General features: G+C 70.0%; 46 protein-coding genes, 1 tRNA gene and 2 pseudogenes (1 of these 49 only partly in view). 20 read left to right on the top strand and 29 right to left on the bottom strand.

All coding sequences use genetic code 11. The features are described 5' to 3' along the window. Together H295_RS0133375 and H295_RS0133370 are read left to right on the top strand one after the other, a co-directional pair. A protein-coding gene (locus tag H295_RS0133375; RefSeq protein WP_020139704.1) for an acetoacetate--CoA ligase crosses the window boundary here: on the top strand, positions 1–500 show its 3' portion. It extends 1,468 nt beyond the left edge of the window; the window shows 500 of its 1,968 coding nt (coding positions 1,469–1,968); the start codon falls outside the window, past its left edge; the stop codon is at positions 498–500. Continuing rightward, positions 497–841, top strand: a complete 345-nt coding sequence (locus tag H295_RS0133370; protein ID WP_020139703.1) for a DoxX family protein — start codon at positions 497–499, stop codon at positions 839–841. The genes H295_RS0133375 and H295_RS0133370 overlap by 4 nt, the downstream gene beginning before the upstream one ends. Positions 842–1,160: 319 nt before the next feature. Here H295_RS0133370 and H295_RS0133365 read toward each other — a convergent pair whose 3' ends face one another. The 3 genes from H295_RS0133365 to H295_RS0133355 all read right to left on the bottom strand — a co-directional run bounded on the left by H295_RS0133365 (position 1,161) and on the right by H295_RS0133355 (position 3,311). Continuing rightward, positions 1,161–1,883, bottom strand: coding sequence for a hypothetical protein (locus tag H295_RS0133365; RefSeq protein WP_158691091.1), 723 nt, complete (start codon positions 1,881–1,883; stop codon positions 1,161–1,163). Between the two features lie 411 nt (positions 1,884–2,294). Further along, entirely contained in the window at positions 2,295–2,741 is a 447-nt protein-coding gene (locus H295_RS43925) for a hypothetical protein (protein WP_028809982.1), read from the bottom strand. A gap of 63 nt (positions 2,742–2,804) precedes the next feature. Beyond that, the gene (locus tag H295_RS0133355; RefSeq protein ID WP_234021734.1) at positions 2,805–3,311 is read right to left on the bottom strand and encodes a hypothetical protein; all 507 of its coding nucleotides are present in this window, start codon (positions 3,309–3,311) and stop codon (positions 2,805–2,807) included. A 564-nt stretch (positions 3,312–3,875) separates the two neighbouring features. Here H295_RS0133355 and H295_RS0133350 point away from each other — a divergent pair. The 3 genes and pseudogenes from H295_RS0133350 (at position 3,876) to H295_RS0133340 (ending at position 9,103) form a co-directional block, all read left to right on the top strand. Then, entirely contained in the window at positions 3,876–5,054 is a 1,179-nt protein-coding gene (locus tag H295_RS0133350; RefSeq protein WP_020139699.1) for a Cmx/CmrA family chloramphenicol efflux MFS transporter, read from the top strand. Beyond that, positions 5,051–5,892 (top strand): annotated as a pseudogene (locus tag H295_RS43920) (IS481 family transposase); the annotation flags it as partial. The gene H295_RS0133350 and the pseudogene H295_RS43920, both read left to right, overlap by 4 nt. Before the next feature lie 292 nt (positions 5,893–6,184). Continuing rightward, positions 6,185–9,103, top strand: a complete 2,919-nt coding sequence (locus H295_RS0133340) for a helix-turn-helix transcriptional regulator (protein WP_020139698.1) — start codon at positions 6,185–6,187, stop codon at positions 9,101–9,103. 73 nt (positions 9,104–9,176) lie between these two features. Here the strand turns inward: H295_RS0133340 and H295_RS0133335 are convergent, their stop codons facing one another. From H295_RS0133335 to H295_RS0133310, 6 genes are all read right to left on the bottom strand, one after another. Next, positions 9,177–10,034: a hypothetical protein gene (locus H295_RS0133335; RefSeq protein WP_020139697.1), complete on the bottom strand. Its 858-nt coding sequence runs from the start codon at positions 10,032–10,034 to the stop codon at positions 9,177–9,179. 126 nt (positions 10,035–10,160) lie between these two features. Next, positions 10,161–11,006 carry a hypothetical protein gene (locus H295_RS0133330; RefSeq protein ID WP_234021733.1) on the bottom strand — a complete coding sequence of 282 codons (846 nt, stop codon included), beginning with the start codon at positions 11,004–11,006 and terminating at the stop codon, positions 10,161–10,163. Positions 11,007–11,047: 41 nt separating this feature from the next. Next, on the bottom strand, positions 11,048–11,452 hold the full coding sequence (locus H295_RS0133325) for a hypothetical protein (protein WP_234021732.1): 405 nt from the start codon (positions 11,450–11,452) through the stop codon (positions 11,048–11,050). A gap of 573 nt (positions 11,453–12,025) precedes the next feature. Then, positions 12,026–13,339, bottom strand: coding sequence for a replication-associated recombination protein A (locus H295_RS0133320; protein WP_020139694.1), 1,314 nt, complete (start codon positions 13,337–13,339; stop codon positions 12,026–12,028). Positions 13,340–13,459: 120 nt separating this feature from the next. Beyond that, complete coding sequence (locus H295_RS0133315) at positions 13,460–13,828, bottom strand: MmcQ/YjbR family DNA-binding protein (protein WP_020139693.1); 369 nt, start codon at positions 13,826–13,828, stop codon at positions 13,460–13,462. Then, positions 13,825–14,220 carry an MmcQ/YjbR family DNA-binding protein gene (locus tag H295_RS0133310; protein WP_020139692.1) on the bottom strand — a complete coding sequence of 132 codons (396 nt, stop codon included), beginning with the start codon at positions 14,218–14,220 and terminating at the stop codon, positions 13,825–13,827. The genes H295_RS0133315 and H295_RS0133310 overlap by 4 nt, the downstream gene beginning before the upstream one ends. 236 nt (positions 14,221–14,456) lie before the next feature. Here H295_RS0133310 and H295_RS0133305 point away from each other — a divergent pair, with 236 nt between their 5' ends. Continuing rightward, entirely contained in the window at positions 14,457–15,287 is an 831-nt protein-coding gene (locus H295_RS0133305; RefSeq protein WP_020139691.1) for a helix-turn-helix domain-containing protein, read from the top strand. 76 nt (positions 15,288–15,363) lie between these two features. Here H295_RS0133305 and H295_RS43915 read toward each other — a convergent pair whose 3' ends face one another. The 9 genes and pseudogenes from H295_RS43915 to H295_RS47305 form a co-directional block, all read right to left on the bottom strand. After that, a complete protein-coding gene (locus tag H295_RS43915; protein WP_020139690.1) occupies positions 15,364–16,116 on the bottom strand; it encodes an alpha/beta hydrolase fold domain-containing protein in 753 nt (250 codons plus the stop codon). Continuing rightward, on the bottom strand, positions 16,110–16,262 hold the full coding sequence (locus H295_RS48150; protein WP_020139689.1) for a hypothetical protein: 153 nt from the start codon (positions 16,260–16,262) through the stop codon (positions 16,110–16,112). The genes H295_RS43915 and H295_RS48150 overlap by 7 nt, the downstream gene beginning before the upstream one ends. A 107-nt stretch (positions 16,263–16,369) precedes the next feature. After that, entirely contained in the window at positions 16,370–17,392 is a 1,023-nt protein-coding gene (locus H295_RS0133295) for an alcohol dehydrogenase catalytic domain-containing protein (protein WP_020139688.1), read from the bottom strand. 55 nt (positions 17,393–17,447) lie between these two features. Continuing rightward, a complete protein-coding gene (locus H295_RS0133290) occupies positions 17,448–18,884 on the bottom strand; it encodes a carboxylesterase family protein (RefSeq protein WP_028809979.1) in 1,437 nt (478 codons plus the stop codon). 664 nt (positions 18,885–19,548) lie between these two features. Continuing rightward, a complete protein-coding gene (locus tag H295_RS47635; protein ID WP_199788649.1) occupies positions 19,549–19,965 on the bottom strand; it encodes a hypothetical protein in 417 nt (138 codons plus the stop codon). Positions 19,966–20,094: 129 nt separating this feature from the next. Then, the gene (locus H295_RS0133280; protein ID WP_234021731.1) at positions 20,095–20,640 is read right to left on the bottom strand and encodes a hypothetical protein; all 546 of its coding nucleotides are present in this window, start codon (positions 20,638–20,640) and stop codon (positions 20,095–20,097) included. 9 nt (positions 20,641–20,649) lie between these two features. Further along, positions 20,650–21,084 carry a hypothetical protein gene (locus H295_RS46005; RefSeq protein WP_158691090.1) on the bottom strand — a complete coding sequence of 145 codons (435 nt, stop codon included), beginning with the start codon at positions 21,082–21,084 and terminating at the stop codon, positions 20,650–20,652. Between the two features lie 312 nt (positions 21,085–21,396). Further along, positions 21,397–21,735, bottom strand: a pseudogene (locus H295_RS48785) (RHS repeat-associated core domain-containing protein); the annotation flags it as partial. A gap of 971 nt (positions 21,736–22,706) precedes the next feature. Continuing rightward, positions 22,707–22,790: transfer RNA gene (locus tag H295_RS47305), tRNA-Ile, on the bottom strand. Positions 22,791–22,957: 167 nt separating this feature from the next. Between H295_RS47305 and H295_RS48780 the strand changes: the two genes are divergently transcribed. Next, positions 22,958–23,755 carry a DUF427 domain-containing protein gene (locus tag H295_RS48780; RefSeq protein ID WP_078616820.1) on the top strand — a complete coding sequence of 266 codons (798 nt, stop codon included), beginning with the start codon at positions 22,958–22,960 and terminating at the stop codon, positions 23,753–23,755. Positions 23,756–23,846: 91 nt separating this feature from the next. Here the strand turns inward: H295_RS48780 and H295_RS0133265 are convergent, their stop codons facing one another. Continuing rightward, positions 23,847–25,085 carry a hypothetical protein gene (locus H295_RS0133265; RefSeq protein WP_234021730.1) on the bottom strand — a complete coding sequence of 413 codons (1,239 nt, stop codon included), beginning with the start codon at positions 25,083–25,085 and terminating at the stop codon, positions 23,847–23,849. 138 nt (positions 25,086–25,223) lie between these two features. Here H295_RS0133265 and H295_RS43910 point away from each other — a divergent pair, with 138 nt between their 5' ends. The 4 genes from H295_RS43910 (at position 25,224) to H295_RS0133240 (ending at position 30,446) form a co-directional block, all read left to right on the top strand. Continuing rightward, positions 25,224–25,586, top strand: coding sequence for a three-helix bundle dimerization domain-containing protein (locus tag H295_RS43910; protein ID WP_020139681.1), 363 nt, complete (start codon positions 25,224–25,226; stop codon positions 25,584–25,586). Between the two features lie 6 nt (positions 25,587–25,592). Continuing rightward, a complete protein-coding gene (locus tag H295_RS0133250) occupies positions 25,593–26,564 on the top strand; it encodes a polyphosphate kinase 2 family protein (protein WP_020139680.1) in 972 nt (323 codons plus the stop codon). Between the two features lie 88 nt (positions 26,565–26,652). Then, a complete protein-coding gene (locus tag H295_RS0133245; RefSeq protein ID WP_020139679.1) occupies positions 26,653–29,409 on the top strand; it encodes a cation-translocating P-type ATPase in 2,757 nt (918 codons plus the stop codon). 14 nt (positions 29,410–29,423) lie between these two features. Then, on the top strand, positions 29,424–30,446 hold the full coding sequence (locus H295_RS0133240) for an LLM class flavin-dependent oxidoreductase (protein ID WP_020139678.1): 1,023 nt from the start codon (positions 29,424–29,426) through the stop codon (positions 30,444–30,446). A gap of 130 nt (positions 30,447–30,576) precedes the next feature. Here the strand turns inward: H295_RS0133240 and H295_RS0133235 are convergent, their stop codons facing one another. Beyond that, on the bottom strand, positions 30,577–30,894 hold the full coding sequence (locus H295_RS0133235) for an immunity 53 family protein (protein ID WP_020139677.1): 318 nt from the start codon (positions 30,892–30,894) through the stop codon (positions 30,577–30,579). Between the two features lie 209 nt (positions 30,895–31,103). On the opposite strand from H295_RS0133235, the gene H295_RS0133230 reads away from it, so the two are divergent. The 4 genes from H295_RS0133230 to H295_RS0133205 all read left to right on the top strand — a co-directional run bounded on the left by H295_RS0133230 (position 31,104) and on the right by H295_RS0133205 (position 34,055). Then, positions 31,104–31,394 (top strand): SCO0607 family lipoprotein, encoded by a 291-nt coding sequence (locus tag H295_RS0133230; protein ID WP_051135655.1) that lies wholly within the window; start codon positions 31,104–31,106, stop codon positions 31,392–31,394. A 228-nt stretch (positions 31,395–31,622) separates the two neighbouring features. Continuing rightward, entirely contained in the window at positions 31,623–31,775 is a 153-nt protein-coding gene (locus H295_RS0133225) for a twin-arginine translocase TatA/TatE family subunit (RefSeq protein ID WP_020139675.1), read from the top strand. A 640-nt stretch (positions 31,776–32,415) separates the two neighbouring features. Continuing rightward, positions 32,416–33,441 (top strand): sporulation protein, encoded by a 1,026-nt coding sequence (locus H295_RS0133210; protein ID WP_028809975.1) that lies wholly within the window; start codon positions 32,416–32,418, stop codon positions 33,439–33,441. A gap of 158 nt (positions 33,442–33,599) precedes the next feature. Next, the gene (locus H295_RS0133205) at positions 33,600–34,055 is read left to right on the top strand and encodes a tellurite resistance TerB family protein (RefSeq protein WP_020139671.1); all 456 of its coding nucleotides are present in this window, start codon (positions 33,600–33,602) and stop codon (positions 34,053–34,055) included. A gap of 79 nt (positions 34,056–34,134) precedes the next feature. Here H295_RS0133205 and H295_RS0133200 read toward each other — a convergent pair whose 3' ends face one another. Both H295_RS0133200 and H295_RS0133195 read right to left on the bottom strand, forming a co-directional pair. Continuing rightward, positions 34,135–35,067, bottom strand: a complete 933-nt coding sequence (locus H295_RS0133200; protein WP_020139670.1) for a M56 family metallopeptidase — start codon at positions 35,065–35,067, stop codon at positions 34,135–34,137. 6 nt (positions 35,068–35,073) lie between these two features. Then, positions 35,074–35,463: a BlaI/MecI/CopY family transcriptional regulator gene (locus H295_RS0133195; protein ID WP_020139669.1), complete on the bottom strand. Its 390-nt coding sequence runs from the start codon at positions 35,461–35,463 to the stop codon at positions 35,074–35,076. Between the two features lie 208 nt (positions 35,464–35,671). Between H295_RS0133195 and H295_RS0133190 the strand changes: the two genes are divergently transcribed. Both H295_RS0133190 and H295_RS0133185 read left to right on the top strand, forming a co-directional pair. Continuing rightward, the gene (locus tag H295_RS0133190; protein ID WP_020139668.1) at positions 35,672–36,247 is read left to right on the top strand and encodes a TerD family protein; all 576 of its coding nucleotides are present in this window, start codon (positions 35,672–35,674) and stop codon (positions 36,245–36,247) included. A 752-nt stretch (positions 36,248–36,999) separates the two neighbouring features. Next, entirely contained in the window at positions 37,000–37,584 is a 585-nt protein-coding gene (locus tag H295_RS0133185) for a TerD family protein (protein WP_028809974.1), read from the top strand. A 35-nt stretch (positions 37,585–37,619) separates the two neighbouring features. Here the strand turns inward: H295_RS0133185 and H295_RS0133180 are convergent, their stop codons facing one another. From H295_RS0133180 to H295_RS43905, 7 genes are all read right to left on the bottom strand, one after another. After that, positions 37,620–38,399 carry a thioesterase II family protein gene (locus tag H295_RS0133180; RefSeq protein ID WP_020139666.1) on the bottom strand — a complete coding sequence of 260 codons (780 nt, stop codon included), beginning with the start codon at positions 38,397–38,399 and terminating at the stop codon, positions 37,620–37,622. 16 nt (positions 38,400–38,415) lie between these two features. Then, entirely contained in the window at positions 38,416–39,288 is an 873-nt protein-coding gene (locus H295_RS0133175; protein ID WP_020139665.1) for a 3-hydroxybutyryl-CoA dehydrogenase, read from the bottom strand. Continuing rightward, on the bottom strand, positions 39,285–40,343 hold the full coding sequence (locus tag H295_RS0133170) for a 3-oxoacyl-ACP synthase III family protein (protein ID WP_020139664.1): 1,059 nt from the start codon (positions 40,341–40,343) through the stop codon (positions 39,285–39,287). The genes H295_RS0133175 and H295_RS0133170 overlap by 4 nt, the downstream gene beginning before the upstream one ends. A 43-nt stretch (positions 40,344–40,386) precedes the next feature. Then, positions 40,387–41,742 carry a crotonyl-CoA carboxylase/reductase gene (ccrA, locus tag H295_RS0133165; RefSeq protein WP_020139663.1) on the bottom strand — a complete coding sequence of 452 codons (1,356 nt, stop codon included), beginning with the start codon at positions 41,740–41,742 and terminating at the stop codon, positions 40,387–40,389. A 10-nt stretch (positions 41,743–41,752) separates the two neighbouring features. Continuing rightward, positions 41,753–43,441, bottom strand: coding sequence for a BBE domain-containing protein (locus tag H295_RS0133160; protein WP_020139662.1), 1,689 nt, complete (start codon positions 43,439–43,441; stop codon positions 41,753–41,755). Positions 43,442–43,481: 40 nt separating this feature from the next. Beyond that, a complete protein-coding gene (locus H295_RS0133155; protein ID WP_020139661.1) occupies positions 43,482–44,744 on the bottom strand; it encodes a cytochrome P450 in 1,263 nt (420 codons plus the stop codon). 681 nt (positions 44,745–45,425) lie between these two features. After that, positions 45,426–47,762 (bottom strand): BTAD domain-containing putative transcriptional regulator, encoded by a 2,337-nt coding sequence (locus H295_RS43905; RefSeq protein ID WP_051135654.1) that lies wholly within the window; start codon positions 47,760–47,762, stop codon positions 45,426–45,428. A 417-nt stretch (positions 47,763–48,179) separates the two neighbouring features. On the opposite strand from H295_RS43905, the gene H295_RS0133145 reads away from it, so the two are divergent. The 3 genes from H295_RS0133145 to H295_RS43900 all read left to right on the top strand — a co-directional run. Next, complete coding sequence (locus tag H295_RS0133145; RefSeq protein WP_234021729.1) at positions 48,180–51,074, top strand: AfsR/SARP family transcriptional regulator; 2,895 nt, start codon at positions 48,180–48,182, stop codon at positions 51,072–51,074. Between the two features lie 155 nt (positions 51,075–51,229). After that, a complete protein-coding gene (locus tag H295_RS0133140; protein WP_020139659.1) occupies positions 51,230–52,450 on the top strand; it encodes a cytochrome P450 family protein in 1,221 nt (406 codons plus the stop codon). Positions 52,451–52,557: 107 nt separating this feature from the next. Next, on the top strand, positions 52,558–57,671 hold a 5,114-nt coding region (locus H295_RS43900), incomplete at its 3' end, for a type I polyketide synthase (RefSeq protein ID WP_020139658.1).

Here is a 57,671-nt window from a genome sequence, read left to right as displayed (position 1 = left end):
CCTACCCCGGGGTGTGGCGCCACGGCGACTGGATCACGCTCACGGGCCATGGCTCGGTGATCGTTCACGGCCGTTCCGACTCGACGCTCAACCGCAACGGCGTACGGCTGGGCAGCGCCGACATCCATGACGTGGTCGAACGCCTCCCCGAGATCACCGAGGCCCTGGTCATCGGCGCGGAGGAACCAGGCGGCGGCTACTGGATGCCCCTGTTCGTGGTCCCAGCGGCGGGCGTCACCTTGGACGACGCCCTGCGCGAGAAGATCCGCGACGCGGTGCGTACGGGTGCCTCGCCCCGCCACGTCCCCGACGAGATCCTCGAGGTGCCGGGCGTCCCGCACACCCGCACCGGCAAGAAGCTCGAAGTCCCGATCAAACGCCTGCTCCAGGGCGCCGCAGTCGAGCAGGTCGTCAACCCCGCCACCGTGGACAGCCCCGAACTCATCGACTACTACGCCCGCCTGGGCGCCGAGCGTCGCGAGAACAGGACCACCGCATGACCATCGTCGTCGCCATCGCCCTGTCCTTGGTCTTCCTCCCACTGGGCCTGGCCAAGATCACTGCTGTGCCGGTCATGCGGCAGGCGGCGGCCCATCTCGGTATGCCGACCGGCCTCTACCGCGTTGTCGGCGCGCTGGAGGTGGCCGGCGGCGCCGGTCTGCTGATGGGTCTGACCTGGACGTGGCTGGGTGTGGCGGCGGCGACGGGTCTGGCTCTGCTGATGGCCGCGGCGGCAGTGGTCCACCTGCGGCACGGCGACCCCCTGGTGCGGGCGCTGCCTGCCGTCGCACTGGCCGTGGCGGCGCTGGCATACACAGGGGCCGCGCTCTCGGCAGGCTGACACCGTCCGAAGGCCTGCCGACGACTCGGGGCCCGTCCCGTCGACAGGGCGAGCGCGCTACGGCCGACGGCCTCATGGCCGACGCCGCGCGTCAGCTCGCCCCGAGAGCACACGAGTTGATCGCGGGGGTGGCGCGATGCCTGCGGCACGAGGTTCCAGGGCTCCGGACCGCGGGGCCAACAGCCTCGGCGTCGCGCAGTCCTGCCGTCGCCGGAATCCTGGTTCTCCCCGTGGGGGCAGCCACGCCCCGCTGAGCAGCAGAAGCGTCAGACACGTGAAAGAAACGCTCCCCACGGAAGCGTCATCACAGATGCGGACTTCATCCGTGGTACAGCACGCGAACGGCGTACGCGTCGGCCGGAAGTGCGTCGAGGTAGTCGTTGAAGTAGCTACGTCGGTCGGCGTTCGCGATGTCCAGCCAGCGCCCGTCCAGAGTCAGCAGGCCGTTCGAGGGCAAGGCGGAGTCCATCGCGTGGCGCACCAGGCCGTCGAGGTCGTCACTCAGGCGGGCGATTGGGTCGCCGCCCACGATCTCTCTCAATTCCGGGTTGTCCAGGTACGCCGCGATGACCGGCTGCGTGCGGTAGTCCTCCACGGCTTGTGCCTGCGAATAGTTCTCGGGATCGGCGAGGTGCCGGGCCCGGAAGGTACCGAAGGCACTGCCGGGCGGGTGGGCAGAGGCGAACTCCTGCCACGCCTCGAACGCTCTGCGTGCCCTGGCGGCCGCCCGCGCACGCGGCGTTTCGAGGTCCAGCAGCGCGCGCGGCCCGCCATCACACAGCTCCGGTGGAACATTGCGCGGCTCCCCGGACAGGGCCTTGGCACCCCGGATGAGACGCGGGTCGTCCTCGTGCCCCGGGACGACCAGGAACTCGCAGCCCCGGCCGTCGATCTGCCAGTAGTCCCACCAGGTCTCGACGTCCGGACCGCCGACCCCGACGTCACGGTTGTAGTCGAACGGCGCCATCGCCGCGGTGATGGCCTGGACGACGTCCCTCGGGTCGCACAGGGGAACACACACCGTCACTCGTTCTTTTGCCATGGCTCTTTCCTCGGTCCGTTTCCACTCATGCCGTTGGTGGCGGATCGCAGGAGACGAGCCAGCCGTCACAGCCCCGCTGCCATGAGCGTGTCCGCTTCGTTGTCGTCCCCGGTGTCGACGACGCACCGGGTGCCGCTGCCCGTCCTGGAACCGTCGCAGTGCTTGCCACCATTACGCAGATCATGATTCCTATGCTCGAAGGCGCCCCGCTCCGAGAGGGCCTGCAGGCCGTCCGGGTCCCTCTTGGTGACGGAGGCTGTTGTCGGCGTAGGCATAGCCGTTGGTCTGCAGCGGGTCGGACGGGTCGATGACCGGATCGGCGGACAGGAGGCGGACGGTCAGCCGATCACTCATCGACGACCCTCGTCTCCGGGCGCGCAGCAGCTCTCGACGCTCCCCATCGAACACGGATCACCTTTTCTCCCGCGTCGGAAACAGTCCGATCACCCAGGAATCCGCATCCGGGCTCCGCCGGTAGAAGACGTCCGGTTGAACCGGATCGCACAACGCAACCAGGATTTGGCCTTCCTGGAGATCCACCACCTGAGTAAAAGACGTACTTCTCCTGGCCTTCAGGCGTATTACCTTGAACTTGAGCCGATGAGACCCCGGATGCAGCTCGACAAATCGGGGCGTCTTCGCGGCACGGCTACGGCAGCAGAGTTCCACACCGTCCTCCCAGACAGACACGATGCCCGCCTCGTGTGTCAGGCTCCGAACTGGCTCCCTGATCTCGGCGAACACCAGAACACCCGTGCGTCCCTTCCTCTGCTCTCTCTGCAGGCACCATCCGACGAGCAGAGGCAGTCGCTTCGACCCGTCGAGCGCCTTCACGGATGGGCGACCAAGATCCGTCATGAGCTATTCGTCCTCCGGTGGCTGGAGTCACCCAGGCTGCGCCTTGCCCCAGTGGCCCGACCACTAACCGATCGCCCCCATCACTCCCCCTACGAGCGCGGCCACGACACCGATCGCCAGAATGACATCCGCCGATCGGCAAGGTCTCACGAGGGTCCGTTCCACCGGTTTCGCGTCCACGACGGATTTCGGCTTCGGTGGCAGCCGTTCCCTGATTGCCGTGGCGGCCAGTTCCGACGTCGCGAACCGGTAATCCACCAAGGACCCGCCGAACGCTACGGGAACAAGAGACTCGTCACGGACCGTCACGATCTTGAGAGCAACTCCCGGCCCGGCTACCATTTTGCGAATCCCGTCGTATCTGACTTCCTTGGATCCGATGGGATTGATCACGAGGAGGGATTCCGAGCGCAGCACAACCGCGCAGGTTCCCATCCGGATAAAAACGGCGGTCACCGCACAGAAAACCGCCGTAACAAGCCACAGGTCACGATAATCCCCTTGTCCCATGTTCATTCGCACGCCCCAGGGATAGATTCCCCAGATGCCTACGACGAAGATCCCGTTCAAGATCGGCCATGATCGCCGTCGCAGAACCCTGTCCTTCATCAACTCGCCCTAACACCCGTGGCCGACGAGAAGCCCGACCCTTGCGGCCACCGCCGACTCCGCTTCCTGCACCCAACTGCGTCCGGTACAGGGAACTCGGCCTCGGCGCGTTCAAATGCGTTGCCCACGAAGGCCTCTCTCCATGTGTCGGCGCCCGACCCCCCTCGCCAGCCCGCCGCCAGACCACCCTGATTCATGTCAGCCCTGTGCAGTGCTCATCAGCCTGTTCCTGTCCTGTCGCCCCTTCAATAGCCCCTAGGTGTTGCGGGACATGACGTTGGTGACACAGGCCGATGTCCGTGAAACCAAGATGCTGCGACGGGCATCGGTCGGGTACCGTGCGGACCATGTCGAGTCCTGAGTCAGACAAGGTGGGGGCTTTCGGTCACGCCGTCAGCCCCCTGAACCACTGAGCTCATAGCCCTGTCGTCGCGCCGCATTCTGCGGCCGGGCGACTGTGCCCTTGGGGCTGGCCGCGGTGACGAGATGACCTTCTCGTGCTTCTCCTCACCTCGGAGCCACTCGATGCCTCTCCCGCTGTACCTGCTTGCCATGGCGGTTTTCGCCATGGGCACCTCGGAATTCATGCTTGCCGGCCTCCTGCCGGACATCGCCTCAAACCTCGATGTCACAGTCGGGACAGCCGGAACGCTCACTTCGGCCTTCGCGGTCGGCATGATCGTCGGTGCCGCACTTGTGGCCGCGCTTGCCCGCAACTGGCCCAGGCGCTCCAGCCTTCTCGGGTTCATCCTCGCTTTCGCGGCAGCGCATGCCGTAGGCGCCATCACCACCAGCTTTCCGGTCCTGTTCGCCACCCGGGTTGTCGCCGCGCTCGCGAACGCAGGGTTCCTAGCCGTCGCTCTGACAGCTGCCGCCACGCTGGTCTCCTCCGACAGGAAGGGACGTGCGCTGGCCGTGCTGCTGTCCGGCACGACGGTGGCCACGATCGCCGGTGTCCCTGGCGGCTCGGTGCTCGGCGCGTTGCTCGGCTGGCGGGCCACATTCTGGGCTGTCGCCGCTCTCTGCCTGCCTGCAGCTCTCGGCATCCTGAAGGGAATTCCAGCAGGACGTGATGAGGATGAGGCGACTGGCAGGCCGGCGTTGCGAGCAGAGCTCGCCCAGCTCACACGGCCGCGGTTGATCCTGGTGATGCTGCTCGGCGCGCTGGTGAACGCGGCAACCTTCGGAAGCCTCACCTTCCTCGCCCCCGTGGTGACCGACAGCGCCGGGCTGGGCGAGTTGTGGATCTCGGTCGCCCTGGTGCTCTTCGGCGCCGGTTCCTTCGTGGGCGTCACCGTCGCCGGCCGGCTGTCCGACCGGCATCCCGGTCCAGTCATCGCAGTCGGCGGCCCGCTGCTGCTCATCGGCTGGCCGGCTCTGGCGATGCTGGCCAACGAGCCGGTCGCCCTGTTCATGCTCGTGTTCGTGCAGGGCGCACTGTCGTTCGCGCTGGGCAGCACGCTGATCACGCGGGTCCTCTACGAGGCCGCGGAAGCCCCTACCATGGCCGGCTCGTATGCGACCGCGGCGCTCAACGTGGGCGCCGCCGTTGGCCCCGTCATCGCTGCGGCCACCCTCAGCACCGAAGCCGGGGACCTCGGGCCGCTCTGGGCAAGCGGACTCCTCGTCGCGGTCGCGCTGCTCATCGCGTTCCCCCTCCTCACCACCATCACGGCCGGCCGGAGCACCGAGGTGCTCCAGTGACACACGCGAACGCCCCTTTGAACATCGAAGGACGCCGAAGGCTCGTGGCGCGCTGCCGCACCCGTCCGATCGCGCACGTCGCCGCCGAGGCCGGTGTCTCCCGCGCCTGCCTGTCCAAGTGGAAGAACCGGTACGACACGCACGGCGAACCAGGGCTGCAGGACCGCCCAAGCGTCCCGCGATCCTCACCGACCCAGACCCCACCCGATGTCGTCGAACGGATCGAGCAGCTGCGGCGGGACAACAAGTGGTCCGCCCGCCGGATCACCCTCGAACTCGCAAGCCAGGGAGTGCAGATCAGCGGGCGCACCGTAGGCCGGTGGCTGGCGCGCCTGGGCATCAACCACCGCCGGTTCCTCGACCCCGACGGCTCGACCGACAGGCGCCCGGCGAAACGGATCGCGGCCCGCTACCCGGGCCACATGGTCCACCTGGACGTCAAGAAGGTCGGACGGATCCCCGACGGCGGCGAGTGGCGGGCCCACGGACGCGGCTCCGAGCAGGCCAGGGCCGCACAGCGCGCGAAGACCGGTGGCGCCAAGAGCGGGTACGTCTACCTGCACTCTGCCGTCGACGGATTCTCCCGCTTGGCCACACCGAGCCCCTTCCCGACGAGAAGGCCGCCACCACCGTGGCGTTCCTCAGCCGCGCCCGCGCGTTCTTCGCTGCCCACGGCATTCACCGGGTCGTGCGCGTAGTCACCGACAACGGCGCAAACCACCGCGCCACGGTCTTCGTACGCTCGCTGATCTCGTGGGCCTCCCGCCACCAACGGATCAAGCCCTACACGCCCCGGCACAACGGCAAGGTCGAGCGCTACGAGCGCATCCTGCCGTCCTCCAGCCGCACGCCTCCACACGAGCGTCACCAACGTCATGGCCAGCAACACCTAGGAGCAGCCGAGTTGGACGCTTGCCACAGCAACAACCGCGTCTGCCCAATTCAGCCGAGGGGAACCCCCCGTCTCCCTCCGGACCGACATCTCGCCCTGTGAGATCCGTCCGAACCGGTTCACCGACGCGGCGGTTACGACGATCACCGGGAGAGAATGCTATGTGAGGGGAATGTAAAGGCAGGGGGCAACTGTGGGAGCGGACAAGGTAGTTGAGGGCAGCGAGAGCGGGGCTCCGTTGCTGGGACGCTCCGTCGAGCTGGCCCGGTTCGACGCGTTGCTCGACCGTGCGGCACGCGACGCGCGCGGAACGGCGAGGGGCAAGGAGTCCGGGGACAGCGGCCCCTCCCGGCTCGTCGACATCACCGGCGAGGCGGGCATCGGCAAGAGTCGGCTCCTCGGCGAGGTCTGCGCACGGGCACGCCGACGCGGTATGACGGTACTGCGCGGCAGAGCCACGGAGTACGAGCGGCAGGTGCCGTTCCAGGTCTTCACCGATGCACTCGCCCACCTCGACCCGCACGCCCTGGACGGCTTCCAGGAGACCGACGCGGTGGCGCCCCTTCTTCAGCGGAACGGCACGGTCGACCGTTTCGGACTGCACCGTTCCACGGCCGTCCTGCTCGCCCGGCTCGCCGCCCCCTCCGGACTGCTGCTTGCCCTCGACGACCTGCACTGGGCGGACCCGGCGTCACTGGAACTGCTGGACCATCTCGTACGCCATCCCCTGCACGCCCCCGTCGTCCTGGCCGTGACGCGCCGTGACCGCCAGACTCCCGAGTCCCTCGCCGCCAGGCTCACCCGAGAACTCGACACCGGCACGGTCATCAGACTCGGCCTGAGACCGCTGAGCTCACGCGACTGCGCCGAACTGGCCGGCCCCGCCCTGCCGCCCGCCGAAACCGCCGCGCTGTACGGCGCGAGCGAGGGCAACCCGTTCTACTTCCTGACCCTCCTCCAGGCCCACCGCGGGCGTACGACGCCCGAACCCTCGGCACCACCTGGGCTCGGCAGCCTACTGCTGGACGAACTGACCGCGCTCGCCCCCTCCCGGCGCGACATCGTCGATGCCGTGGCGGTACTGGGCGAGCACGCCACCCCGGCGATGGTGAGCCGGGTGACCGGCCGTTCCGGCACCGCGTTCACCGCCGACGTCCACGACCTCACCCGACGCGACCTGCTGCGCTCCACCCCGCAGGGCCTGCTGACCCTGCGGCATCCGGTCGTACGAACCCTGGTCCACGAAAACACGCCCTTCCTGAGGCGCGTCGAGATCCACCGGATCGCCGCGCAGGAACTGGCCCACGCGGGCGCCTCCGCTGCCGAACGCGCCCACCATGTGGAACAGTCACTGACCGCCTGGGACCCGGCAGCGGTGACCGTACTCGAAGAGGCCGCCGCACTGACCGCCCGGACGGCACCGGCGAGCTGCGCCCACTGGCTCGATGTGACCCTCCGCCACCTTCCGCACACCCCCGAACACGCCGCCCGGCGGGGTGAGTTGATGCTGAGACGGGCCCGCGCCCTGGCCGCGTGCGGTGGCCTGCGCGAGAGCCGCGACCTGCTCCAGGAACTGATCGCCACCCCGCGGCGGTCACCCGGTCACTCGGCCTTCGGCGAGAACCAGGACCGCCTCAGAGTGCGCGCGGTCGTCCTGTGCGCGCTGGTGGAACGTCATCTGGGGCGCTGCACCGAGGCAGTCGCGCTGTTACGCCGCGAACTGGCCCGCGACCCCGCCCCGGCCGACGTCGTCCGGCTCGGCCTGGAACTGGGCTCGGCCGCTCCCCAGGACAGCGACACCTCGTACGCCCAGGTGCGCACGGAGGTCGAGGGGGCGCTCGCGGCGGCCCGGTCCATGGAGGACGAGGTCGGGGAGGCGGGCGTCCTCGCCGTGGCAGCCTTGGGAGAAGCGTACGAGGGCAACATGACCGCGGCGCACGGACTCGCCCGGCAGGCCGCAGCCCTGGTCGACTCCCTGCCCGACAACGACCTCACCGCCCTGTGCGAACCACTGGCCCGACTCGGCTGGGCGGAGGCCTTCCTGGAGCACTACCCGGACGCCGAGCGGCACGCGGAGCGCGGCCTCGACATCGCCCGCCGCAGCGGTCAGCTCTACGTAGTGCCCCATCTCCTGCTGTGCCTGTCCCATGTCCGGGTCCAGACCTGCCGGATCTCCTCGGCGCTGGAACTCGCCGACCAGGCCGAGGACATCGCCCGTGCGATCGGCAGCGACCAGTTGCTGGCGTTCGTCCTGGCGAGCAAGGCCGCGGCACTCGTCGCCGCCTGCCCGCCGGGCGATCCACGCCCTCTCGCCGTCGCCGAGGAGGCAGTGGCCGCGGCCGGTACCGGGGTCGACTGGTGGGCCTCCACAGCCTGGTGCATCTTCGGCTGGGCCGCGCTGATGGCCGGCGACCCGGTCCGCGCCCGGGACGCGATGCTCCGGGCGGGCGGCCCGGAACTGCAGCGTATCCAGCCCTCGATGCGCCCGCTCTACCTGGAGATCCTGGTCACGGCCGCACTGGTGACGGGCAGGGCCGAGGAGGCCCGCGGCTGGGCCGAGCGCGCGCGCAAGGAGGCGGAACAACTGGGGCTGCCGATGCTGCGGGCGTCCGCGCTGCGCAGCACCGCCCATCTGCCGCTGGCGCAGGGGGACACGGCAGCGGCAGCGGATCTGTTCGCGGCGGCAGCCGCGGAGAGCGCTCGCTGTGGCGCGGTCTTCTGGGAGGCCTACTCACTGCTGCTCGGCGCCCCGCTGGAAACGGCGGCGGGCCATGGCCGGGACGGCACGCGCGCCTGGCTCAGGGGTCGCCGGCTCGCCGAGGCGGGCGGCAGTGGAATCCTGGTCGGCCTCGCCGACGCCACGCGTCCGCCCGGGGGCGGCTCCGAGACTCCGTACAGTTCCCCGGACCGGGCCGAACTCACCGAGCGGCTGGCCACCCTGACCACCCGGGAGCTGGAGATAGCCGAGCTGGTGGCGCAGGGGCTCACCAGCCAGGCCATAGCGGACCGGCTCTACGTCAGCCGCCGTACCGTCGAGACCCATGTCTCCCGCGCCTTCCGCAAGACGGGGGTCTCCTCGCGCACTGCCCTGGCCTCGCTGATGGCCCGTCGGCGCACCGGGAGCCGTTTCGGGGACGCTCGCAGGGAGCAGGACTGAGCGTGCTCCAGGTGCCCTCGGCGGTGATCGGTGCGCCTCTGACCTGCCACAGGCGTCTCGGCCGGGAAGCCGACTACCTGACGTCGACGAAGTCGCCGGGCGCCGTCGCGGCGCCGGTCGTGGTGGTGCCGGCGAAGACGAAGCGGTAGTAGCCGTCGGAGCCGGCCTTGGTGGTGGTGCTCAGGGTTCCGGTGCTGCTGGTCTTGACCGTCTTGAGGGTGGTGTAGGTGCTGCTGCCCTTCTTGCGGAACTGCAACTTCACCGGCTGGGTCGCGTATCCCGCGTACTTGCCCGTGGTCCAGTTGGCGCGACTCAGCTTGCCGGTGACCGTGATGGTCCTGCCCTTCTTCACCGGCTCCGGGGAGGCGTTGGCGGTCAGCGTGGCGGCACGCTTGATGGCGGCCCTGGCGACGTCGTCGTCGATGCTGATGTTCACGTAGAGGTCGTAGGCGCCCAGGAAGAGTTTCCAGACCCCCGCGGTGCCGTTGCCGTCCTTGAAGTCGACCGCGGGGTCGATGGTGAAGACCGTCTTGCAGCTGTAGCTGTAGCCGCCCTCGACCGTCGTCTCCGTGCAGACCGGGTCGTCGTCCGTCCCTAGGGCGCCGGTGATGGTGTCCGTGTTCGAACTGTCGGTGCCCTGCCACAGGAACGCCTGGGTGAGGGCCAGCCCCTCCTCGTCGAAGGCGGTGAAGGTGACGGGAACGGCCTTCTTGCCCGTCACGCCGAGAACGATGTCCTTGCCCTTGTTGACGACGCCGTCCTTGAAGGTGGTGTCGCCGATGGCGTCCTCCGGCCGGGCGTTGTGGGAGGCGAGGGATCTGAGATCCGTCGCCGCATCGTAGTGCTCGGCTCCCTGGGCGGCGCCCGGAAGAACGAGCGCCGAGAGGACGAGCGCGCCGGAAAGGACGGTGGCGGCGGTGTGCGTACGCATGTGTTTTCCCCAGGGTGCAGTGAAGAGGTCAGGAAGTCGGAACGCGCCCGGCCCCACAGACGGGGCTCAGGCAGTGGTTCAGGGAGTAGCTCAGGAGGTGACTCATGGACTGGCTGAGGCGATGGCTCAGGGTGCGGCAGTGCCGAAGACGTCGCCGAGGTCGAAGCTGCTTTCGGGCGCCGGGTAGAGGTCGGTCGGGTACAGCTCCGTCGGGTACAGGTCCGTCGGCTGGGAGCCCGGTGCCGGTACATCGGCCGGGTCGGCGGTGGGCCTGCCGTCCGGGCTGCACACCTGCGGTGCCGAGGGCTCGGACAGTTCGTAGTCGGCGACCCGCTGCGACCGGAAGTCCACCTTGGTACGCCCCGAGAAATCCTGCTCGCCGCCGATCTCGACCTCCTTGGGCAGTTCCTTGCTCGTCAGCGGCTTGCCCACGGTGACCGAGAGAAGGGCGCCCTCACAGGGGCTGCGGTCCGCCGCGTAGAGGGACGCGGGCAGGGCGATCGTCCGGTCGGCACCCGCGTCTGTGTGGAGTTCCACGCGTTTCACCCGGCGGATGTCGAAGTAGTAGCTGGGCCGCAACCCGTTCGAGAGGCGTTCGCCGTCGACGCCGTCCGCAACTCCGTAGACCAGCTTCCAGAACTCGACCTGCACGGTGATCTTCCGGCAGAGCGGTCCGTTGTACCCCGGCAGGCTGACGACCGCCAGTTCCTTGTCCCCGTAGTCCTCCCGGGGCGTGTAGACGACTTGCTCAACCCAGTCCTTGGACTCCTCGGTCGTCCATCCCCTGTTGTCGTGGCAACCTGACGCCCCGGTGGGATACGGCGGAGGGGGAGACGGGGTCGGCGAAGGGCTCGGCGACTCGGACACCTCCGTCGCGCTCTCGGACGGTTCCCCGGAAAGAGATGTCCCCTGGGCACTCGAACAGCCCCCGGTGAACAGGACGGCGACGGCGAGGACCGAGGCGACAGGCACGACGGAGTGTTTCGGCCCGGATAGGCGCTTCGATACGTACCTCACTGGTCGAACCAGTTCCTGGCCTCCGCGGAACTGAAGCCCCGCAGCACGACGAGGGCGAAGGCGATGCCCGGGACGACCCCGACGCCGCCCCCCTGGAACAGGCCCAGCGCACCGCTCAGCAGGCTCAGCGCCTCGATGACGATGACGGTGACACGTATCCCGTTGGACCGCCGGCCCGCGAAAACACCGCACAGCAGGAGCGCCCCCGCGACCAGCAGCGACAGCACCGCCACGAACCGGAGCAGTCCGGCCCCCTCGTCCTGACCGTGGTCCACCGCATCGTTCACCACGGCCAGCAGCAGGAATCCCGCCGCCAGGTTCAGCACGGCCTGGACCCATACCCCCACCAACGCCAGCCTGACACTTCTCGGCATCTGCGCTTTCACGCTCGGTGTCGTCATGAAGGCAAGAAAACGGCACGGGTGTCAGGGACACGTCGGTAGGAGTACGTATTGCATGTACGTACGCGCTGTCGCCGCCCTGCCGGAGCACGCCCGAGGGGGTACGGGCCCGGGACGGCTTCGGCGCAGCAGCGGGGCGATCAGGGTGGCAACGCTGCGGAACGGCTGGATGCGACCGCACCCCTCGGACCACGTCGGCCACCTGGAGGCCGAGACCCTACTGACCGCTCTGGCCCGCCACACCGAACTCCCATCACTTCTGCAGGATGGCGAAACGTCCAGCGTCCGCGGGGCCGTGCCCACAGCGCACGCCCGGCCCCGACATGCAGCGCGGCGCCGATTCACGCTCGGGCAGACTGGCCACTCCTCTGAGCACCGCCCGACTTCAAACCCACGAGCAGCGGATTCAGCCCGCCCAGGCACAGTTGACGATCCGACTGTCCCTGTCCTTGCCGCGTCCACCCGTGCTCGACGACACGCCACGACGGCAGGAGTCGTCCCCGACATTTGGCCGGGCAGTGCCGCAGTCCGACGCGAGGGCCCTCGCGGAGACGTCGCGGGCGCGGCGGCCGGTCAGCCGCGTTGCCGGCGGGCGCGCAGCGCGGCCCAGTGGCGCAGGCGCTCGGTGATCTGGGCTTCGTAGCCGTTGCGGGTGGGCTGGTAGTACGTCTCGCGGTCCATGTCGTCAGGGAAGTAGTCGTCACCGGAGAAGCCGTCGGCTGTGTCCGGGTCGTACCGGTAGTCCCTGCCGTAGCCAAGGTCTTTCATCAGCCGGGTCGGGGCATTGAGGATGTGGGCGGGTGGCATGAGTGAGCCGGTGTGCCGGGCTGATCGGTGTGCGGCGTTGAAGCCGCGGTGGACGGCGATGGACTTGGGGGCGGTGGCGAGGTAGACGACGGCCTGGGCGATCGCCAACTCGCCCTCGGGGGAGCCGAGTCGCTCGTACACGTCCCAGGCGGCGAGGGCCTGCTGGACGGCGTGCGGGTCGGCCATGCCGATGTCCTCGTTCGCGAAGCGGACCAGGCGGCGGGCGACGAACAGCGGGTCCTCGCCGCCGTCGAGCATCCGGGCGAGCCAGTACAGGGCCGCGTCCGGGTCGGAGCCACGCATCGACTTGTGCAGCGCGGAGATCAGGTTGTAGTGGCCCTCCTGCGCCTTGTCGTACAGCGGGGCCCGCTGCTGGATGTGATGGGCGAGCCCGGCGGTGTCCAGGGGGGTTGCGGTGTCCGGGAGGGCTTGGAGCTGTTCGGCCATGTTGAGGAGGTAGCGGCCGTCTCCGTCGGCCATGGCGATCAGCGCGCGGCGGGCGTCGTCGTCCAGGGGCAGATGGTGGCCGGTGAGCTGTTCGGCGCGGTCGAGGAGCGTGGACAGTGCGGCTTCGTCGAGGCGCTTGAGGACGAGGACTTGGGTGCGGGAGAGGAGGGCGCCGTTGAGTTCGAAGCTCGGGTTCTCCGTGGTGGCGCCGATCAGAGTGACGGTGCCGTCCTCGACGTAGGGCAGGAAGCTGTCCTGCTGGGCGCGGTTGAAGCGGTGGATCTCGTCGACGAACAGCAGGGTCCCCTGGCCGATGCCGCGTCGGCTTCGCGCGGTGGAGAACACCTTGCGCAGATCGGCCACGCCGGAGAAGGTGGCCGACACTGGCTCGAAGGCCAGGTTGCCGGCGTCCGCGAGGAGCCGGGCGATGGTGGTCTTCCCGACGCCGGGCGGGCCCCACAGGATGGCGGAGCCGAGGCGCTGCTGGGCGACCATGCGGCCGAGCGGGGCGTCCGGGGCAAGGAGGTGGTCCTGCCCGACGACATCTTCCAGCTGGGTGGGGCGCAGGCGGTCGGCCAGGGGCCGGGAGGGCTCCTCGTCGAAGAGCGGCAGGGTCACTTCGGTCGGTTCCATCGGTCTCTCGGGTGGCAGGCGGACGTGTGTGGTCGGGTGCGTACGTGTGCGGACATGACGAGCCTTGCACGGGGCACTGACAAGCGTCGGCTCAACCGCTCGTGAGGAAGGTCGCGGCGTTCATCGGGCACCGGGGCGGTCGCGTCGCGGCAGCCGCTCGACGGCCAGGTGGTAGGAGTCCTCGACCACGTCGGTGACCAGCCTCTCGGTGATGCCGGGTCCCGGCCCCAGTGAGATCCAGTGCCGTTTGTCGAGATAGCGGCCCGGTGTGATCGATGCGTGGCCGCGCTCCAGTGTCCGCGCGTGCTCGGGTTCGCACTTGACCGTGATGATCTGTTCGTCCGGGTCGTCGGTGACGATCAGGAACACCTTGCCCGCGACCTTGTACACGTCGAGTCCTGGGGTGAAGGGGTAGCCGTGGCTGACGTCGGGGAGGGCCAGGGCCACCTGTCGGGCGGTGTCCTGGAGCTGGTCGCCGGCCGCGCTCACCGGGCCGCCCGCATGCCGGTGCCGTAGGTGTGCGGGTCGACAGGCCGCTCGGCCTTGGGCAAGTGAGCGACGACGAGCCGGTAGGAGTCGGTGACGAGCTCCCTGACGAGCTCCTCGTCGACGCCTTCTCCGCTCTCCAACGTGATCCAGTGCCTCTTGTTCATGTGATAGCCGGGGGTGATCTGGCTGTATTGCTCCCGCAGGGCCTGAGCCTCACCGGGATCCGCCTTGAGGATCACCACGGGCCGCCCCGGAACCTCGGTCATCAGCATGAACACCTTGCCGCGCACCTTGAAGACCTCCCAATCAGGACCGAAAGGGTGTTCCAGCTGAGCTCCGGGGAGTTCCTCCGCGCAGTCGGCGGCGGTCTTGTGCAGGGCCGGTCCGTTCATGGACGCTCCCTTCCTCAAGTGGTGACGGACTGTGGCATCGAAAGACGTGGAGGGCGCGCCGCGCAGGCGTGGCGGCACGTCCCATCCTTCCGCCGCAGCCAGCCAGAAAGGCAGTAGGCTGCGGACACGTGATGGTCGACAGGCGACACCCTGACCCGAGCGGAAGCGCGGCCGGTCCGGCTGCGGTACCGCTGTACGGTTTCCAGCCCCCGGTCGGTACCCCATACGGCCTAGAGGTGAGTACCGTCGAGGACTTCTTCACCCACCACGACGACTGGCCGTGGAACCCACCCCGGCCGGGCCGCGCCACCTTCCACTACCTCATCGCCGTCACCGAAGGCGAACTGCGGCACGACGTCGACCACGTCACGCGGACGGTCGCCCCCGGCCAGTGGCTGTGGGTGCGTCCCGGGCACGCACAGTGCTGGCATCCGCCCGGCGGGGCCCGCGGCCCGTTCATCCTGTTCGAACCGGACGTGCTGCGTCCCGACATCGCCCGCCTCTTGGGCCCGCTCACCGCGCACGAGGCCCCCGCCGTGCTCAGCCCGCACCCCGACGACACCGCCTGGCTCCAGCAGACGGCACTCCAACTCCTGGACGAACACCGCGCACTGGGGCGCCGCCCCCTCGACACCCACCACGCCCTGCGCCGCAGCCTGCTCGAATCGCTGCTGCTGCGCCTGGCCAACTCCCCGGGCATCGCCCCCATCGGCACGGCCACGACCGGCGCGGGCCGTGCCGAGCGGTACGGACGCTTCCTGGACGCCTTGGAGCTGCACTTCCGCGAACTGCACCACGCCGCGGACTACGCCGAGTTGCTCGGCTGCTCGGTCCGCACCCTCAGCCGTACCGCCCGGGACGCCACCGGCAAGCCAGTACGCGAACTGATCGACGAGCGGCGCCTCCTCGAAGCCCGGCGCCTACTCGGAGCTGCCCGGTGGGACGCCCGGACCGTGGCCGTCCACCTCGGCTTCACCGACCCCGCGAACTTCGGCCGCTTCTTCCGCGACCGCACCGGCCTCACCCCGGCTGCCTACGCGGCCCACGAAGCGAGGACCGACGCCTGACGGAAACGCGGCGAACGCCGGGCTTGCCCGTCACGAGGCAATGGCTGTCTTCGCGGTCTGCGCGTTGTCGCACCACTCACCTGTCGAGAGCTCGCCGGATGAACTCCTCACGGGTCGCGCTGGAAGCGCGCGACACAGCCGCATGATCCACCGTCATGTCGAACCCGTGGAAGCCCCCGCCCCACATATGCAGATCGACGCTCACTCCCGCCTCGGACAGGCGGCCGGCGTAGATCAGGATCTCGTCACGGAACCCCTCCGCCGAGCCGGTGTCGACGTAGGTGGGCGGCAGTCGGCTGAGGTCCTCGGCGCGGGCCGGCGCGGCGTACTGCGACACGTCCGGGCCGCCGCGCCGCTCGCCCAGTACGGAGGTCCACGCGTACAGGTTGCTGTGGCGGTCCCATATGCCTTCGCGGTCGACCATGCGACTGCTGTGCGTCTCGAAGCGGTTGTCGAGCATGGGGCAGATCAGAATCTGGTGGCTGAGCGAGGGAAAGGCACGGTCGCGGGCGAGCAACGCGGTGCCCGCCGCGAGACCGCCGCCGCCACTGACTCCGGTGATCATGAGCCGCTCGGGGTCGATCCCGAGCTCCGCCGCGTTCTTCGCCATCCACACCAGCCCCGCGTAGCAGTCCTCGACCGGCGCGGGATCGGGGTGATCCGGCGCCAGCCGGCACTCGACCGACGCGACGACCGCAGTCCCCTCGATCACATGGGGAAGGAGATGACTCACGTGGTCCCGGCGACCCCCCATGATCATCCCGCCACCGTGGAGGCTGAGGATGCCTCCCTTGGGACCTCGGTCCTCGACGGGGCTGAGGATCAGCACATGAATGTCCGGATCTCCTGCAGGGTCTCGTCCGTCAGGGCCGGAAAGACGGCCCCCCGTGCCTCCTCGACGGGCGCGAGTTCCGGGTCCAACGGGGGCCGGATGGTCGTGGCGCCGAAAAAGTCTGCTGTTGTCTGGTCCGTCATCGCTTCTCTCCTTCGGAACCAACGCGGAGCGGCGACGCTCACCGCCGAGCTGGGGCACCCACCACGCACGATGTGTGCATGACCTTGTCGCGTCCCGCGATCAGGTTTCAGTCGTCGAGGACGACGACGTGCTTGCCCGGCGTGGCTCCGGATTCGAGGTCGGCCTGGGCGTCGCGGACCTGTTCCAGGCCGTGGTAGGTCTTCGCGACCGGGACGTGGAGGCGTCCTTCGGCGACGGCCTGGAGCTGGTGGGCGAGGACGTCGGCCGGGAGGTCGGCGGCCTCACCGCCGTAGGACGTCAGCCGCACCCCGCCCGGAATCATGAACGGGCTGAAGTCGGGGATCGTCCACTGGCCGGCCAGGGCTCCGGTGAAGCAGACCGTGCCGTGGCGGCGGACGGCGTTGAGGGTGTCGGGGAGGGCCGAGCAGCCGACCAGCTCCAGGGCGGCGTCGACGCCGTCCGGGATCAGCGCGCGCACCTGGTCGGCGAGGGTGCCGTTGTCGACGAGGGGGTGGTCGACGCCCGCGGCCCGCAGTTCCCCCGACCGCGACTCGCTGCGGGTGGTGGACACCACGGTCGCTCCCAGGTCCTTCGCGATCGTGGCCGCGCTCAGCCCGACCGTGGACGTGCCGCCGCGGATCAGCAGTGTCTGGCCGGCCCTGAGGTCCAGGCCGCGGGTCAGGGACCCGTAGGCGGTCTGGAACATCTCCGGCAGCGCGCCGACGACCTCCCACGGCAGGCTGGTCTCGAACGGGATGACCTGTGCCACGGGGACGGTCACGTACTGGGCGTAGGCACCGTCGTAGGCGCGGCCCATGCCGCCCATCATCGTCGCCACCTGCTGCCCCGGCCGCAGCTCGCTGTCCTCGTCAGCGTCATCGACCACGCCGACGCCCTCGATGCCGGGCACACGCGGGTAGGTGACCTCCGCATCGGACTCGCCCTTGCGGGTGGAGACCTCGGATTCGTTGACGCCGAACGCCTTGACCTTGATCCGCACCCAGCCGGGCTTGCGGACGGGCACCGGCACATCCTGGATCTCCAGGGCGTCGAGGCCGCCGGGCCGGGTGACGACGACGGCCCTCATCGTCGGCGGTACGGCGTCGCCGGCTGCTGTCGGTTGACTCATGTCGAGTACCTCGCTCCCTGTTGTCCCCTGCGTCGTCCGTATCGCCCTCCGGCCGTCAGGGGCGGTCGATGCCTTCCCACAGGTCGAGGACCTGCTGGTAGTGGGCGGTGCCCTCGAAAGGAGAGTTGCCGACGGTTTCCGCGGTGGGCTTGTCCGTGACCGCGGGCCACAGACGGGAGTGCTCGCCGGTGGCGAAGTCGAGCACGATGTCGCGGATCCGCGTGTCACGCTCGGCCTGTTCGGCGCTGCGACCCGGCTGTTCCTGGCCGACCAGGGCGTACATCTCGGTGCCGTGCACGGCGGGTGCGCCCTCGGCGGGCCCGATCATCAGAAGATGGGCGTTGCCGCCCGCGGCGGCGTGCGCCAGGGCGCCGCGGGCGGCCGGGAGCGCGAAGAGGTAGTCCGCCATGACCGCGGCGCGAACCTCGGCCGGGGTACGGCCGCCCTGGTCGTAGGAGTTGACGATCTTCTGCGCGCGGGAGCGGGAAATACGCCACCCCGCGACCTCGTCGACAATGCGGTCGATGGTGTGCGGGTCGAACCGGTCGAGGTCGTTCGCCACCCACCACCCCATGTCGTCGCTCGCCATGCTCAGCAGCACGTCGACATCGCGGTGCACGCCCGAGGCCAGGACGTTCATGGGATGGGCGTGCACCACCGCGCCGGGCTGCCCGATATCCAGGACGACGCCGGTGGCCTTGTTGTCCACCCCGCCGCGGACTCCGAGGTCCGTCGGGAGGACCTGGCGCAGGGCGTCCCGCAGGGAGAGCGGGTCGAGGTCGAGCAGCTTCTCCGGGTCGTCCGCCACGCCGAGTTCGGTGACGAACAGGTGCGCGAGCTCTTCGGCCCACCAGGCCGGGACGCTACGAGCGGGCCCACCGGAGAACCCGGCCAGTCGCCGGTACAGGCCGTCGGCGGAGGGGGCGCCGAGCAGACCGAAGGTGGAGTAGGCGCCGGCGCTGTGGCCGTAGACCGTGACCTGGTCGGGGTCGCCGCCGAAGTGGGCGATGTTCCGCTGGATCCAGGTGAGCGCGGCGATGATGTCCTGGAGGAAGAGGTTGCTGGCCTCGGCGAGCCGCCCACCGTACTGCGAGAGCGAGAGCGCACCCAGGGCGCCGAGCCGGTAGTTGACCGACACGCTCACCACGCGTCCCGACGCGGCGAGACCGGCGGCATTGGAGGTGATCTGGGTGTTCGCGCCGTACTCGAATCCGCCGCCGTGGACGTACACGGTCACCGGGAGCGCCTTGTCGGCCGGCTGCTCGGGGGCCCACACGTTCAGGTTCAGGCAGTCCTCGCCCATCCCGCTATCCGCTTCGAGCCAGTCACCGCTATCGGGCTGGACAGAGACGACGCCCTTGCGGTCATAGGGTCGGTCCGGAGCGAAGTCCGCGACCACGGGGCGGCGATACCGCTCGGCGGTGGCGTACGGGATTCCCCACCAGGACCGCACCCCTGGTGCAGTCGGAGCCTTGGGCGCGGTCGTAGTCATGGCGTGAGATTCCTTCCGGAGCGTTTCGGGTGTTTCGCGCGGCGTGTCGGCGGCTGATCGCTCGCGGTGGCGCTCCCCAAGCATTCCCTGGACTCCGGTAAATCGTCGGGCGAGCAGCGGTCACCTGATGGTCATCAGGCGACACCTGTCTGCTCGTCCTCTTCTCCTGGCCCGTCGCCAAGCAGACGAGGGCGACCTGGGACCCTGCCGTCAGCGGGTCCCCTGACTCGACACGCCGACTTGCCCCGGTAAGCCGGTGCAGATCGCGGGCCCGAGCAGCCCGCTGATCCTGCTGCTGCGTTGGACGGTGATCTTCCTTGCCTCGCCCAGGAACGCGAGCCGACTCCAGAAGGCGATGGGTGGGGTGTGACATGACGGGGGAAGGCTTCGTTGATCTTCTGAGGTTCGTTCTCGGGGGGCCTGCACCTGCCCTGGAAGCGATCCCTCTGACAGGTTTCGCCCGGCCGCAGGTCCCCCACGCGTTCGCCGTCCACATACACCTTGTAACGGCGCAATTGCGCAAGGCGGTCAACCTCGTCACGGCGTACGGAAATCCCAGTCATGTCGCCTTTTACGAGGAGAACGGACATATGGGCCGGAGGGACATAGGGCTTCGCGTCCCTGAAAGGCCTGGTCAGGAAGAACCGAGGTCGGCCGAAGAATCCTATCGACAATTACGCCAGAAACCCGGCGCAGAAAGCGGCCAGTCCCAGCGCGGCCACGCCCAGAGCAAGCGGATTCTCCCCGGCCGTGCTTCTTCGTAATCCAGCAAGGACCCGCCAAACACCACGGGAACGAGGGACTCGCCACGGACCGTCACGATCTTCAGAGCGGCCCCCGGCCCCGCCACCACTTTGCGAATTCCGTCGTATCTGACTTCTTTGGATCCGATGGGATTGATCACGAGGAGAGATTCAGAGCGCAGGACGACCGCGCAGGTTGCCATCCGGAGAAACAGGACGGTCACCGCACAGAAGACCGCCGTAACAAGCCACAGGTCACGATAATCCCCTTGGTCCACGTTCATTCGCGCGCCCCAGGGATAGATTCCCCAGATCCCTGCGACGAAAATCCCGTTCAAGATCGGCCATGATCGCCGTCGCAGAATCCTGTCTTTCATCAACTCGCCCTAACACCCGCGCCCGGCAATAGCCGGCGAAGATGCTGAGAGGTGGTACAGGGGTGCCCACCAGGCCAGGTCCTCGCCGGGCTACTTGGCCAGTCCGAGCACTTCCCCGACGATTCCGCTCACGACGGCGGCGGCCAGAAGCAGGTCCGCCGACCGGCAGGGCCGCACGAGCTGTCTCCTGACTGGCTCCGCCTGCGCGGCGGGCCTCGGCTTGCGCGGCATCCGCCGCCTGATCTCGTCCGCGGCCGACTCCGACGTGGCGAATCGGTAGTCCAGAAGAGATCCTGCAAACACCACGGGGGCAAGCCGCTCATCGTGAGCGGTCGCCATCTTGAGACCGGAGGCCGGCCCCGCCACCACTTTACGGATCGCGTCGTACCTGACTTCTTTGGATCCGATCGGGTTGATGACGACGAGCGATTCCGCACGCAGTACGACGACACAGGTTCCCAACCGCAGAAAGAAGGCGCTCGTAGCGCACCAGAGTGCGGTGATACGCCACAGGTCGGCGTAGTCTCCCTGCCCCAGGTTCATGTCGACGGTCCAGGGATACACACCCCAGAGCGCGGCGATTGCGATCCCGGCAAAGACCGGCCATGATCGCCGCCGCAGGGCTCGTTCTTCCATCGACTCGTCCTAACAGCCCAAGTGTCCGTGGAGAGCGCTGTCCGCGCCCTCTCCGCAGATTCCCCAGCCCACCTGTGCGTTCACAGCCAGGTTCAAAAGCGTGCTGCCTCTGTGCGGTACTTCTCCGGGCGCGGTCACCCAGCCCTTCCGTCCTCCGCCCACCCCGGTGCCGAGCCCCATCTTGGTCCTGTACAGGGGAACCTCCACCTCTGCGGTGCCGAACACGTCACCGGTGAACGCCTCTCCCCACGACTTGGCACCCAGTCTCGCGATACTGCCCCCCACCAGACCACCCGCCGCCGTCCAGGCGAGTGACTTTCCATAGGACTTCATGGCCCATTTGCCCGTCTCCGCGCGGTCCCCCACCAAGTCGACCGTCGCGATGGCAACGCCGGCTCCGACACACAGACCTGCCGAGACCACCAGGCAGGCGCCGAAGCCCACGGCAGGCAGCACTCTGTTCTTCCACCCGTCCCACGTGCCGAAGGTCTGCTTGGTCCAGCTCCAGGACTTCGACCACCAGGACCGGTGCGGCTGGGGCTTGGGCGCGGGCGGGGTGTAGCCGCTGTCTGTAACGGGGTTGCTGTAGTGGTTGCTGATGGAGGCCGCCGTGCCCCTGGAAACCACCGTGCCCCGGCGGTAGTCGGCGAGGCCGGTCTTCGGGTCGTAGCCGACTTCCTTCTGGACCTTCTTCGAGCAGTTCGCCAGGTCGTACTGGCAGGAGTTGGGACGCGAGCCGATCTCCTGGCCGGTTGGGTCGGAGAAGGTGACGGGGTTGTCCGAGGCGTAGGCGTAGCCTCCGAGTTCCTGTGGACTGTCGTCCTCGAAGACGGGATCGAGGCTCGTGAAACGGCCCAGGATGGGGTCGTATTCGCGGGCTCCTACATCCGTGAGACCGGTGGTGGCGTCGGTGGTCTTGTCGAGGAAGGTGCGGTTGTCGGGCCAGCTCGCGGTAGTGCCGCGGGGGTTGCCGTAGGGGTCGAACTGGCGCCAGGTGGGGGTCTGGGCGGTGTTGTCGAGGTAGAGGCTGTTGGTGCCGTGCTGGTCGGCGGCGAGCTCGAAGCCGTAGGCGGTGCCGGTTCCGGTGCGGACGATGGTGGCGCCGCCGGGGGCGGTGTAGTAGCGGACTCCGGTGGCGGTGCCGGCGGAGTTGTCGAGGGTGATCTGTTCGCTGCCGAGGTAGAGGGTGGTGGTGGTCGGGTCGGTCTGGAGGAGCAGGTTGCCGTCGGCGTCGTAGATGTAGCTGGTGGAGGTGCCGGCGGTGGCGTCGGTGATCTTGGTCAGCTGGTCGTCGCTGTTCCAGGTGAGGGTCTGGTCGGCGGTGCCGGTGCGACGGGTGGTGGTGTTGCCGTCGCGTGCCGTTTCCTCTTCGGTCCGTTTCTCAGGCCGTCGCCAGACACTCGCTCACCAGCCACCCGCTGCCGCTGACACCAGGTTCACCACCGGACACCCTCCTCAGGAACGGTCGAGTTGTCCCTGGCCTGTACGGCCCATGGATTTTGATGCCGAGCCTCCAGGGCAACGCGACCGCGGGTTCCCTTCTCAACCTATTGCAGAACAACGTCCTCGCCCCGGAGCCGGACCACTCGCGAGGAACTCTGGATCGCGCTTGTGATCCGGATCAAAACGGACCTCAGACCGTCATGATCCACCCGGACACACCTCCCGCGGGGAGGGAGCGGGCGTCGAAACAAGAGCAGCTCCCCCGGCTGGCCGTGGCCCGAGCCCCGAGGGGGACGTCCGGAACCTTGGCACCCCCGCCGAAACCGTGCAGAGGGCGACTCCGTAGTGCAACGGCGACCCATTGAGCGTCACCGGAGCAGCCCCTTCCGCTTTCCTCGCGTCCAGCCAGCGTCCAGAATCCAGTGCCCAACCAGCCGCAGGAGCCACACAACGAAAGGTTCAACCGCGCCGAACCGGCACATTCGTGCAGGCCAGAGGGCTTTCGAGCCGCCAGGGCCAGCACCGAGGCCGAACCCACGCGCAGCGGACTCAGTCCGTTCAGGCAAAGTTGACGATCCGCCAGGACAAATTGAACGTTTCCGCAGGCCAGAAGCCTGCGCAAGTGGGACGGATGGAACCCGAACCCACGGCCAACGGATTATGAGTCCGTCGCCCGTTTCTCTCGCACCACAGCAGGCATCCACCACCAAGACCCCCCAGTCTGCATCCCCCGCACACCCCAGCGCCGAAGCACCTGCAAAGACACACGAAGCCGCAGAGCCGGAGGAGCACCCATGACGCGCACGGACATCCCCCTGCGGGCAGGTGGGCCGAAGAGGCGCCGGACGTCTGGCCGCCAGGCCGGGGCTCGGCGATGACGCGATGGATGCCCCGGCACGACGGCGGACGGCCGTCCGGCCGGCACTGCTCCCACACCTGGACGGCCGACCCCACCCCGCTGAGCGAGACGTGCCTGCCCTGTGCGGCGCGCGGGCGCGAGGCGGGTGATCTGCTGCTGTGCCTGACCTGCGGGCACGTGGGATGCAGTGACAGCTCCCCCGGCACTCACGCCACAGCGCACTTCGACACCACCACGCATCCCGTGGCCAGAAGTCTGGCGGCAGGCCGACCATGGGCCTGGTGCTATGCGGACGAGGTGTACCTGGATGTGCTGGACGACGACCGGCCGCCGTCCGCTCCACGTCCCGTCGAGTCCGTCTGGGACTACCCGCGGCCACCGGCCCTGCACCACGACGACCGCCTCGTACGTGTCGAGTGCGCCGGGCAGGTCGTGGCGGAGACCCGTAGGGCGATCCGCGTGCTGGAGACCAGCCATCCCCCTGTCTTCTACATCCCCGCCCAGGACGTCCGCAGCGAGTTCGTCTTCCCCGCCGATGCGGGCCGGACCTGGTGCGAATGGAAGGGTGCCGCCCGCTACTGGGATGTCATCGTCGGAGACGACCTGCGCGCTGGTGCCGCCTGGAGCTATCCCCACCCCGAACCCGACTACAGGGCCCTCACCGGATTCCTCGCCTTCTACCCCAGCCGCATGGACCGCTGCACCGTCGGCGGAGAGGACGTCACCCCACAAGAAGGCGACTTCTACGGTGGCTGGATCACCTCCGAGATCCAAGGACCCTTCAAAGGCCCGCCCGGCACCCGCCTGTGGTGAGCGCTTCGAACACCCCGTCGCGCCACCCAACCTCCCAGCCGCCCACCCAACCTCCCAGCCGCCCAGCTGCCCAGGTCGATCCGATCAAAGTTCATCCCGCCGTCAAGCGCCTCAGCTCCGCAGCCGCGGCAACAGGGTGACCTTCCCTCGCCAGTTCCTCCAAGTGCCCGGCCAGCGCTGCCAGCGGGCGGCTTTCCAGTGCGAGGCGCCAGGCCACGTCCTGGGCGCCCTCCGCGTGCCACAGCCCCGTTGCCAGGTGGTCCAGGCGCCGGGCGTACGGCGCGGCCGCGGCCAGGTGCGGCAGCCGGCCCGTCACCGAAGCGGACTCGTCGGCGGTGACAGCTCGGTGGAGGACCTCGACGGGCTCGCCCAGGGCCGCTCCCGCTTGCAGAATCGCCTCGCCGAGGATGACCGGCACACCGTCGGCCAGGATGCACCCCTGGGCCGGTACGGCGTCCGGGGCGAGCTGGGCGGCCCGGGCGAGCAACGGTGCCGCCTCGTCCGGACGCCCCGCGGCACGCAGGTGCACGCCTGTGCGGGCCAGCGCACCCGCGAGGTCGCCCCAGCCCTGCTCGGCGGCGCTCAGCGCGAAGCCGTCCACGGCCAGGGCGTGGTCCCAGTTGCCCTGTGCGGCTTCGATGCGGGAGGCGACCTCGGCGGCCATGCCGGTGGCGTAGCCGAGGTGCGCACCGGGATCGCTGCCCACGGTGTCGATCGCGTCCTGGTAGCGGCTCAGGGCCTGTTCGGCACAGGAGAGGGCCTGGTCCGGGTCACCGTGCTGTGCCTGAACCACCGCGACCATGCTCAGCACGCGCGCGAAATCCAGCGAGAGGGGTGGCTCCGCGGCCTGCAACCCGGCTCCCACGTAAGCCTCCACGGCCAGGTCGGCGTCGGTGAGCGCGCCAGCCGGGTGCCCGGACAGGGAGTGCACCGTGGCCCGGTGTGCGCGCACATCGCCGATCCCTGCCGCCGACTGAGGTGACGTGGGGCCGGATCGCCTGCAGCAGAGTTCGCTCTCCTCCAGCGAGGCCAATGCCTCCTCGATCAGCTCCACACCGATCTGCGAGGACCCCACGGAGTACAGCAGCGAGGCGAGTTGCTCGTTCAACCGCTCGTCGTACGCCACCTGGCGGGCGCCCAGCGAACCCGCCGGATTCCCCTCGGCGTGGAGCATGTACCTGCGGCCCGGACAGGGCGGGGACGCGAGGACGCTCACGGTGCCCGGCGCGGTCGCGTTCCGTACCGCCGAGCGGATCACCTTCGCGGGCAACCGCTTCACCCACCTGGGCGCCCAGGCGCTGGAGCTCTCCGAGAACAGCTCGCACTTCACCCGTTTCAGGGGAGGCGGGGCTCACCTCGCGGATCCGAGAATGGCGGACGGTAACCGCTCGCCGACGACAGCGTCCGCCATCGAGGGGCGCGGTGTGGAGGTCGTGGTGCACGCATCGCGCGACGTTTCACAACGGCCATGACGGTCGACGAAGGCATCTCCAGCGTCGTGGCGGCCTCCCCCGAGACCCGGGACCGCGCTCCGAAGGGCCTGCCGGAACGGGAGGTGCCGCTACGACCGTCCCGGCCCGGCTCACCTCAGGACGACGACCCGGCCGTCCGCGACCTGGTGGCCCGGCTCGCGGCCGCCTGGCCCGCCGTGGCCGAGACCACCGTGGAGGCACTGGTGGCGTCCGCTTTCGAGTCGTTCCGTGAGGCAAAGGTCCGGGCCTACGTACCCATCCTGGTCGAGCGCCGGGTGCGCGGGGTGCTCGGCGCGCTCTGCCGCGACACGCCGTCCGGCCCCGGGGACGGCCGGTACGAGGGCGAGGAGAGGAAGTGACGGGACATGCCGGACAGGAGGGCCGCACGGATCGCGGACTTCATCGAGCCGCTGCGGGTGGAACCGGGGTCGAAGGTCCGGCTGCCCCGTGACTTCGATCCCGGCTACAAGGCCGGTCTGAAGAAGGGGGACGCCGCCGGGCTGCTGCGGTCCGGGGTGGAGCTGCTGGCCGAGTACCAGCAGCGGCTGGCCGCCCAGAACACCTACGGGGTGCTGCTGTGTCTCCAGGCGCTCGACGCCGGCGGCAAGGACGGCACGATCCGTCATGTGATGAGCGGCGTCAATCCGCAGGGCGTGCGCGTCAGCAGCTTCAAGGTGCCCTCCAGCGAGGAGCTGGACCACGACTACCTGTGGCGTTACGCCCAGCGGCTGCCCGCGCGCGGGGAGATCGCCATCTTCAACCGCTCCCACTACGAGGAGGTGCTCGTCGTACGGGTGCATCCCGAGCTCCTCGTCAGGCAGAGACTGCCCGATGCCGCGCGCGGACCGGGCAAATGGAGGCGGCGGTACCAGGAGATCAACGACTGGGAACGCCATCTCACGGACAGCGGGTTCAAGGTGGTGAAGATCTTCCTGAACCTGTCGAAGGAGGAGCAGCGCGTCCGTTTCCTGAAGCGGATCGATCTGCCGGAGAAGAACTGGAAGTTCTCCGCGGCGGACGTACGGGAGCGCGGGTACTGGGACGACTACCAGAAGGCGTTCTCCAGGATGCTGTCGGCCACGAGCACGCCGTGGGCGCCGTGGTACGTGGTCCCCGCGGACCGGAAGTGGTTCGGGCGTCTGAGCACGGCGGCGATCCTCGCGCACACCCTGATGGAGATCGACCCCCAGTACCCGCAGTTGCCGGAGGCGGACCGTAAGGAACTGCTCGTCGTCAAAAGGGACTTGGAGCGTGAGGCGCCGGAGGGTCTGCCGGCGGACCCGTACGCGGCCCGGCACCCGGAGGCGCGTCGGGCGAAGAGCCGCCGCCGGGGATGAGGTCGGCGCCCGCACTCACCAGTACAGGCACATACGAGTGCGGGCAGGGACGAGTACAGGCACGGCCGGCCAGGATCGGAGGCAGTCGATGACGGTACAGCCGCAGTCCGGAACCGCACCGCCGCGGCCCGCACAGGACGATTGGTACGCACGCTCCCCGGCGGAGCTCCTGGCGGCCTTCGACGTCGATCCGAAGGTCGGGCTCAGTGCGGCACGGGCCGCCGACCTGCGGGCGAAGTACGGCCCCAACGCCTTGCCCGAGGAGAGCCCTGCGCCGGCCTGGATCCGCTTCCTCGGCCAGTACCGCAGCTATATGCAGATCGTCCTGGTGGCCGCGGCGGCCGTCTCCCTGATCATTCAGGAATGGACGACCGGGATTCTCCTCATCGTCCTGACCTTGTTGAACGCGGTCGTGGGACTACGGCAGGAGGGCAAGGCGGAGAGCGCGATGAACGCGCTGAAGTCGATGATGAAGACCACGGCACGGGTGCGCAGGGACGGCACGGAGGCCGTGGTCCCCGCGGAAGAACTCGTCGTCGGCGATGTCGTACTGATCGCGGCCGGGGACCAGGTGCCGGCCGACGGGCGCATCATCGAGGCCGGCGCGCTCCAGATCGACGAGTCGGCGCTCACCGGGGAGAGTGTCCCGGCGGCGAAGGACTCCGGCACCCTGACGGGTGGGCGACGGCCGCCGCCCGGTGACCGCACCAACATGGCGTTCATGAACACTCCGGTCACCCACGGCAGCGGCCTAGTCGTGGTGACCGGCACCGGCGCGGAGACCGAGCTGGGCAGGATCTCCGGCATGCTCTCGGTGACCGAGAAGGAGGTACCGCCGCTGACCCGGGAGCTGGACCGGCTCACCCTGTGGATCACGGGGGCGGCAGGGCTCACCATGATCGTGATGTTCGCCCTGGGGCGCAGCCGGGACCAGGCCTGGGACGTCCTCTTCGTCAGCGCCGTATCCCTGGCCATCGCCGCCATCCCGGAGGCCCTGCCGACCGTCACCCAGGCGATCCTCTCCGTCGGGAGCCTCAACCTGGCGCGGCGGAACGCCATCGTGAAGGAGCTGCCGTCGGTCGAGACCCTCGCGTTCACCTCGGCCATCAACTCGGACAAGACCGGCACCCTGACGATGAACCAGATGACGGCCGTCGAAGTGCTCACCCCCACCGACCGGTACACGGTCTCCGGCACCGGCTACGCGCTGGAGGGCCGTATCCATCACGCGGCGGGGGCCGCCACGGACATGGAGGACGCGATCCTGCCGTACGTCGTGGCGAGCGACGCCCGGCTGGTCGGCGGCGAGGTGGTCGGCGACCCCACCGAGGGCGCGTTGCTGGTGCTGGCCCACAAGGCGGGGCTGGACACCGACGCCACCGCGCAGGAGTTCCCGCGTCTGGCGGTCCTGCCGTTCGACCCTGACTACAAGCTGATGGCGACCTTCAACTCGGCCGTGGACACCGCGGGCCGTCCGGTCGTCCGGTGTTTCGTCAAAGGCGCGGCACCCGCGGTGCTGGCACGGACCGCCTGCGCGCTCGCGGCCGGCCGGGCCGTGCCGTGGGACGCCGGGCTGCAGGATCGCGCCTGGGCGGCGACGGAGCGGATGGGCGGCGAGGGCAACCGGGTGATGGCCGCGGCCACCCGCGATCTGGTCCCGGCCGACTTCGACCCCGAAGGCGACCTGCTGGCGTACGTCACCGGGCTGCAGCTGACCAGTCTGGTCGCGATGGTCGACCCGCCCCGCGCGGAGTCCACGGCCGCCGTGGCCGACGCGCAGGCGGCGCACATCCGGGTGCGCCTGGTCACCGGCGACGACGTCACCACCGGCGCGGCGATCGCCCGCCATATCGGCATCCCCGGCGAGGCCGTCCTGGGCGCCGACTTCGCCGCGTTCACCGAGGAGGAGCAGCTGGCCCGTATCGACGGCATCGGTGTGGTGGGACGGGTCGCTCCGGAACACAAGGTGCTGCTCGCCAACACGCTCAAGAAGAAGGGCGAGGTCGTGGCGATGACCGGGGACGGCGTCAACGACGCGCCCGCCATCAAGGCGGCCGACATCGGCATCGCGATGGGCAGTGGCACCGACGTGGCGAAGAACGCCGGACGCATGATCCTCTCCGACGACAACTTCTCCACCCTCGTCTACGCCGTCGAACAGGGCCGGGCGATCTACGACAACCTCACCAAGTACATCCGCTTCGTCCTGCTCCTGCTGGTCACCTTCGTGCTGACGTTCCTCGGAGCGACCGTCCTCAACATCGCGGCCGGGGAACCCTTCACACCGCCGCAGGTGCTGTGGATCCACTTCGTGGTGAACGCCTCCTTCGGCTTCGCGCTCGGCTTCGACCAGGAGGGTCCCGGGCTCATGAGCCGCAGGCCGCGGCCGCGCGGGGAGTCGGTGCTCACCCGTCCCGTCCTGGTCACGGTCGGGCTCGCCGGACTGGCGATCACCCTCGCCCTGCTGGGGCTGATCAAGCTCGGTCAGGCACATTACGACAGCGTCGCGACCGGCCAGTCGATCGCCTTCACCGCGTTCTCCCTCTGTCTGGTCGTGGCGGCCTTCGAGTGCCGCAGCGAGACGGAGTCCGTGCTGACTGCCGCCACCTTCGACAGCAAGCAGATGAACTGGGTGGCCCTGACCCAGCTGGTGCTGTCGGTGCTGGTCACGCAGATGGACGGCTTCCGGCGCCTGCTGGGTACGACCGAGCTCGACGCACGGCAGTTCGGCTGGGCCCTCCTTGCGGCTCTCGCCCTGCTCCTGGCGTGGGAAGCCGGCAAACTACTGGCCCGCCGCTCACGACTCCGCTCCCCCGCACCGGCGGGGAATGAACCCCGACCTTGATTGTTGAAAGCGATATGAAAAAGATCGGGTTCCTGTCTTTCGGACACTGGACGCCGTCGCCGCACTCACAGACGCGCTCGGCAGCGGACTCCCTGCTCCAGGCGATCGACCTCGCGGTCGCGGCGGAGGAGCTGGGCGCCGACGGCGCGTACTTCCGCGTGCATCACTTCGCGCGGCAGCACGCCTCGCCGTTCCCGCTACTGGCCACGATCGGCGCTCGGACCAGCCGGATCGAGATCGGCACCGGCGTGATCGACATGCGCTACGAGAACCCGCTGTACATGGCCGAAGATGCCGGGGCGGCGGACCTGATCTCCGGTGGGCGACTCCAGCTCGGCATCAGCAGGGGGTCCCCGGAGCAGGTCATCGACGGCTGGCGCCACTTCGGGCACCTGCCGGCCGACGGGGCCACCGACGCCGACATGGCACGGGCCCACACCGAACGGCTGCTCGAGGTGCTCACGGGCGAGGGATTCGCGGAGCCCAACCCCAACCCGATGTTCTCCAACCCTCCGGGGCTGCTGCGCGTCGAGCCGCACTCCGAAGGCCTCCGGGACCGTATCTGGTGGGGATCCAGCTCGAACGCCACCGCGGTGTGGGCGGCCACCCTCGGGATGAACCTGCAGAGCTCGACCCTCAAGGACGACGAGAGCGGCGAACCGCTGCACGTCCAGCAGCGCAAGCAGATCGAGGCCTACCGTGAGGCCTGGCGCAAGGCGGGGCACACCCGTGAGCCGCGGGTGTCGGTGAGCCGCAGCATCTTCGCACTGGTCGACGACCGTGACCGCGCCTACTTCGGCCGCGAGGCCGACTCCAAGGACCAGATCGGCTACATCGACGCCAACACCCGCGCGATCTTCGGCCGTTCCTACGCCGCGGAACCGGACGTCCTGGTCAAACAGCTCGCCCGGGACGAAGCGGTCGCCGCGGCCGACACGCTCCTGCTGACGGTGCCGAACCAGCTCGGGGTCGCCTACAACGCCCATGTGATCGAGAGCATCCTGACGCATGTGGCTCCGGCTCTGGGGTGGCGGTGAGCGCGGCGGGGGGGTGTGCACGGGGTGAGCTGAGCGGGGTGCGGCCGGACGTCTGAACCATTGAGACGGTCAGCCGACCGCGCCTGCCTGCGCCGACGCGGCAGACCCGGGCTCGCGGCGCGAGCTCCGTTCAGGGCGCTCCCTCGACGTCTTCGGACGCCCAGGTACGGAATATCGAGAGCCCCTCGGTCAGGTTGCCTGGGCCACACGCCAGGTGAAACGTCCTCTCGGACGTCCAGGCCGTCACCCAGTCGTGCTCACCCCGAGTGACTCGCTGCCGGGGATACTCCCGGTCCGTCAGGGCCGTCTCCTCGAGATCGATCCTCACGATCCACCCGGGGTTGTCCAGAGTCCCGATCGAGACGCCCCACTCGTGTTCCCAGTCGCCGTCGCACTGTGCGGCGTACCAGCTCTGCAACCAGTCAAGGACATGCTCGGACTCGGACATGGCTGCAGATGGTAACGAACCGCGTCCGAACCGACTTTGACCCGGCACCCAGGAACGTTGAGCATCCGCGCGGTTGGCTTTGAGTACGGGTACTCAGGAGGCGGCGGCGGTCCGGCGACGAGAGTGGAGGCACACCGAAGAACGAGAGGGAGAACACCGTGACCACGCCTCGCAGCGAAAGCCTGACCAACTCCGCCCTGCGGCCTCGAATGGCACGTATCGGCGCCGCGTTGGCAGGCGCAGCAGTATTGCTCTCGCTCACGGGGTGCGCGGGCTGGGAGTACAAGGAGAACATCTGCGGCGGTGGTGAGTACCCCGTGCTCTCCGTGGGCGGGACCGGCTCCGCGTGCGTGCCGGACGGGGAGAAGCCCGGCGCCGGGTACGCGAGATACCCCGAAGGCAAGGTGCCGCAGGAGGTGGGCGACAAGTGGGACGTGTACTGGGAGACCCACACGCTCGACGAGAAGGGCAAGATCATCGAGGTCTCGCCTCCGCGCTGACCCTGGCTCGCGACAGGCCGCCGGCAGCTCCGGCCGTGGAGAGTGCCGGGCCCCCGCCGAAGGCTGCCCGGCGCTCGGCGACAGCATGGACGACTTCCGGCCAACTCGGCTCGAAGACGGGCTTGTTGGGTGATCGTCCCCCGGGGGGATGCTTCTACAGCACTGTAGTTGCCGTGTGCCGCCGGTTCGCCGTATCGGCCGATGGCTCCACCGGGAAGGGCGGACCTGATGTTCGGCTTGAGTGAACTGGCCTTGATCCTGCTCGTCGTCGCTGTGGTCGTAGGCATCAAGAAACTGCCCGAGCTGACACGGTCGGCGGGCAAGGCCGCACGGATCTTCAAGAGCGAGGCGAAAGCACTCAAGGAGCAGGACCGCACCTGAGATCTCCGCGGGACGTTCGCCCGCGCGTCAGCTTGCTCCGGCCGGAGAGGACGCGCACATCCCGGAGGCCGGCCCCTGGTGGAACGGTAGCGCTGCGAGCAGGACGAAGGCCCCGAAGAGCGTGATCGGGAGAAGCCCGACCGGGCGGAGAAAGGCGGTGGGGTGCGACATCACCGCACTCCACGTGACGCTCCAGTGGCCGGCCGATCCGCGAGCATGACCGCGGCGGCGAGCAAAGGCCCAGTGGGGCGACCTCGGATGATCACGCTCGGATTCATCGAAGGCGGCGCGGCGCACGGGTACTTCCTGGCGGCGGGTGGGCTCGACACCTATGACTACGCCCTGTGACCGTCCAACTGCTCATCCACGCACTGTTGCTGCTGGACCACCTGGTCGGCGATCACTCCAACCGTGCCATAAGGGCCGCGAGCGTTGCGAGTTCGGCGCCGCTCAGCTGCCTGGCATGCGGGCGGCCGGCGACCCTCCAGCCAGGGGCAGAAGCCATTTTCGGACGTTTCCGCCACACTCCCGCGGACCTCACCCGTCCGCACTTCCGGGACGCCTAGGCTTCTACGCACCTGTAGAAGGTCCGCACAAGGAGGGCCTCACGGGAGCAGACGCATAAGGAGTGGACGCCACGATGGTGTTCAAAAGACTGCTCGGATCGCTCGGAGTGGGCGGGCCCACGGTGGACACGGTTCTCGATCCGCGTGCCGGCCGACCCGGCTCGACGCTGACCGGGCAGGTCCATCTCAGGGGCGGTGACGTCGACTTCGACATCGAGCACATCGGCCTGGAGCTGGTGGCGCGGGTCGAGGCGGAGCACGAGGACGGCGAGAGCGAGGGTGTTGTCGTCTTCGACCGGTTCATCGTCGGCGGCGGCTTCCGGCTCGCGGCGGGTGAACCGCACAGCGTTCCGTTCGCCGTGACACTGCCCTGGGAGTCGCCGATCACCGAGCTGCACGGACAGGGCCTGGGCATCGTCCTGGGCGTGCGGACCGAACTGGCCGTGGCCGGCGCGAAGGACAAGGGTGACCTCGACCAGCTGAACATCGCTCCCCTGCCGGTCCATGAGGCGATCCTGGAGGCGCTCGGGCAGCTCGGCTTCGGGTTCAAGTCGGCCGACCTCGAGTACGGGCACATCGGGGGCACCGGCCAGCGCCTGCCCTTCTACCAGGAGATCGAGCTCACTCCGGCACCGCAGTACGCCCACCAGGTCAACGAGATCGAGGTGACGTTCCTGGCGGGTCCGGGCGGGATGGAGGTCGTCCTGGAGGCGGACAAGCGCGGCGGCCTGTTCTCTTCCGGTCACGACGCGGTGACCAGGTTCAGCGTCTCCCACGAGGGCGTCGGCCACCAGGACTGGAACACGGTCGTCGACGGCTGGATCCGGCAACTGGTGGAGCACCGGGCCGCGTACGGCTCACAAGCCGCCCACGGACACGACCCGTACGCCCACGGCCATGAACGCGGCGGCCACTACGGCGACGGCGAGCACCACCACGACGAGGGCCGCCGTTCCGGACCCGGCATGGGCACCGCGATCGCCGCGGGTGCGGCGGGCCTGGCCGTGGGTGTGGTCGGCGGGATGGTCGCGGCCGAAGTGGTCGACGAGATCGGGGACTTCTTCGAGGACGAGGAGGAAGAGGGCGACGAGGAGGACTGACCGGTAGCCGGCACGTCCCGCAGGGTCTTGCGCACGCGACTGAACTCCACGGGCACAGCGGGAACTTGTCGGACCCACCGCGAGTTTCTACATCGCTGTAGATATTCATGCGGTTCGCCGACCGGTGGACCGGCTCCCGATCGACGTATGGAGTTCTCATGGCCCTGTGGGACCGCCTCAAGGAATCCGCTGCCACGATGCAGACCCAGCTGACGGCGAAGAAGAACGACCTCAAGAGCGGCGCCTTCCGCGACGCCAGCATGGCCATGTGCGCCCTGGTCGCCGCGGCCGACGGCACCGTCGACCCGTCCGAACGGCAGCGGGTGGCCCAGCTGATCTCCACCAACGAGGTGCTTCAGAACTTCCCCGCCGACGACCTGCGCCGCCGCTTCGAGGACAATCTGACGAAGCTGACGACCGACTTCGACTTCGGCAAGGTCAGCGTGCTCCAGGAGATCGCCAAGGCGAAGAAGAAGCCCGCCGAGGCACGGGCGGTCATCCAGATCGGCGTCGTCATCGGCGGCGCCGACGGGGACTTCGACAAGGACGAGCAGGCCGTGGTGCGCGAGGCGTGCTTCGCTCTCGATCTGCCGCCGCACGAGTTCGACCTCTGACCGGCACATGGTGCGCGGGGTGCCGGGCGGGGCTCAGGAAGCCACCCGGCACCCCGCGCTCATCGGCAGACCGCCTGGTTCACAGAGGCGTCGCGGCGTGCAGGATGAAGAGCATGGTCACCGCGGAGTTCGCGGACGACATCGCGGAGACAGCCGTCCCCGCGGCCGCGCCCCAGGCCGCCGGCCCCATCTCCGTGAACACCGACGGCCAGCTCCGCACGACGGGTGCGGGGCCGAGCAGGGCCGCCACCCGACGCGGCACCGGCCCCGGCGCCGCGAACCCGGCGAGCGTGAGCGACGGAGCACCACGGGAGACCAGGGCCGCCTTGCCGATCGCACGCGCCACCGTACGGCGGCTGCCGACCGCCTGCGCCGCCTCCTCGTCCGCCCACCGCTCCGCCGTGTACGACACCGCGGTCCGCAGCGGTCGCAGCAACGGGTTGGCCAGCGCGGCGAGTCGGACCGCGAGGAGGAAGCGGTGATGCCGGGCGGCGAGGTGGGCGCGCTCGTGCGCGAACAGGGCACGGCGCTCGGCCGACTCCAGGCACTCCAGCAGGGCGGTGGTCACCACCACCCGGTCCCGGCGGCCACCGGGCAGCGCGTAGGCGTACGGGACGCTGTCGGGCAGGACGGCCACTCCGGTGCCCGGGAGCCCTGCCAGGGCCCGGTGCGCCCTGCGCCGTACCAGCCCGTGTCGCCACAGCGTCCGCCCGCAGGCCGCCAGTACGGCGAGCAGCGCCGGGATGGCGGCCTTGCCAGCCACCTCGTCGAACGGCACGGCCTCGCGGACCTCGGGGTCGGACCAGCCGTCGGGGAGCGGATTGCCGGGCAGTTGGGCGGTGCCGACCACCATCACCAACCCGAGACACAGCGTGCTGCACAACGCCATGGCGGCCGCCAGCGCAGTCAGCAGCCGGGTTGCGGTACGTGGATGCAGATGCTGTTCGGCCAGGCGCGCCACCGGCCACGCGGTGAGCGGCAGGACCAGCGGCAGAAAGACGAACACCCCCATGAGGCTTCAGTCTTCCCCTTCGGCCCGCGCATGACCCAGCAGGCCGCGCAGCAGACGCTCGTCGTCCGGGCCGAGGCCGGTGACGAAGCTCGCCAGCACCGCCTCCCGGTCGCTCTCGGCGTCCAGTACCCGGCGCATTCGGTGCGCGGCGAGGCCGGCCTCGTCGGAGGAGGGAGTCCAGACGAAGGAGCGGCCTGCCCGCTCCCGGGTCACCACGCCCTTGGCCAGCAGTCGGGTCAGGATCGTGATGACCGTCGTATAGGCGAGGTCGGCTCCGAGGCGCTCCTGCACCCAGCCGGCGGTCGCCGGTCCGTCCGCCTCCCGCAGGGCCGACAGGACCTGCACCTCCAGCTCCCCCTGTCCCCGGCGCCGGGGACCGCTCCGGTGTTCCGTCACGCCCTGCCTCCTCTCCGCATGCCTGGCACCATCCCTCTCGCTGTCCCTCTCGCTGTCCGACCAGACATCCTATCGACGCCCCACCGGGCCTCTCGCGTACAGGAGTTGCCGGTCCGAACCCCACCCGCCCATATTTCTACAGTGTTGTAGATTCTAATTCGGGGTCCGTGACGCGGACTCGTACCGACCATGCGTGGAGGAATGAACCATGGGTGTTTCCCTGTCCAAGGGTGGCAACGTCTCGCTGAGCAAGGAGGCCCCGGGCCTGAGCGCCGTTCTGGTCGGCCTGGGCTGGGACGTGCGCAGCACCACCGGCGCGGACTTCGACCTCGACGCCTCCGCACTGCTGCTGAACGCCTCGGGCAAGGTCGTCTCCGATCAGCACTTCGTCTTCTACAACAACCTGACCAGCCCGGACGGTTCGATCGAGCACACCGGTGACAACCTCACGGGTGAGGGCGAGGGCGACGACGAGAGCATCAAGGTGAACCTGTCCGCCGTACCCGCCGAGATCGAGCGGATCGTCTTTCCGGTGTCGATCCACGACGCCGAGACCCGGGGCCAGAGCTTCGGGCAGGTCCGCAACGCCTTCATCCGCGTCGTCAACCAGGCCGGCGGCACCGAACTCGCCCGCTACGACCTGTCCGAGGACGCCTCCACCGAGACCGCGATGGTTTTCGGCGAGCTGTACCGCAACGGCACCGAGTGGAAGTTCCGGGCCGTCGGACAGGGGTACGCCTCCGGGCTCGCCGGTATCGCCGCCGACTTCGGCGTGAACGTCTGAGCCGGGTCCGTCCCGGCGCCGGCTCCGTTCCTGCGGATGCGGACCCGGCGCCGGACGCGACACGCCGTCCCACCCGTCTGGAGGCCCCGGTGACCGCCCCGTTCCGTCCGCGCCACCAGGACCGCCCCGACATCGAGGCCGTCCCGCGCCCGGCGCTCGACACCCCTGACATCCGCTCCGCCCTCGGCGCCGAAACCACCGGCCGGACGTCCGCTCGGCCGGGCCCGCTCACGGACGCCGACAAGACAGGGGCAGCCTCACAGGAGGAGTACGCGCCCTGTCTCGTCCTGCACGCCCCGGCCCACGAGAGCCGCGACGGCCGCCCGGCGAGCAGCGGTCTGCTGTCGGCCCTGGCCGTACTGACGCCGGCCGTGGCGGCGACGGCCGCCGCCGCGCTGCTCGTGCTGGGCTTCGCGCTCCAACTCGCGGCTGCGCAAAGCCTCTTGGCTGGCTCGCTGGTCACCGCGGGCTGGATCCTGGCGCTGACCGCGGCCGTGAGCGCGCTCATCGCCCTCGTAGCCGTGCTGACCCGAGCAGTCCGGAGACACGGTGGTTCCGCACGGCCCGCCCGTCTGGAGCAGGGACAGCGGGCGCTGCCGGAGCAGGGAATGCTGCCGCGTCTGCGTCTCTACCTGAGTGAGACCCCTTCCCGCCCGGCAGCACCCGGCTCCGTGCCCCCGACCGACGACGTCCTCCCTCACATCCGCCGGCAATCCCGCCGCCCCATGACCCCGCACGCGAGAGGCTCCCGCATGTCGATCAACCTGAACAAGGGCCAGCAGATCAGTCTCCAGAAGGCCGACGGCAACTCCCTCACCACCGTCCGCATGGGCCTGGGCTGGCAGGCCGCGCCCCGCAAGGGCTTCCTTGCCAAGCTCACCGGTGGAGGCGAGATCGACCTGGACGCCTCCGCGATCCTGTTCGCCGGTGGCCAGCCCGTGGACGTCGTCTTCTTCCAGCACCTGACCAGCGACGACGGCTCCGTCCGGCACACCGGGGACAACCTCACGGGCGGCGCGGGCGCCGGCGGGGACGACGAGTCGATCCTCGTCGACCTGACCCGGGTGCCCGCCCACGTCGACCAGATCGTCTTCACGGTGAACTCGTTCACCGGCCAGACCTTCGCCGAGGTCCAGAACGCCTTCTGCCGCCTCGTCGACGAGACCACCGGCACCGAACTCGCCCGCTACACCCTCACCGGCGGCGGGCGGCACACCGCGCAGATCATGGCGAAGGTCCGACGCGGCCCGGGTGGCTGGCAGATGCAGGCGATCGGCGAACCGTCGACCGGCCGTACCTTCCAGGATCTGCTGCCCACCATCACGCCGCACCTGTAGAGCACATGGCAGTCCTCCGCGCCTCGTCGACCGCCTCAGGGCTTGCGTGCGGGGTGTGCCTGTCGGGCAGCACGTGGGAGCAGCACCTTCGTGATCTCCTCGGCCAGTCGCCCCTGGTGCGCGGTGAGGAAGAAGTGGCCACCGGGCAGGGTGTGCAGGTCGAAGGTGTCCGACGTGTGCTCACGCCAGGCGGCGGCTTCGGCGGCGGACACCTTCGGGTCGTCGGTGCCGGTGAACACCGTCAACGGGCAGTCGAGGGGCGGCCCGGGCTCGTACCGGTAGTTCTCGATGATCCGGTAGTCGGCGCGGATGGCGGGCAGCACCATCCGGACGAGTTCCTCGTCGGCGAAGACCCGGTCGTCGGTGCCGCTGAGCCCGCGGATCTCCCGGAGCAGGCCGTCGTCGTCCAACTGGTGGGCGTACTCGGGTCGTTGGCGGGAGGGCGCTCTCCTGCCGGAGACGAACAGGGCGGCCGGGAGGTGTCCGGCCGCCGTCAGGCCACGCGCGACCTCGAACGCGAGCACGGCTCCCAGGCTGTGGCCGAACAGGGCGAGCGGCCGGTCGGTCCAGGGCAGCAGTTCGTCCACGACCGCGGCTGCGAGCTCGTCCAGGCTGTCCACGAACGGTTCGTTACGGCGGTCCTGGCGCCCGGGGTACTGCACGGCCAGCACCTCGACCCCGGCGCCCAGCAGGCTCGGCAGCCCGGCGAAGAACGGTGCCGAGCCGCCGGCGTGGGGCAGGCAGACCAGCCGGACCGGTGCAGCGGGGCGCGGCTGGAATCGCCGTATCCACAGAGTGCTCTGGGGCTCGGTCATGGGGCTCCGTAGAGGGTCATCGGGCGGCCGGGGTGTCGTAGCGGTGGAAGCCCCGGCCCGACTTGCGGCCGAGCCGGCCCTCCTCGATCAGGCGGTCCAGCAGGGGCGGGACGGCGTGGTGGGGGTCGCCGGTGCGGCGCTCCATCGTGCGCGCCACATCGGCGATGGTGTCGAGGCCGATGAGGTCGAGCACGGCGAGCGGGCCCATGGGGTGACCGCAGCCGAGGGCCATGCCGCGGTCGATGTCCTCGGGGGTGGCCACGCCCGACTCGTACATGCGCACGGCGGAGAGCAGATAGGGGATGAGGAGCGCGTTGACGACGAAGCCGCAGCGGTCCTCGGCGCGGACGGTCTGCTTGCCCAGCACGTCGGTCACGAAGGTCTCGGCGTCCTGGGCGGTGCGGTCGCTGGTGTGCAGGGAGCGGATGACCTCGACCAGGGGCATGGCGGGCACCGGGTTGAAGAAGTGCAGGCCGATCACGTTGCCTGGCCTGCTGGTGGCGTTGCCGAGGTCGGTGATGGACAGGCTGGAGGTCGTCGAGGCGAGCACGGCTTGCGGGTCCTCGACGGTCTTGGCGAGGGTGGTGAACAGACGCAGCTTCGCCTCACGGTCCTCGGAGATGGCCTCGATGACGAACTGACGATCCATCAACTCCTCGGTGTCGTGGCCGAATCGGGCGCGGGTCTCGGCGTCCGCCCGTTGCCGTTCGTCGAGGTGTCCCTTGGCGAGGGCGCGGTCGAGGAGCCGCAGGACCCGGGTGCGGGCGCGCTCGGCGGAGGCGGGCCCGGCGCCCAGGACGTGGACGTCGAGTCCGCTGCGCAGACACTCGGCGGCGATCCCGGCGCCCATGGTGCCGCCCCCGACGACGCCGACACGGTGGGCGCTCATACGGCCGCTCGCACGGTGGCCGAGGCCGGGACCGGTGCCGACCAGCGCAGCAGGCCCGCGGCGACGGCCATGCCCGCACCGAATCCGGCGAGCAGCACGAGGTCGCCCGCGGCGATCAGGCCGGAGCGGTTGGCCTCGTCGAGGGCGATGGCCACGGAGGCGCTGCCGGTGTTGCCGGTGTGGTCGAGCGGGAGGTGGGTGGCGGCGGCGGTGAGACCGCAGGCGTCGACGAGTTCGGCGACCATCATGCCGTTGGCCTGGTGCGGCATGAAGTGGTCGACGTCCGCGGCCTTGCAGTCGCACCGGTCCAGCAGATCGGCGATGATGCCGGGGACGTTGTCGAGGACGTAGTCGCGGACCTGGCGGCCCTGCATGTGCAGGAGGTGCGCGCGGTCGGCGAGGGTCTCGGCGGAGGCGGGGCGGCGGCTGCCGCCGCCGGGCAGCCAGATCAGTTCATGGGCGTCGCCGCCGCCCACCATGTCGAGGTCGAGGAACCCGCTCTCCTCGTCGACGGCGGCGACCACGGCGGCTCCTGCGCCGTCGCCGAACAGGACGCTGGTGGCGCGGTCCTCGAAGTCGACGAACCGCGAGTACACGTCGGTGCCGATCACCAGGGCCTTGGCGGCGGGGCGCAGGGTGATCAGGGCGCGGGCCAGGGCGAGGACGGTGACGAAGCCGGAGCAGGCGATGTTGACGTCGAAGCAGCCGGCCCGGTGTGCGCCGAGGGCGTGCTGCACCAGGGCGGCGGTGGCGGGGATGGGGGCGTCGCCGGTGGTGGTGGAGACGATGAGGTAGTCGATCTCTCCCGCGTCGAGGCCCGCCGCCTCGAGTGCGGCGCGCGAGGCGTGGACGGCGAGGTCGGAGGCGGCCTCGTCGGGGGCGACGAAGCGACGGGAGACGATCTTGGTCTTGCGGGTGATCCACTCCGCGTCGGTGCGGGGGACGATCCGGGCGATGTCCTCGTTGGTGACCACGCGTTCGGGCAGGTAGGAGCCGGTCGCGAGGATGCCTATGCCACAGGGCCCGGTGCTCGCCCCTGCCGTGTCCGGATTCATGTGCGGTTCCCTTCGGGTGTCGCGCCGCTCGCAGCCCTGTACGTCATCGGACAGCTGCCGGAGCGAACGGGCGCAGCGGGTTGAGGGTGTCCTCGCCGATACGGGCGCGCAGTTCGGGTGCGGTGACGCCGAGGCCGGGCTCGGGGGCCAGGCACAGGACACCGACCTTGCCGATGTGCTGGTTGAGCTGGACGCGCCTGGTGGCCTCGGCGACCTCGGCCAGCGGGTGCACCTCGGAGACGACCGGGGCGATGTGGCCACGCTCGAACAGGCGGGCGCACTCGACCATTTCCTGGAGGTTGGCGATGTGGCTGCCGATGATCCGCTTCAGCTTCATCCACAGGTAGCGGTTGTCGAACTCGTGGTGGTAGCCGGTGCTGGACCCGCAGGTGACGACGGCGCCGCCGCGCCGGACCACGAACACGGAGATGCCGAAGGTGGCCCGCCCCACGTGCTCGAAGGCGATGTGCGGATCCGCTCCCAGCTCGCTCCGGATGATCGCGCCGAGCCGTTTGCCGGCCTTGATGGCGAGTTCGGGGTCGTTGCCGGTGTCGTCCGTGATGCCGATCTCCTCGCGGTTGATCACCACGTCGCAGCCGAGTCGGCGGGCGATCGCCACCTTCGACTCGGAGCCGACGACGCCCACGGCGATCCCGCCGCCGTTCTTCACCAGCTGGGCGGCGTACGCGCCCAGGCCGCCGGAGGCGCCCCAGATCAGCACGATGTCGCCCTGCTTCATACGGGCGCCCCGGTCGCTGACGAGCATCCGGTAGGCGGTGCCGCCGCAGACGGGGATGCTCGCGCCCTCCTCCCACGTCAAGTGGGGCGGTTTGGGGACGAGTTGGCTCGCCCGGGCGACGGCGTACTGGGCGAGCCCGCCGTAGTTGGTCTCGAAGCCCCACGCGAGCTGGTGCTCGCTGAGCATCCCGTCGGACTGGGTGGCGGGTTCCTGGTCGTCGACGTAGGCCGGGCTGACGATCACGTGGTCGCCGACGCGCCAGCGGCGCACTCCGGTGCCCACCCGCACGATGACGCCGGAGCCGTCCGAGCCGAGGACGTGGAAGGGCTGGTCGTGCCGGGCCGCCCAGCCGCCCTGACGGCCGTAGTGGCGCAGGAAGCGGAAGGTGGACAGGGGCTCGAACTTGGCGGACCAGACGGTGTTGTAGTTGACGGAGCTGGCCATGACCGCGATGAGCACCTCGTCGGGTGCCAGCTCGGGCATCGGGACCTCGCCCACGCGCAGGGTGCGCCGGACGTCCTTGTCGGCGTCCTCGGGGCAGTCACGGAAGACGTCCTCGTCCTCGACCCGAAGATGTGCGGCGGTGAAGTGGCGGGGCAGCGGGGCGCGTTGGAGTTCCTCGGGCGAGGCCCCGGACAGCACGGCATCGGACAGCGACATCTCGGGTACCTCATTCACCTTCGGGCGGTTCGATGGACAGCGCGTGCCGGAACACGTTGCGCGGGTCGTACGTCGCCTTGGCGCGCTGGAGCCGGGGGTAGTTGTCCTTGTAGTAGAAGGTCGACCACGGCACCCCCGACGTGTTCTGGGCGGGATCGGCCATGTCGGCGTCGACGTAGTTGATGTAGCAGCCGTCCCAGGTGCCGTCGGGCACGGGCACTCCCCCGGTGTCGGCGTAGACCTCGCGGTACATGCCCCGTACCCAGGAGATGTGCTGGTCGTCGGTGGCCGGGTCGACCCACCAGGCCTGGTACTGCATCTTGACGAACGAGTCGCGCTGCGGGATCGCCGTGGCGTCGGAGGCGACCGTGCCGATCTCCCCGCCGTAGGGGAACAGGATCAGCGAGGCGCCCGGGTTGCTGTAGTCGGACGAGGTCAGATAGCGGTGGATCACCGAGGCCTGCTCGGTGGTGAAGTTGCCCTTGAGGTAGGCGGACCGGGCTTTGACCCGGACGGCGGGAGCCGCGTAGTTCGACGTGGAGATGAAGCGGGTGGCCTGGCCCCAGGTGACCTTGGTGGGTGCGGCGGTCAGGCTGTCGCGGACGGCCTGGGCGGTGCCGGAGCCGATCGCGGTCAGGTGGTCGGCCAGGATCGCCTCGGCATCGGGGGCGTCGGCGTCGACCTGGGTGATCAGGGTCAGGACGCCTGCCGCGACGTGGTTCAGGCCGAACAGGCTGGACAGCGCGTTCTCCGCCGCTCCGGGCGCGCTGTGGGCCTGCTGCCAGGCGCAGAAGTTGCGCAGCAGCCGCCCGAAGTCGGCCTCGTCGACGGAACTCCAGGGAATGGCGACGATGTTGAGCAGGACATGGGAAGGCGGGGCGGGCAGCAGGGTGTCCGGGTCGGTGCCGGTCGCGTCGGGGCTGCGGAACCAATAGCGGGTCACCACGCCGAAGTTGCCGCCGCCCCCTCCGGTGTGCGCCCACCACAGGTCGTGGTGCGGGTCGTCGGGGTCATTGGTCGCGACGACGGCCTTGGCCCGGCCGGCCGCGTCGACGACCACGACCTCCACGGCGTGCAGGTGGTCGACGACGAGGCCGAACTGGCGTGACAGCAGCCCGTATCCGCCGCCGCAGGCGTGGCCGCCCATCCCCACCGAGTAGCACAGACCGCCGGGGAGGGTGACACCCCAGCCGCGGTAGAGGGTGTCGTACACGTTGAGGAGGATGGCGCCCGGCTCCACGCAGAAGGCGCGGCGCGACTCGTCGTAGAAGACCTTGTCCAGGGTCGACAGGTCGAGGACGGTCTCGATCTCGGGGTTGTAGACGAAGTCCTCGAAGCAGCCGCCGCCGCTGCGCACCGAGAGCCGCTTGCCGTCGGTGACCGCGTCCTGGACGGCGGCGACGGCGTCCGCGGTGCTGCGGATCACCCGGATCTGCTCGGGCCGGCCGACCCAGCGTTTGTTGTAGCCGGTGGTCATGTCGTCGTAGCGGCCGTCCTGCGGGGTGACGACGATGGGGGCGCCCGTGGCGTGCTCGGTGCTTGTGGTGTCCTCGGCGCCTTTGCTGTTCTCGGCGCTTGTGGGGTCCTCCGCGGTCGCGGCCTGTGCGGTGCCGCTTCCGCCGGCCGCTGCCGTCGTTCCTGTCACGGTCACCCCCGCGATCGCGTATCCGAGCAGTCTTCTGCGGTCCAGCTCCGGCATGCGGCCTCTCTCTTCCGGGTCTCTTCCTGGAGGGTTGCGGTCAGCGACGCGGGCCGGCCACGGCAGGCATGCTGGTGATCGCGCTGACGAAGTTGCTCGTCACCCGGACCGGCTCACCGATCTCGAAGTCCGGTACGCGGCGCAGGAGTTCGCCGAGCAGCATGCGCAGTTCCATCCGGGCCAGGACGCTGCCGAGGCAGTGGTGCGGCCCGCCGCCGCCGAAGCTGATGTGCCGGTTGGGGGTGCGGGCGAGGTCCAGGGTGTTCGGGTCGGCGAAGACGCGCTCGTCCCGGTTGCCCGAGGGGTAGAACAGGGCGACCTTGTCACCGGCGCTGATCTTCTGGCCGTTCAGCTCGGTGTCGCGGCTCGCGGTGCGGCGCAGGGTGAGCACGGGGGTCGCCCACCGCAGCAGTTCCTCCACGGCCTTGCCGGATCGAGCCTCGAAGTCGGCCGCGAGCAGGGCCCGTTGCGCGGGAAAGTCGGAGAGCGCCTTGCCGGCGTGGCTGATGGTCTGCCGGGGGGTGTCGAAGCCCGCGCCGATGAGCAGCAGGAAGAAGGCGCTGATCTCGGCGTCGGTCAGGCCCTCGCCGTCGACCCTGGCCTGCACGAGGTCGGTCATCACGTCGTCCTGCGGATCGGCGCGGCGGGCCTTGGCCATCTCTACGGCGGTGCCGGAGACCAGGCCGACGACCTCGTTGACCAACTCGGCGCGGTCCTTGCCGAGTTTCTCCGCCTCGTCGCGGCTGGAGAGCATGATGCTGATCGCCTCGGTGAAGCGGTCGATCTCGGCCGTCTCCAGACCCAGCATGTACGTCATGGTCCAGCGGGCCATGGGCATCGACACCTTCGCGACGAAGTCGCACTCGCCTGCCGTCGCGAAGTCCTCGACGATACGCTCCACTTCGGCGGCCATCGACGCGCGCATCTGCTCCATGCGGGCCGGGCTGAACGCGGACGAGACGAGACTGCGCAGCTTCAGATGGCGCGGTGCGTCCAGGGCGACGATCGACTGGGTCGCCTGGAGGATCTCGTCGGGAAGTTCCTCGAACTGCACGCCCTTGCTGGAGATGTACAGGTCGGGCTGGCTGCTGACGGCGACGATGTCGGCGTGCCGGACCACGGCCCAGAATCCGTCGTCGGGCGGGGTGGGCAGCAGGCTTCCCTCGGGCGCCTTGTGCCAGGAGACCGGGCGGGTGTCGCGCAGGGTGCGGAAGGTGTCGTCCCAGGCGGCCGGGGGCTGCGACCAGAACTGGATGGACGATATGTCGGCGGTGTCGAACTGCCGGGACGCGGCGGTTGCCAAGGTCTCCTCCTGGGCGGGAAGCGGCACGTGTGGGGCCACGACGTGCGGACATCGCCGCCGAGCATGCGACGGGCCCCCTGCCGGTGCCTTGTCGGATCGCTTGCCGCTTCCTTGCGACGGGCCGATCGCCTGCTCGGGCGGGTGGGGTTGCCCTCCGGGGGTGGGGTGCGACGGGACGGGGTGCCTGCCCCGGACGGGGTGCGGCAGTGCGGGTGGCTCCCTCGGACGGGGTACGGCGGCGCGGGCGCCTCCCCGGGCGGGGTCCGGTGGGACAGGGCGCCTGCCCCGGGCGGGGTCCGGTGGGACAGGGCGCCTGCCCCGGGCGGGGTGCTGTGGGACGGGGCGCCTCCCTCAGGCGAGGTGCGGCTTCGCAGCCCCCTGCTCAGGCGGAATGCGGCGGCGCAGGCGCGCCGGGACGCGGGCGCCGTTCGGCTTGCCCGGCGCCGCGAGGAGCCGCTCGCCTGCTCGGGCGGGTGCCAGCGGTCTCCCGAGGGACGAGGTGCGACGGGACGGGGGGCCCCGGCGGGGTACGGCGGTGCGGGCGCCTCCACCCGGGCGGGGTGCGGTGGGACAGTGCGGCTCCCCCGGGCGGGGTGCAGTGGGACAGCGCTCCTCCCCCGGGCGGGGTGCGGCAGTGCGGGCGCCTCCCTCACGCGAGGTACGCCTCCGAGAGCCCCCTGCTCAGGCGGAATGCGGCGGCGCAGGCGCCGGGACGCGGGTGCCGTTCGGCTTGGCCGGTGCGGCGAGGAGCCGGGTCGTCCGGCGGACGTGGTCCCGGCGCTGCTCCTGCTCACCGTGCGGCGCTGACCGCCGTTGTGCCAGCGCCCGCGCCACGCTCTCGCGCAGCCGGGCGCGGTCGCAGCCGCTCAGTTCGCCGAGCAGGACCTCCTGGACGAGTTCGTCGTGGAAGGAGAGCAGAAACGGGGGCTGCGCAGCCCGACGGAGCAGCCCGCACCGGGTCGCCGTCTCGATGGCCGACTCCACGTCGGTGCGGCTGCCCATCACGTCGTGGACCAGGTTGAATTCGAAGGCGGAGCCGAGCGTGGAGCAGCAGCGCAGGACGTCGAGCACCGGCCCCGGCAGCCCCGCGAGGCGCCGTCCGAGTGCCTGCCGGACGCCGAGCGGTACGTCGTCGAGGGCGTTCTGTACGGCCGTACGGTCGCCCAGCAGGACAGGGTCGCCGACGGCCGCGATGAACTGGTGCAGGACGTACGGGTTGCCGCGGCTGCGTCCGTGCAGCAGCCCGAGCACGTCGTCGGGCACGTCCGCGGCGGTGTGCCCCGCCACCAGTTCACGGGTGTCCCAGAGGGACAGTCCCGCGAGCCGCACACTGCGGGTCCGTGAGTCACCGAGTGCTTCCGCGACCGCGCTCCCGCCCATGAAGTCGGCGGCGACCGCGGTGTCGTCGGCGGTGACGACGATGCTCAGCGGTTCGCAGTGCAACCGGGTGCGCAGCAGCCCGAGCAGTTCCAGGGAGGACTCGTCGGCCTGGTCGAGGTCTTCGAGTACGACGACCAGCGGGTCGTCGGCGGCGAGCGAGAGCAGGGTCTCGCACATGGCGTCCTGGGTGAGGAAACGGGCGCGCGCCGAGGGATCGTCGCTGTTCACCGTCCGCAGACCTGACTCGGGGTTGAGGATGAGCGGGGCCAGCAGGCTGCCGAAGCGGGCTTCGGCCTTGCGGAACGCCTCGGGGCGCGAGACCGCGAGCTGCCGGAAGATCTGCGCCCACACCCAGTACGCGGGGACACCCTCGCCGGCGGTGCAGCGGCCCCACACCACCTCCTGGAGCAACTCCTGTAACCCGCGGGCCAGTTCCTGCACGAGTTCGGTCTTGCCGACCCCTAACTCCCCCAGCACGGCGGTCAGATGGCTGCCCCCTTCCAGAGCGTCGAGGACATGGCCGCCGAGGACGGTGAGTTCACGGTCGCGGCCCACGAGGGCTCCGCGACTCCGGGCGCCTCGGGGCGGGCGAAGGGTTCGGGAGCCGTTGCTGTCGCCGGTGTCATGGTCGAACACAGGTCGGCGGGGCCTGCGGAGGCGTCGTTCGGACAGGGCCGTGGGGGCGTCGGCCAAGGGGGCCGGTGCGGGTTCCGGGCGGGTCGCGGGCGTCTCGGCGGGTGGCGGTGAGACCGGGGCGGCGCCGCGATCGGTTGTCACGCAGGATCCGGCCGACAGCGGCGGTTCGCTGAGAGGAAGGCGCTGGTTCAGTATGTCGGAGTGCACGCGCTGGAGTTCGGCGCCCGGGTCGACACCGAGTTCGTCGGCGAGGTGGCGGCGGGTCTGCTCGTAGAGGCGTAAGGACTCCGCTTGACGCCCCAGGAGGTACAGGCCGCTCATCAGGTGGCCGACGCAGCGCTCGCGGGTCGGGTTGCGCTGCACTTCCGGGTACAGGGCGGTGACGACGGAGTCCGCCTCGCCGATGGCCAGGCAGGCACCGGCCCTCGTCTCGACTGCGGTCAGCCGCAGTTGCTCCAGCCGTGCGTTCTCGTCGGCGATCGGCCCGTACGAGGTGAGTTCGAGATAGGGGTCGCCGCGCCACAGGGCGAGCGCCCGGGTGAGTTCGTCGCGGGCGCTGCGGAAGCGCTGGTGGGCCAGGTCGCGCCGGCCGCGGTCGACCAGGGTCTCGAAGCGGTGAACGTCGACGAGTTCGGGGTCGATCTCGAGGACGTAGCCAGGCGAGCGGTGGCGGACCCGGGCCTCGGCGCGGCCCTGTTCACTCCCCGACGCCAGCGCGCGGCGCAGATGCGACACATAGGTCTGGAGTGTGGCGATGGGACGGCGGGGCGGCCGCCCGGCCCACAGTTCGTCGACCAGCTGCCCGGTCGCGACGACGCTGCCGAGGCGCACCAGCAGCAGGCCCAGCAGGGCCCGGTGCCGCAGCGGCCCCAGGGGAAGGGAGCGTCCGGCGTGCAGGGCGGTCAGCGATCCGAAGACGCGCAACTCCCACGGCGGGGTGCTCCCGGTCTCCTTCTCGCCGCTTGTCCGCTCCAGAGTCATACCCGTGAACACATCCGACATGCGCTTCCTTTGGTCGCAGGAGGAGGCTGTTGAGGGGAGCGTTTTCACACATCAGAAGGGATTACGAAGGGTAGCTTTCGGCCAGTCGCCCAAGAAGGGGTTGTCCGACCCTCTACCGGTTCTTTCCTCGATGTTTGCGCCGGAGTTTGCAAGTAACGAATCAACCGTCCGAACCCCTATTTTCATTCCCGGACTCAAACCTCCGATCCCCCCGCCGACCACCTCGATACCGCGCTGTCGCGAGATCGTAGAACAGGCACTGTGCCGAAAATGTGACGCGCCTCGGAACCGATTGCATTCAGCCACCACGTGTCTTGTTGCCGCCCCGGCGCTCCGTTCCGCGGACCTTCCCTCCTACCAGTGGAGAAAAGAGAAGCCGGACAAGCCGAGGTTCGCACTTCGACTATTCTCGGATTCGTGTGGTTGACCGTAATGGGGCCCCTGCGGGCTTGGCATGACGACGAAGAACTCGACCTGGGGCCCGCCAAGCGGCAAGCTCTGCTCGCCCTGCTCCTGGTCCGGTCGGGTCAGCCGACGAGCCTGAGCACGATCATCGACGTCCTGTGGGGCGACGCGCCACCGAGCAGCGCCGCGAACGTCGTCTACCGTCACGCCGCCGCCATCCGCAGGCTGCTGGAGAGCCAGTTCGGCACCCGCTCGGGCGCGGGCGGGGACAGGTCGTCCGCGATCCGGCTGGTACGGGTCTCGGGCGGCTACCGGCTGGACGCCTCCCCCGCCACCCTCGACCTGTTGAGATTCCGCGAGCTGCGCGCGGCGGCCGAGGAGACGTCCGGCTCGGGTGCGACGCCGGACCGCCTCCGGCTGCTCGGCCGCGCGTTAGGTCTCTCCCGGGGCCCGACGGCCGCCGGGATCCCGCCGCACATCGCGCAGCACCCGTACTTCGTCGCGGTCGACAGCGAGTACCTGGCCGTGGTGAAGGAGGCCGCAGCGCTCGCCACGGCGCTCGGCGAACAGGCGTCCGTTCTCGACATCCTCCAGCCCGCCGCGGCCCAGCATCCGCTCGACGAGGTGCTCCAGGCACACCTCGTGCAGAGCCTCGCCTCGACCGGCCGCCAGGCCGAGGCGCTCCAGGCCTACCACGCGGTCCGTGCCCGCCTGAACGAACAGCTCGGCATCGCCCCCGGACCCGAACTCCGTTCCGTCTACGAGGAGATACTCCGCCGGGACACGCCAGGAGCACTCCCTCCGGTCCTCACCCCGCCCAAGCCCCCGCATCAGCAGGCGGATCAACGGCCGCATCCCGTGCGACCCGCCCAGCTCCCCCCGGATCTCGCGGTCTTCGCGGGACGCACAGCCGAACTGGCCCAGCTGGACGCACTGTTCCCCTCCGAGTCGGCCACCGGGACTGACATCGCACCCGACTGGGCGCACCCCCGCCCGACCGTGACGATCGGCGCGATCGTCGGCATGGCGGGGGTCGGCAAGACCACCCTCGCCGTGCACTGGGCCCACCGCGTGGCCCACCGGTTTCCCGACGGACAGCTGTACCTCAACATGCGCGGCTTCGACCCCGGTGGCGCCCAGGTCACCCCGAGCGAGGCCCGACGGACCTTCCTCACCGCCCTCGGCGTCCCGGCCCGGGACATCCCGCCGGGCCAGGACGCCCAGCTCGGGCTGTACCGCAGTACCGCGGCCGGCCTGCGGCTGCTGATCGTGCTCGACAACGTTGCCGACTCCGACCATGTACGCCCGCTCCTGGCCGGCGCCCCCGGCACCCTCGTCCTCGTCACCAGCCGCGACCGGCTCAGCGGCCTCGTCGCCACCGAAGGCGCCCACCCGCTGATGCTGACCGAGCTGGACCCGGACGAGGCCCGGCAGGCCCTCGTACGCCGCCTCGGCACCCGCAGGACCGGCGCTGAACCCGCAGCCGTCGACGAGATCGCCGCACACTGCGCCCGGCTGCCCCTCGCGCTGGCCATCGCCGGCGCCCAGGCGGCGCTGTTCCCGGAGCGCCGACTCGCCTCCATCGCAAGCGAGTTCCGCGGGCGCCCCGTCGCCCTCGACGCGTTCGCCGACACCGACCCCAACGCCGACATCCGCAGCGTCTTCTCCTGGTCCTACCGCAAACTCGCCCCCGCCACGGCCAGGATGTTCCGGCTGCTGGCCCTCCACCCCGGCCCCGTCATCGCCGCGAGCACCGCCGCCAGCCTGGCCGGGACAGCACTGGAGCCGACCCGCGAGCTCCTCTCCGAGCTCGTCCGCGCCCACCTGCTGACCGAGGAGGCCACGGACCGGTACGTACTGCACGACCTGCTCGGCGCCTACGCCCGGGAACTCCTGCGCACCACCGACTCCGACGACCAGCGCGAACTGGCCGTGCGCCGCATGCTGGACCACTACGTCCACACCGCCCTCGCGGCAGCGACCCGGCTGGCCCCGCACCGAACCGAACCATGGCCGCTGCCACCCCTCCAGCCGGGCACGACCGTGCAGACGCCCCCCGACCACGAGGGGGCTGCGGACTGGCTGGACCGGCAGCTGCTGCCCGTCCTGCTCGAGGTCGCCGACCAGGCGGCGGCACACGGACTGCACGCCCACGTCTGCCAGTTGGGGCTGGCCCTGGAACGCCACCTGGACCGGCTCGCCCATTGGGAGCAGCAACTGGCGCTCCAGCGCCTCTGTCTGCTGAGCGCCGGGACACAGGGCGACCTGTCCGCCGCCGCGCACGCCCACCGGGCGCTGGGCTTCGCCCACGGACGGCTCGGGCAGCACGACGAGGCCCGCACCCATCTCCTGCGCGCGCTCGGCCTGTTCACCGAGGCGGACGACCCACGCGGCCAGGCCGCCACCCACCGCTCCCTCGCCTTCCGCGCCAACGCCGCCGGGCGACACGACCAGGCCCTCGCCCACTACGACCGCGCGCTCCCGCTGTACCGGCGCGCCGGGGACACCGTCGGTCAGGGCAGTGTGTTCAACGAGATCGGCTGGACCCTCATCCTGACGAACGACCACCGCGCGGCACTCGACCACTGCGCCCGCGCCATCGAACTGTGCAACAGGGCAGGCGACTTGAGCGGGGAGGCAGCCGCGCTGGACAGCCTCGGCTACGCCCACCACCACCTGGGCGAGTACGACCACGCGCTGAAGCACTACCAGCGGGCGCTGACCGTCTACCGTGAGCTGAAGGACCGCTACCTGGAGGCCGACGTCCTCGTCCACATCGGACAGGCACACCTCGCCCGCGGCGAGAACGACCTGGCGGCGAGGTCGTGGGAGCGCGCCCTCAGCATCCTAGACACCCTGCGGCATCCCGACGCGGGCCTCGTGCGCCGGCAACTCAACGAGGTATGAGCGTCCGCCACGCGCCACGCGCCGCACTGACGCACCGCGCAAGCCGTCCGCAAGGTCTTGCGCCAGCGGACCGCAAGCCGCCCCGCGAGCCCTCGGCAAGGACTGCGGCCCATGCTCACCGGAGCAGGGAACCCCGTGGCCAGGAGGGCGCAGTCGTGCAGGAAACCCAGGTGACCGAGGAGCTGGACCTCAGCTTCGTCCAGACGCCCCACGAAGTGCTGAAGCGGCTCCGTGAAGCCGGGCCGGCCGTGAAGGTGATGCTGCCGAACGGCTCACTGGTCTGGATCGTGACCCGCTACGAGGAGGTCAGGCAGGCGCTCAGCGAGACCCGGCTGAGCAAGTCCTTCAAAGGCCTCAACGAGCTCATGGCCCGGCACACCAAGGAGGGCATGGCGCCCAAGCAGTACGACGAGGCCCTCGTCGGCCACATGCTGGCCAGCGACCCGCCGGACCACACCCGGATGCGCAGGCTGGTCAACAAGGCCTTCACGCCGCGCCGGGTCGAGGGCATGCGCCCCATGCTGGAGGAACTGACCAGCAGCCTGCTCGACGAGATGGACAAGCACGACGAGATCGACCTCCTGGAGGCGCTCGCCTTCCCCGTGCCGATGGAGCTGCTGTGCACCCTCCTCGGCGTGCCGCAGGCCGAGCGGCTCGCGTTCGGCCGGTACGCCAGCGTCGTCCTCGCCGACCTAGCCCCCGAGGGTTACGAGGAGGCCACCTCCGCGATGCGTGAGTACCTGGTGAAACTCATCCAGGTCAAGCGCGAGAACCCGGGCGACGACCTGCTGAGCGCGCTGATCGCGGCCCGCGACGAGGACGACAAGCTCAGCGAGGGCGAGCTGCTCGCCACCATCTACCTGATGTTCTCGGCGGGCACCGAGACCGCCGTCAACCTGATCGGCAACGGCGTGCTGGCCCTGCTGACGCACCCCGAGCAGCTCGCCGCGCTGCGTGCGGACAAGTCGTTGCTGCCGCAGGCCGTCGAGGAGTTCCTGCGCTTCGACGGACCGGTCAACCTCGCGACCTTCCGGTTCACGGTGGAGCCGGTGACGCTCGGCGATGTGACCATCCCGGTCGGTGAGGTGGTCATGGTGTCGCTGATGGCGGCGAACCGTGACCCGGAGCGGTTCGACAAACCCGAACTGCTCGACATCACGCGGCCGATCGGGGGCCAGATGACCTTCGGGCACGGCATCCACTACTGCATGGGTGCACCGCTGGCCCGGCTGGAGGCCGAGATCGCCCTCGGTCAGCTCCTCGACCGCTTCCCCGACCTGACGCTCGCGGTCGACCCGGCCGAGTTGAAGTGGCGGCTGAGCACGGTCACCCACGGCCTGGAACGGCTGCCCGTGAGGCCGCACGGCGCCGCCTGACCGCGCAACCGGTGCACGGACCGGGCGGGGTCCGACAAGGGCCCCGTCGCCGGTCGTGCGGTGCGGTGGCCGACAAACGCGATCCGCGAAGGGGAGGAGTGTCCGCTATGGCAGAGGTGACGGTGACGGACTCGATGACGGGCACGGGCGGAGACGAGCCGATCGCGGTGACGGACTCGACGACGGACACGCGCGCACCCGAGCCGATCGCGATGACGGACACGCGCGCACCCGAGCCGATCGCGATGACGGACACGCGCGCATCCGAGCCGATCGCGGTGATCGGCATCGCGTGCCGGCTTCCGGGCGCGCCGGATCCGGCCGCCTTCTGGGAACTCCTGCGCGAGGGCAGGGACGCCATCGGCGAACCCGCCGCGGACCGCCACCCGGCGCCGGACGGAAACGAGCGCCCAGGCGGCTGGCTCGACCGTGTCGACGGCTTCGACGCGGCCTTCTTCGGTGTCTCCCCGCGCGAGGCACTGGCCATGGACCCCCAGCAGCGACTCGCCCTCGAACTGGGCTGGGAAGCACTGGAGGACGCCGGAATCGCCCCCGACTCCGTCGGAGGCACCCCCGCAGGCGTCTATGTCGGCGCGATCTCCGACGACTACGCGACCCTGCTGCGCCGTGGCGGCCCACAAGGCATCACCCGGCACATGTTCACCGGCACCCAGCGAGGCGTCATCGCCAACCGGCTCTCCTACTCGCTGGGGCTGCGGGGGCCGAGCATGACGGTGGACTGCGGCCAGTCCTCTTCTCTGGTCGCAGTCCATCTGGCAGCCGAGAGCCTGCGCCGCGGCGAGTCGGACCTCGTCCTCGCGGGCGGCGTCCACCTCAATCTCGTCCCCGAGAGCACCGTCGCCGTCGAACGCTTCGGCGGCCTGTCCCCCGACGCCCGCTGCTTCACCTTCGACGCCCGCGCCAACGGTTTCGTCCGCGGTGAGGGCGGCGCCCTCGTCGTCCTCAAGCCCCTCACCCGGGCCCTGGCCGACGGCGACCGCGTGTACTGCGTCATCCGCGGCTCCGCCGTCAACCACGACGGCGCGGGCGAGGGCCTGGCGGTCCCCAACGCCGAAGCGCAGCACGAGGTCATCGACGCGGCGCTCGCCGCCGCGGGGGTCCGCCCCGACGCGGTGCAGTACGTCGAACTGCACGGCACCGGCACACCGGTCGGCGACCCGATCGAGGCGGCGGCACTGGGCGCGGCGTTCGGCACCGGGCCCGACAGGCCGGTCCCCCTCACCGTCGGTTCGGCCAAGACGAACGTGGGCCACCTGGAGGGTGCGGCCGGCGTGGTCGGCCTCGTCAAGACCGCCCTGTCCCTGCACCACCGGCAACTCCCCGCGAGCCTCAACTTCGAGACCCCCAACCCGGCCATCCCTCTCGACGCCCTCAACCTGCGGGTACGGACCGAGAGCGGGCCTTGGCCCCAGGACGACCGCCCGCTGCTCGCGGGGGTGTCAGCGTTCGGCGTCGGAGGCACCAACGCCCACCTCGTCCTCGGCGAAGCCCCCACCCCGACGACCGACACCCCGACCGCTCAGGCGTCCGGGCCGGTGCCGCTGGTGGTGTCGGGTGGCAGTACGGCGGCGTTGGCCGCCTACGGGGCGCGGCTCGCCCAGCGTCTGGAAGCCGACGCCGAGCTTCACCTCACCGACATGGCCCACGCGCTGGTCACTGCGCGTGCCTTGCTGTCGCATCGGGCGGTGGTGGTGGCGGAGGACCGCGACAGCGCGATCCACGGGTTGCGCGCCCTGGCCGAGGGGACTCCTCATCCGCAGGTGATCGCCGGGGCGGGACCCGTGACGGCTGCCGGGCATGGTCCGGTTTTCGTGTTTCCGGGGCAGGGCTCGCAGTGGGCGGGCATGGGCGCCGACCTCTACACCACCAGCCCGGTCTTCCGTGACGCACTGGATGCCTGCGCGGCCGCTCTCGACCCGCTCACCGGCTGGTCGCTCATCGCCACCCTGACCGGAGACGACGAGAGCTGGCTGGACCACGTCGACATGGTCCAGCCCGCCCTGTTCGCCGTCATGGTCTCCCTCGCCCGCCTCTGGATGGCCTACGGCATCGAGCCCGCGGCCGTCATCGGTCACTCCCAGGGTGAGATAGCCGCCGCCCACATCGCCGGCATCCTCAGCCTCCACGACGCCGCCCGCATCGTCACCGTCCGCTCCACCGCCATGCGCCACCTCGCCGGACACGGCGTCATGGCCACCGTCAGCCAAAGCGCCCAATGGGTCAGCGACCACATCGACGACCGCGTCACCATCGCCGCCCACAACTCCCCCACCACCACCGTCATCAGCACCACACCCAACACCCTCGACCAGCTCACCGCCCAATGGGCATCCCAAGGCGTCCGGGTACGGCGCATCAACGTCGACTACGCCAGCCACTCCCCCCAAGTCGACGCTCACCAACCCCACATCACAGCCGAGCTGGCCGACATCCAGCCGCGCGCAGCCACCATCCCCATGATCTCCACCGTCACCGGACACCCGGTCGAGGGCACAGAACTGGACGCCGACTACTGGTTCACCAACCTCCGCCACCCCGTCCGCTTCCACCAAGCACTCACCCACCTGATCAACGAGGGCCACCACACCACCATCGAAACCAGCCCCCACCCCGTCCTCACCCCCGCCATCGACGAGACGGCAGAGGCGACCGGAACGGCCGTCAACGCGCTGCACACGCTCCGCCGCAACACCTCGACGCCTTTCGCCACTGCTCTCGCCCACGCCCACACCACCGGCACCACCCCGGACTGGACGGCGTTGCTCCCCACGCCCCACCACCGCACCCCCCTCCCCACCTACCCATTCCAACGTCGCAGCTACTGGCCGGAGTTCATCGACTCCGCGAGTGCCACCGTGCTGGTCGCCGGGAGCGAGGAGCAGGAGGAGGACGGCACGCGGCCTGCCCAGGCCCCGCGGCTGACGGAACTGCTGAACGTCGTACTGACCGAATGTGCCCGGGTGTTGGGACACTCGTCCGCTTCCGATGTCCCGGAAAATCTGCCGTTCAAGGAGCTGGGCTTCGACTCGTTCGCGGGAGTGGAGCTGTGCAAGCGGCTCTCCTCCCTGCTGGGCCACCGGGTGCCGGTCAACGCGACCTACAACCACCCGAGTCCGGCCGAGCTGGCCGCGTTCCTGCGGGACGAGTTGGCCGGGGTCCCGGGCGAGGAGGCACCGGTCACCGGCGCGGACCAGGCCCCGGTGGACGACGATCCGATCGTCGTCGTCGGCATGGCATGCCGGTTCCCCGGAGGGGTCCGAACGCCGGACGACCTGTGGCGCCTGCTGGTGGAGGAGCGGGACGCGATCACGGAGTTCCCCGAGGACCGCGGCTGGGACATCGAGGAGTTGTACGACCCTGATCCGACGCACCCGGGCACCTCCTACGTACGCCAGGGCGGGTTCCTCGACGACATCGCCGGCTTCGACGCTTCGCTGTTCGGCATCGCGCCCCGCGAGGCGCTCGCGATGGACCCGCATCAGCGCCTCCTTCTGGAGACGTCCTGGGAGGCCTTCGAGCGGGCCGGCATCGACCCCGGCTCACTGCGCGGCAGCCGTACGGGGGTGTTCGTCGGGACCAACGAGCAGGACTACGCGACCTACACGGCGCCCCAACAGGCGCAGGGCAGCGACGGGTTCCTGCTGACCGGACACGCGGCGAGCGTAGCGTCCGGGCGGATCGCCTACGTGCTGGGTCTTGAGGGTCCGGCGCTCACGGTCGACACCGCCTGCTCGTCGTCCCTCGTCGCCCTGCACCTGGCGATGCAGTCGCTGCGCAACGGTGAATGCGACCTGGCCGTCGCCGGTGGCGCGAGCGTCATGTCGACGCCCGGGATGTTTCTCGAGTTCTCCCGTCAGGGCGGGCTGTCGCCCGACGGGCGCTGCAAGGCGTTCGACGAGAGCGCGGACGGCACCGGCTGGTCCGAGGGGGTCGGAACCCTGCTGGTCGAGCGTCTCTCCGACGCGCGGCGCAACGGACACCCCGTGCTCGCCGTCGTCCGGGGTTCCGCGATCAACCAGGACGGTGCCTCCAACGGCCTCACCGCCCCCAACGGCCGCTCCCAGTCCCGCCTCATCCGCACCGCCCTGGCCAACGCCGGTCTCGCCCCCACCGACGTCGACAGCGTCGAGGCCCACGGCACCGGGACCCGGCTCGGCGACCCCATCGAGGCCCAGGCCCTCCTCAGCACCTACGGTCAGCAGCGCACGCCCGACGCCCCGTTGTGGCTCGGCTCCCTCAAGTCGAACATCGGTCACACCCAGGCCGCCGCCGGCATCGCGGGGATCATCAAGACGGTCCTGGCCCTGCAACACGGCGTGCTTCCCCGCACCTTGCACCTGACCGAAGCGACTTCCCACGTCGACTGGTCCTCGGGCGCGGTCCAACTCCTCGCCGAGACACGCGCGTGGCCCGACACCGGCCGTGTCCGTCGGGCCGCCGTCTCCGCGTTCGGTATCAGCGGCACGAACGCTCACGTGATCCTTGAGCAGGCCCAAGTGCCTGTCGGGTCGGAGGAGTTCGTACCGTCGTCAGGTGGCCCGGTGCCGCTGGTCGTGTCGGCGGGGAGCCCGGAGGCGCTGGCGGCGGCGGGGGGACAGCTGGCCCAGTGGCTGGATGACCGCACGGAGCTTCCCCTCCCGCACGTTGCCCATGCGCTGGTCACTGCGCGGGCCCTGCTGCCACACCGGGCGGTGGTGGTGGCGCAGAACCGCGACAGCGCGATCGACGGGCTGCGCGCCCTGGCCGAGGGCACCCCGCACCCGCAGGTGATCGCCGGGGCGCGACCCGTGACGGCGACCGGGCATGGTCCGGTGTTCGTGTTTCCGGGGCAGGGCTCGCAGTGGGCGGGCATGGGCGCCGACCTCTACACCACCAACCCCGTCTTCCGCGACGCACTGGACGCCTGCGCCAACGCCCTCGACCCACTCACCGGCTGGTCGCTCATCGCCACCCTCACCGGAGACGACGAGACCTGGCTCGACCACGTCGACAAAGTCCAGCCCGCCCTGTTCGCCGTCATGGTCTCCCTCGCCCGCCTCTGGATCGCCCACGGCATCCAACCCTCCGCCGTCATCGGCCACTCCCAGGGTGAGATAGCCGCCGCGCACATCGCCGGCATCCTCAGCCTCCACGACGCCGCCCGCATCGTCACCGTCCGCTCCACCGCCATGCGCCACCTCGCCGGACACGGCGTCATGGC

This window comes from Streptomyces sp. 351MFTsu5.1 (genome assembly GCF_000383655.1).
In the GTDB taxonomy this organism is placed as follows: domain Bacteria; phylum Actinomycetota; class Actinomycetes; order Streptomycetales; family Streptomycetaceae; genus Streptomyces; species Streptomyces griseorubiginosus.
This window is presented reverse-complemented; position numbering and strand designations above follow the sequence as displayed.

Bases quoted from the DNA above. Each gene is read 5' to 3' on its own strand.
- H295_RS0133295 (WP_020139688.1), bottom strand. From the start codon at position 17,392: ATGAGTCAACCGACAGCAGCCGGCGACGCCGTACCGCCGACGATGAGG.
- H295_RS0133235 (WP_020139677.1), bottom strand. From the start codon at position 30,894: ATGTCCGAGTCCGAGCATGTCCTTGACTGGTTGCAGAGCTGGTACGCC.
- H295_RS43925 (WP_028809982.1), bottom strand. From the start codon at position 2,741: ATGACGGATCTTGGTCGCCCATCCGTGAAGGCGCTCGACGGGTCGAAG.
- H295_RS0133310 (WP_020139692.1), bottom strand. From the start codon at position 14,220: ATGAACGGACCGGCCCTGCACAAGACCGCCGCCGACTGCGCGGAGGAA.
- H295_RS0133280 (WP_234021731.1), bottom strand. From the start codon at position 20,640: ATGGAAGAACGAGCCCTGCGGCGGCGATCATGGCCGGTCTTTGCCGGG.
- H295_RS0133230 (WP_051135655.1), top strand. From the start codon at position 31,104: ATGGCACGTATCGGCGCCGCGTTGGCAGGCGCAGCAGTATTGCTCTCG.
- H295_RS0133180 (WP_020139666.1), bottom strand. From the start codon at position 38,399: ATGACCGAGCCCCAGAGCACTCTGTGGATACGGCGATTCCAGCCGCGC.
- H295_RS0133160 (WP_020139662.1), bottom strand. From the start codon at position 43,441: ATGCCGGAGCTGGACCGCAGAAGACTGCTCGGATACGCGATCGCGGGG.
- H295_RS43905 (WP_051135654.1), bottom strand. From the start codon at position 47,762: ATGTCGGATGTGTTCACGGGTATGACTCTGGAGCGGACAAGCGGCGAG.
- ccrA (WP_020139663.1), bottom strand. From the start codon at position 41,742: ATGTCGCTGTCCGATGCCGTGCTGTCCGGGGCCTCGCCCGAGGAACTC.
- H295_RS48150 (WP_020139689.1), bottom strand. From the start codon at position 16,262: ATGACGGACCAGACAACAGCAGACTTTTTCGGCGCCACGACCATCCGG.
- H295_RS0133335 (WP_020139697.1), bottom strand. From the start codon at position 10,034: ATGCGTACGCACACCGCCGCCACCGTCCTTTCCGGCGCGCTCGTCCTC.
- H295_RS0133170 (WP_020139664.1), bottom strand. From the start codon at position 40,343: ATGAATCCGGACACGGCAGGGGCGAGCACCGGGCCCTGTGGCATAGGC.
- H295_RS0133250 (WP_020139680.1), top strand. From the start codon at position 25,593: ATGCCGGACAGGAGGGCCGCACGGATCGCGGACTTCATCGAGCCGCTG.
- H295_RS0133320 (WP_020139694.1), bottom strand. From the start codon at position 13,339: ATGGAACCGACCGAAGTGACCCTGCCGCTCTTCGACGAGGAGCCCTCC.
- H295_RS48780 (WP_078616820.1), top strand. From the start codon at position 22,958: ATGACGCGATGGATGCCCCGGCACGACGGCGGACGGCCGTCCGGCCGG.
- H295_RS0133200 (WP_020139670.1), bottom strand. From the start codon at position 35,067: ATGGGGGTGTTCGTCTTTCTGCCGCTGGTCCTGCCGCTCACCGCGTGG.
- H295_RS0133240 (WP_020139678.1), top strand. From the start codon at position 29,424: ATGAAAAAGATCGGGTTCCTGTCTTTCGGACACTGGACGCCGTCGCCG.
- H295_RS0133175 (WP_020139665.1), bottom strand. From the start codon at position 39,288: ATGAGCGCCCACCGTGTCGGCGTCGTCGGGGGCGGCACCATGGGCGCC.
- H295_RS0133290 (WP_028809979.1), bottom strand. From the start codon at position 18,884: ATGACTACGACCGCGCCCAAGGCTCCGACTGCACCAGGGGTGCGGTCC.
- H295_RS43910 (WP_020139681.1), top strand. From the start codon at position 25,224: ATGACGGTCGACGAAGGCATCTCCAGCGTCGTGGCGGCCTCCCCCGAG.
- H295_RS0133350 (WP_020139699.1), top strand. From the start codon at position 3,876: ATGCCTCTCCCGCTGTACCTGCTTGCCATGGCGGTTTTCGCCATGGGC.
- H295_RS0133325 (WP_234021732.1), bottom strand. From the start codon at position 11,452: ATGACGACACCGAGCGTGAAAGCGCAGATGCCGAGAAGTGTCAGGCTG.
- H295_RS0133225 (WP_020139675.1), top strand. From the start codon at position 31,623: ATGTTCGGCTTGAGTGAACTGGCCTTGATCCTGCTCGTCGTCGCTGTG.
- H295_RS0133365 (WP_158691091.1), bottom strand. From the start codon at position 1,883: ATGGCAAAAGAACGAGTGACGGTGTGTGTTCCCCTGTGCGACCCGAGG.
- H295_RS0133190 (WP_020139668.1), top strand. From the start codon at position 35,672: ATGGGTGTTTCCCTGTCCAAGGGTGGCAACGTCTCGCTGAGCAAGGAG.
- H295_RS0133210 (WP_028809975.1), top strand. From the start codon at position 32,416: ATGGTGTTCAAAAGACTGCTCGGATCGCTCGGAGTGGGCGGGCCCACG.
- H295_RS0133245 (WP_020139679.1), top strand. From the start codon at position 26,653: ATGACGGTACAGCCGCAGTCCGGAACCGCACCGCCGCGGCCCGCACAG.
- H295_RS0133205 (WP_020139671.1), top strand. From the start codon at position 33,600: ATGGCCCTGTGGGACCGCCTCAAGGAATCCGCTGCCACGATGCAGACC.
- H295_RS0133370 (WP_020139703.1), top strand. From the start codon at position 497: ATGACCATCGTCGTCGCCATCGCCCTGTCCTTGGTCTTCCTCCCACTG.
- H295_RS0133185 (WP_028809974.1), top strand. From the start codon at position 37,000: ATGTCGATCAACCTGAACAAGGGCCAGCAGATCAGTCTCCAGAAGGCC.